At 69.3% G+C, this 57,467-nt stretch carries 50 protein-coding genes, 2 tRNA genes and 1 pseudogene (2 of these 53 cut by a window edge); 27 read left to right on the top strand and 26 right to left on the bottom strand.

Annotation, left to right across the window (positions count from 1 at the left end):
* Nucleotides 1-774, top strand: partial view of a glycosyltransferase family 4 protein gene (locus J2850_RS00525; protein WP_209977684.1) — the 3' portion only. The gene continues 480 nt to the left of window position 1, outside the view; the window shows 774 of its 1,254 coding nt (coding positions 481-1,254); its start codon lies beyond the left edge, outside the window; it ends in the stop codon at nucleotides 772-774.
* A 2-nt stretch (nucleotides 775-776) separates the two neighbouring features.
* Complete coding sequence (locus J2850_RS00520; RefSeq protein ID WP_209977682.1) at nucleotides 777-1,925, top strand: glycosyltransferase family 4 protein; 1,149 nt, start codon at nucleotides 777-779, stop codon at nucleotides 1,923-1,925.
* A gap of 5 nt (nucleotides 1,926-1,930) precedes the next feature.
* On the opposite strand, the gene J2850_RS00515 is transcribed toward J2850_RS00520, so the two are convergent.
* Entirely contained in the window at nucleotides 1,931-2,410 is a 480-nt protein-coding gene (locus tag J2850_RS00515) for an Lrp/AsnC family transcriptional regulator (protein WP_209977680.1), read from the bottom strand.
* A 140-nt stretch (nucleotides 2,411-2,550) separates the two neighbouring features.
* Between J2850_RS00515 and hppD the strand changes: the two genes are divergently transcribed.
* From hppD to J2850_RS00495, 4 genes are all read left to right on the top strand, one after another.
* Nucleotides 2,551-3,624, top strand: coding sequence for a 4-hydroxyphenylpyruvate dioxygenase (hppD, locus tag J2850_RS00510; protein WP_209977679.1), 1,074 nt, complete (start codon nucleotides 2,551-2,553; stop codon nucleotides 3,622-3,624).
* 337 nt (nucleotides 3,625-3,961) lie between these two features.
* On the top strand, nucleotides 3,962-4,273 hold the full coding sequence (locus J2850_RS00505; RefSeq protein ID WP_209977676.1) for a FeoA family protein: 312 nt from the start codon (nucleotides 3,962-3,964) through the stop codon (nucleotides 4,271-4,273).
* A gap of 42 nt (nucleotides 4,274-4,315) precedes the next feature.
* Nucleotides 4,316-6,223 carry a ferrous iron transporter B gene (feoB, locus tag J2850_RS00500; RefSeq protein ID WP_209977674.1) on the top strand — a complete coding sequence of 636 codons (1,908 nt, stop codon included), beginning with the start codon at nucleotides 4,316-4,318 and terminating at the stop codon, nucleotides 6,221-6,223.
* A gap of 3 nt (nucleotides 6,224-6,226) precedes the next feature.
* The gene (locus tag J2850_RS00495; protein WP_209977672.1) at nucleotides 6,227-6,478 is read left to right on the top strand and encodes a hypothetical protein; all 252 of its coding nucleotides are present in this window, start codon (nucleotides 6,227-6,229) and stop codon (nucleotides 6,476-6,478) included.
* Nucleotides 6,479-6,499: 21 nt separating this feature from the next.
* Here J2850_RS00495 and J2850_RS00490 read toward each other — a convergent pair whose 3' ends face one another.
* On the bottom strand, nucleotides 6,500-7,123 hold the full coding sequence (locus J2850_RS00490) for a pentapeptide repeat-containing protein (RefSeq protein WP_246512655.1): 624 nt from the start codon (nucleotides 7,121-7,123) through the stop codon (nucleotides 6,500-6,502).
* 74 nt (nucleotides 7,124-7,197) lie between these two features.
* Complete coding sequence (locus J2850_RS00485) at nucleotides 7,198-9,105, bottom strand: methanol/ethanol family PQQ-dependent dehydrogenase (RefSeq protein ID WP_209977671.1); 1,908 nt, start codon at nucleotides 9,103-9,105, stop codon at nucleotides 7,198-7,200.
* Between the two features lie 446 nt (nucleotides 9,106-9,551).
* Here J2850_RS00485 and J2850_RS00480 point away from each other — a divergent pair, with 446 nt between their 5' ends.
* The 3 genes from J2850_RS00480 (at nucleotide 9,552) to J2850_RS00470 (ending at nucleotide 12,406) form a co-directional block, all read left to right on the top strand.
* Nucleotides 9,552-10,988, top strand: coding sequence for an ATP-binding protein (locus J2850_RS00480; RefSeq protein WP_307353753.1), 1,437 nt, complete (start codon nucleotides 9,552-9,554; stop codon nucleotides 10,986-10,988).
* Nucleotides 10,985-11,617: a response regulator gene (locus J2850_RS00475; RefSeq protein WP_209977669.1), complete on the top strand. Its 633-nt coding sequence runs from the start codon at nucleotides 10,985-10,987 to the stop codon at nucleotides 11,615-11,617. Before J2850_RS00480 ends, J2850_RS00475 begins: the two co-directional genes overlap by 4 nt.
* An 87-nt stretch (nucleotides 11,618-11,704) precedes the next feature.
* The gene (locus J2850_RS00470; protein ID WP_209977667.1) at nucleotides 11,705-12,406 is read left to right on the top strand and encodes an MOSC domain-containing protein; all 702 of its coding nucleotides are present in this window, start codon (nucleotides 11,705-11,707) and stop codon (nucleotides 12,404-12,406) included.
* Nucleotides 12,407-12,427: 21 nt separating this feature from the next.
* Here the strand turns inward: J2850_RS00470 and mntR are convergent, their stop codons facing one another.
* On the bottom strand, nucleotides 12,428-12,925 hold the full coding sequence (mntR, locus tag J2850_RS00465) for a manganese-binding transcriptional regulator MntR (protein ID WP_425514116.1): 498 nt from the start codon (nucleotides 12,923-12,925) through the stop codon (nucleotides 12,428-12,430).
* A 157-nt stretch (nucleotides 12,926-13,082) separates the two neighbouring features.
* Between mntR and J2850_RS00460 the strand changes: the two genes are divergently transcribed.
* Entirely contained in the window at nucleotides 13,083-14,438 is a 1,356-nt protein-coding gene (locus J2850_RS00460; protein WP_209977664.1) for an Nramp family divalent metal transporter, read from the top strand.
* Between the two features lie 147 nt (nucleotides 14,439-14,585).
* Nucleotides 14,586-16,430: a DEAD/DEAH box helicase gene (locus J2850_RS00455; RefSeq protein ID WP_209977662.1), complete on the top strand. Its 1,845-nt coding sequence runs from the start codon at nucleotides 14,586-14,588 to the stop codon at nucleotides 16,428-16,430.
* Between the two features lie 42 nt (nucleotides 16,431-16,472).
* Here J2850_RS00455 and J2850_RS00450 read toward each other — a convergent pair whose 3' ends face one another.
* A complete protein-coding gene (locus J2850_RS00450) occupies nucleotides 16,473-17,627 on the bottom strand; it encodes an AI-2E family transporter (protein WP_209977660.1) in 1,155 nt (384 codons plus the stop codon).
* Between the two features lie 418 nt (nucleotides 17,628-18,045).
* Between J2850_RS00450 and J2850_RS00445 the strand changes: the two genes are divergently transcribed.
* Entirely contained in the window at nucleotides 18,046-21,204 is a 3,159-nt protein-coding gene (locus tag J2850_RS00445; RefSeq protein WP_209977658.1) for a carbohydrate-binding domain-containing protein, read from the top strand.
* 235 nt (nucleotides 21,205-21,439) lie between these two features.
* A complete protein-coding gene (locus J2850_RS00440; RefSeq protein ID WP_209977656.1) occupies nucleotides 21,440-22,189 on the top strand; it encodes a phytochelatin synthase family protein in 750 nt (249 codons plus the stop codon).
* A gap of 15 nt (nucleotides 22,190-22,204) precedes the next feature.
* Here J2850_RS00440 and J2850_RS00435 read toward each other — a convergent pair whose 3' ends face one another.
* A complete protein-coding gene (locus J2850_RS00435; RefSeq protein WP_211113721.1) occupies nucleotides 22,205-22,585 on the bottom strand; it encodes a hypothetical protein in 381 nt (126 codons plus the stop codon).
* A 157-nt stretch (nucleotides 22,586-22,742) separates the two neighbouring features.
* On the opposite strand from J2850_RS00435, the gene J2850_RS00430 reads away from it, so the two are divergent.
* The 3 genes and pseudogenes from J2850_RS00430 to J2850_RS00420 all read left to right on the top strand — a co-directional run.
* Nucleotides 22,743-23,294 carry a DUF3305 domain-containing protein gene (locus J2850_RS00430; protein WP_209977654.1) on the top strand — a complete coding sequence of 184 codons (552 nt, stop codon included), beginning with the start codon at nucleotides 22,743-22,745 and terminating at the stop codon, nucleotides 23,292-23,294.
* Nucleotides 23,287-23,928, top strand: a complete 642-nt coding sequence (locus tag J2850_RS00425; RefSeq protein WP_209977652.1) for a DUF3306 domain-containing protein — start codon at nucleotides 23,287-23,289, stop codon at nucleotides 23,926-23,928. Before J2850_RS00430 ends, J2850_RS00425 begins: the two co-directional genes overlap by 8 nt.
* 322 nt (nucleotides 23,929-24,250) lie before the next feature.
* Nucleotides 24,251-24,709, top strand: a pseudogene (locus tag J2850_RS00420) (IS6 family transposase); the annotation flags it as partial.
* Between the two features lie 79 nt (nucleotides 24,710-24,788).
* Here J2850_RS00420 and J2850_RS00415 read toward each other — a convergent pair.
* From J2850_RS00415 to J2850_RS00395, 5 genes are all read right to left on the bottom strand, one after another.
* Nucleotides 24,789-25,787 (bottom strand): NAD(P)-dependent oxidoreductase, encoded by a 999-nt coding sequence (locus tag J2850_RS00415; RefSeq protein WP_209977650.1) that lies wholly within the window; start codon nucleotides 25,785-25,787, stop codon nucleotides 24,789-24,791.
* 741 nt (nucleotides 25,788-26,528) lie between these two features.
* Nucleotides 26,529-27,869 carry an IS1380 family transposase gene (locus J2850_RS00410; RefSeq protein WP_209977648.1) on the bottom strand — a complete coding sequence of 447 codons (1,341 nt, stop codon included), beginning with the start codon at nucleotides 27,867-27,869 and terminating at the stop codon, nucleotides 26,529-26,531.
* Nucleotides 27,870-28,027: 158 nt separating this feature from the next.
* Nucleotides 28,028-28,774: a glucose 1-dehydrogenase gene (locus J2850_RS00405; protein WP_209977646.1), complete on the bottom strand. Its 747-nt coding sequence runs from the start codon at nucleotides 28,772-28,774 to the stop codon at nucleotides 28,028-28,030.
* Between the two features lie 169 nt (nucleotides 28,775-28,943).
* Nucleotides 28,944-29,020 (bottom strand) — tRNA-Asp (locus J2850_RS00400).
* 4 nt (nucleotides 29,021-29,024) lie between these two features.
* A tRNA-Asn gene (locus tag J2850_RS00395) sits at nucleotides 29,025-29,100 on the bottom strand.
* A 216-nt stretch (nucleotides 29,101-29,316) separates the two neighbouring features.
* On the opposite strand from J2850_RS00395, the gene J2850_RS00390 reads away from it, so the two are divergent.
* Nucleotides 29,317-29,895, top strand: coding sequence for a hypothetical protein (locus tag J2850_RS00390; protein ID WP_209977644.1), 579 nt, complete (start codon nucleotides 29,317-29,319; stop codon nucleotides 29,893-29,895).
* On the opposite strand, the gene J2850_RS00385 is transcribed toward J2850_RS00390, so the two are convergent.
* From J2850_RS00385 to J2850_RS00340, 10 genes are read right to left on the bottom strand one after another with little or no spacing between them, the layout of a single operon-like run.
* Nucleotides 29,885-30,145, bottom strand: a complete 261-nt coding sequence (locus J2850_RS00385; RefSeq protein ID WP_209977642.1) for a hypothetical protein — start codon at nucleotides 30,143-30,145, stop codon at nucleotides 29,885-29,887. The genes J2850_RS00390 and J2850_RS00385 overlap by 11 nt on opposite strands.
* On the bottom strand, nucleotides 30,145-32,385 hold the full coding sequence (locus tag J2850_RS00380) for a chemotaxis protein CheA (RefSeq protein WP_209977640.1): 2,241 nt from the start codon (nucleotides 32,383-32,385) through the stop codon (nucleotides 30,145-30,147). The genes J2850_RS00385 and J2850_RS00380 overlap by 1 nt, the downstream gene beginning before the upstream one ends.
* Nucleotides 32,382-32,786: a response regulator gene (locus J2850_RS00375; RefSeq protein ID WP_209977638.1), complete on the bottom strand. Its 405-nt coding sequence runs from the start codon at nucleotides 32,784-32,786 to the stop codon at nucleotides 32,382-32,384. The genes J2850_RS00380 and J2850_RS00375 overlap by 4 nt, the downstream gene beginning before the upstream one ends.
* A complete protein-coding gene (locus J2850_RS00370) occupies nucleotides 32,783-33,661 on the bottom strand; it encodes a CheR family methyltransferase (RefSeq protein WP_370878896.1) in 879 nt (292 codons plus the stop codon). Before J2850_RS00370 ends, J2850_RS00375 begins: the two co-directional genes overlap by 4 nt.
* 4 nt (nucleotides 33,662-33,665) lie before the next feature.
* Nucleotides 33,666-34,319 (bottom strand): HEAT repeat domain-containing protein, encoded by a 654-nt coding sequence (locus J2850_RS00365; protein ID WP_209977635.1) that lies wholly within the window; start codon nucleotides 34,317-34,319, stop codon nucleotides 33,666-33,668.
* Between the two features lie 11 nt (nucleotides 34,320-34,330).
* The gene (gene cheB, locus J2850_RS00360; RefSeq protein ID WP_209977633.1) at nucleotides 34,331-35,419 is read right to left on the bottom strand and encodes a chemotaxis-specific protein-glutamate methyltransferase CheB; all 1,089 of its coding nucleotides are present in this window, start codon (nucleotides 35,417-35,419) and stop codon (nucleotides 34,331-34,333) included.
* 20 nt (nucleotides 35,420-35,439) lie between these two features.
* Nucleotides 35,440-37,137: a chemotaxis protein CheW gene (locus tag J2850_RS00355; protein WP_307353758.1), complete on the bottom strand. Its 1,698-nt coding sequence runs from the start codon at nucleotides 37,135-37,137 to the stop codon at nucleotides 35,440-35,442.
* Nucleotides 37,134-39,131 carry a methyl-accepting chemotaxis protein gene (locus J2850_RS00350; protein WP_209977631.1) on the bottom strand — a complete coding sequence of 666 codons (1,998 nt, stop codon included), beginning with the start codon at nucleotides 39,129-39,131 and terminating at the stop codon, nucleotides 37,134-37,136. Before J2850_RS00350 ends, J2850_RS00355 begins: the two co-directional genes overlap by 4 nt.
* Before the next feature lie 49 nt (nucleotides 39,132-39,180).
* Nucleotides 39,181-39,861 carry a chemotaxis protein CheC gene (locus J2850_RS00345; protein WP_209977629.1) on the bottom strand — a complete coding sequence of 227 codons (681 nt, stop codon included), beginning with the start codon at nucleotides 39,859-39,861 and terminating at the stop codon, nucleotides 39,181-39,183.
* Nucleotides 39,858-40,259, bottom strand: coding sequence for a response regulator (locus J2850_RS00340; RefSeq protein ID WP_209977627.1), 402 nt, complete (start codon nucleotides 40,257-40,259; stop codon nucleotides 39,858-39,860). The genes J2850_RS00345 and J2850_RS00340 overlap by 4 nt, the downstream gene beginning before the upstream one ends.
* A 174-nt stretch (nucleotides 40,260-40,433) precedes the next feature.
* On the opposite strand from J2850_RS00340, the gene J2850_RS00335 reads away from it, so the two are divergent.
* Nucleotides 40,434-44,285: a tetratricopeptide repeat protein gene (locus J2850_RS00335; protein WP_246512653.1), complete on the top strand. Its 3,852-nt coding sequence runs from the start codon at nucleotides 40,434-40,436 to the stop codon at nucleotides 44,283-44,285.
* Here J2850_RS00335 and J2850_RS00330 read toward each other — a convergent pair.
* From J2850_RS00330 to J2850_RS00310, 5 genes are read right to left on the bottom strand one after another with little or no spacing between them, the layout of a single operon-like run.
* Nucleotides 44,269-45,060, bottom strand: coding sequence for a MetQ/NlpA family ABC transporter substrate-binding protein (locus J2850_RS00330; RefSeq protein ID WP_209977625.1), 792 nt, complete (start codon nucleotides 45,058-45,060; stop codon nucleotides 44,269-44,271). The genes J2850_RS00335 and J2850_RS00330 overlap by 17 nt on opposite strands.
* 12 nt (nucleotides 45,061-45,072) lie before the next feature.
* A complete protein-coding gene (locus J2850_RS00325; protein ID WP_209977623.1) occupies nucleotides 45,073-45,741 on the bottom strand; it encodes a methionine ABC transporter permease in 669 nt (222 codons plus the stop codon).
* Nucleotides 45,719-46,771: a methionine ABC transporter ATP-binding protein gene (locus tag J2850_RS00320; RefSeq protein ID WP_209977622.1), complete on the bottom strand. Its 1,053-nt coding sequence runs from the start codon at nucleotides 46,769-46,771 to the stop codon at nucleotides 45,719-45,721. Before J2850_RS00320 ends, J2850_RS00325 begins: the two co-directional genes overlap by 23 nt.
* A 43-nt stretch (nucleotides 46,772-46,814) precedes the next feature.
* Nucleotides 46,815-47,591: a MetQ/NlpA family ABC transporter substrate-binding protein gene (locus J2850_RS00315; RefSeq protein ID WP_209977620.1), complete on the bottom strand. Its 777-nt coding sequence runs from the start codon at nucleotides 47,589-47,591 to the stop codon at nucleotides 46,815-46,817.
* A gap of 30 nt (nucleotides 47,592-47,621) precedes the next feature.
* The gene (locus J2850_RS00310; RefSeq protein WP_209977618.1) at nucleotides 47,622-47,822 is read right to left on the bottom strand and encodes a hypothetical protein; all 201 of its coding nucleotides are present in this window, start codon (nucleotides 47,820-47,822) and stop codon (nucleotides 47,622-47,624) included.
* Nucleotides 47,823-48,391: 569 nt separating this feature from the next.
* On the opposite strand from J2850_RS00310, the gene hisG reads away from it, so the two are divergent.
* The 9 genes from hisG to J2850_RS00265 all read left to right on the top strand — a co-directional run.
* Nucleotides 48,392-49,069, top strand: a complete 678-nt coding sequence (hisG, locus tag J2850_RS00305; RefSeq protein WP_209978363.1) for an ATP phosphoribosyltransferase — start codon at nucleotides 48,392-48,394, stop codon at nucleotides 49,067-49,069.
* Complete coding sequence (gene hisD, locus J2850_RS00300; protein WP_209977615.1) at nucleotides 49,053-50,387, top strand: histidinol dehydrogenase; 1,335 nt, start codon at nucleotides 49,053-49,055, stop codon at nucleotides 50,385-50,387. Before hisG ends, hisD begins: the two co-directional genes overlap by 17 nt.
* 43 nt (nucleotides 50,388-50,430) lie before the next feature.
* Complete coding sequence (locus J2850_RS00295) at nucleotides 50,431-50,916, top strand: UPF0262 family protein (RefSeq protein ID WP_209977614.1); 486 nt, start codon at nucleotides 50,431-50,433, stop codon at nucleotides 50,914-50,916.
* A 15-nt stretch (nucleotides 50,917-50,931) separates the two neighbouring features.
* Entirely contained in the window at nucleotides 50,932-51,405 is a 474-nt protein-coding gene (locus tag J2850_RS00290) for an arsenate-mycothiol transferase ArsC (RefSeq protein WP_209977612.1), read from the top strand.
* 209 nt (nucleotides 51,406-51,614) lie between these two features.
* Complete coding sequence (locus J2850_RS00285; protein WP_209977609.1) at nucleotides 51,615-54,032, top strand: hybrid sensor histidine kinase/response regulator; 2,418 nt, start codon at nucleotides 51,615-51,617, stop codon at nucleotides 54,030-54,032.
* Between the two features lie 73 nt (nucleotides 54,033-54,105).
* Nucleotides 54,106-55,269: a lysozyme family protein gene (locus tag J2850_RS32000; RefSeq protein ID WP_209977607.1), complete on the top strand. Its 1,164-nt coding sequence runs from the start codon at nucleotides 54,106-54,108 to the stop codon at nucleotides 55,267-55,269.
* Nucleotides 55,270-55,434: 165 nt separating this feature from the next.
* Nucleotides 55,435-55,653, top strand: coding sequence for a translation initiation factor IF-1 (gene infA / locus J2850_RS00275; RefSeq protein ID WP_012977999.1), 219 nt, complete (start codon nucleotides 55,435-55,437; stop codon nucleotides 55,651-55,653).
* A gap of 25 nt (nucleotides 55,654-55,678) precedes the next feature.
* Entirely contained in the window at nucleotides 55,679-56,281 is a 603-nt protein-coding gene (locus J2850_RS00270; RefSeq protein ID WP_209977605.1) for a Maf family protein, read from the top strand.
* A gap of 66 nt (nucleotides 56,282-56,347) precedes the next feature.
* Nucleotides 56,348-57,467, top strand: partial view of a ribonuclease E/G gene (locus J2850_RS00265; RefSeq protein ID WP_211113719.1) — the 5' portion only. Its footprint extends 107 nt past the window's final position; only the first 1,120 of its 1,227 coding nucleotides appear in the window; its start codon is at nucleotides 56,348-56,350; its stop codon lies beyond the right edge, outside the window.

Genomic DNA, 57,467 nt, shown 5'->3' with positions numbered 1-57,467 from the left:
CTGGGGCTTCCGAAGGAAAGGCTATATATCGGGTACGACACGCTGTCACTGGACAGGATCCGCCGCCTGTCCGGGATGGAACCGGCCCCGGGCGGAGTACCTTTCGCCGACCGCCACTTCACCATCATCGCGCGCTTCGTCCCGAAGAAGAACTTGTTCCGGGCCATCGAAGCCTACGACATTTACCGGCGTCTTGCCGGCCCGTCGGCGCGTCCCCTGCATCTTTGCGGCTCCGGTCCGCTGGAGGCGGAACTGCGGGCGGATGTGGCGCGGCGCGGACTGGACGGGGCCGTGATCTTCCGCGGCTTCCTGCAGGAGAAGGGAATCGCCGAAACCCTGGGGTCCACGCTCTGCCTGCTGCTGCCGTCGCTGGAGGAGCAGTTCGGGCTCGTGGTGAACGAGGCGCTGGCAATGGGGGTCCCGACCATCCTGTCCGACCAGTGCGGTGCCCGCGACGTGCTGGTGCGTGCCGGCCTGAACGGCCACATCGTCGAGCCCGACAATCCCGAGGGGTTGGCGCGCTACATGCTGTCGGTGGCGGCCGACGAGGAGGAATGGCGCCGGCTGAGCCTGAACGGCCGTCCGTTCCAGGCACTGGCCGACGCATCCTTCTTCGCGGAGTCGGTGGAGAAGGCGGTGGTGGCGCTGGGCGGTCCCAAGGCGGAGCGGAGCGCCTACCCCGGCGCAGAGGGCGAGTTTGCGTCCGACTATTCCGCCGCACCGGAGGGTGGCCGCACCGGCCGGTCCGCCGGTGCGGCACTGAGCGGGAGTTGACGATGGAACGGAACACGCGGACCCATGTGGTGGTCTCGGGTCGCCTGCCGCCGCCGGTGGACGGCATGAGCCGGGTCACCGCCCTGGTGCTGGACCGGCTTCAGGACCGGATGCGGGGCCGCGGCAAGGTCGAGGTGGCGGACCTGTCGCCGGGATGGAACGGTGGCGGCGTGCGCTACCACCTGCGCAAGCTGGGGCGGGTGCTGGGCGCGATGGGCCGGCTTTTCGGCGGGCTGCGGGCACCCGACCGCCGGTTCTACATGCCCGTCGATTCCGGCTGGGGTGCGCTCTACACGGCCACGCTGGCGGGAACGGCGCGGATGCTCGGCTATGAACGGGTGCTCCACCACCATTCCTTCGCCACCATCACCAAGCCGACGTGGCGGATGCGGCTGCTGACCCGGCTCGCCGGCACGGATTGCACCCATGTGCTGCTGTGTCCGGCCATGCAGATGCGCTTCCAGTCGGTCTATCCGGCGGCCCGCACCTGCATGACCATGTCGAACGCCATCTTCTCGGCCCCGGATCCCGCACCGCGCCCGCGCCGCGCCGGCCCGCTCCGCATCGGCCATCTGTCGAACCTCTGCGCCGAGAAGGGGCTGGACACGCTCTTCGCACTGCTGCGCGCCCTTCAGCTCGACGGGGTGGACGCGAAGCTGGTGCTGGCCGGCCCCGGCCTCCGCCCCAAGGACGACGCCATGGTCGCGGCAGGGCTGATGGCCTTCGACGGCGCCGTCGAATATCACGGCCCGGTCCACGGCGAGGCGAAGGCGGCGTTCTACCGCGACATCGACGTCTTCGTCTTCCCCACCCGCTATCGCAACGAGGCCCAGCCGCTGGTCCTGTTCGAGGCGATGGCCGCCGGCGTGCCGGTGCTGGCCTACGACCGCGGCTGCATCGGATCCGACATTCCGTCGGACGGGCTGGTGCCGCAGAATACCGACTTCGTGAAGGCGGCCGTGCCGCTGCTGGCCGCCTGGGCCGACGACCGCGAGGCGCTGGCCGCGGCGTCCGCGGAAACCCTGGCCCGTGCCCGCATCGCCTACGAAACCGGACGGACCGGGCTGGACCTGCTGCTGGAGCGCATCGCCGGTCCGCATCCGGCCGCCGCCGCCGCCGCCCCCCAGGCGAAGCGCAGGGTGGCGGGGTAGGGGGGTCACCCCAGTCCCTGGGAGAGCGGCAGGGCGGTTTCGAACTTGATCTCCTTCAGCGCGAAATTCGAGCGGATGCGGACCTGGAAGGGCAGTTGGAAGACGAACTCCTCCAGGAAGCGGTTGTAGTCGGCGATCGCACGGACGGCGACCCGCAGCAGGTAATCGGCGTCGCCCGACACCGCGTAGCATTCCAACACCTCCGGCCGTTTCCGGACGGCCTCGATGAACACCCCCGCGGTTTCGGCCGAATGATGGTCGAGCGTCACATGGGCGAAGACGCATTCGCCCACCGACGCCGCCTTGGGGTCGACCAGCGCCGTGTAACGGCGGATCACTCCCGTTTCCTCCAGCGAGCGCAGACGGCGCCAGCAGGAAGATGAGGACGTGCCGACGCGATCGGCCAGCTCCTGTACGGTCAGACGTGAATCCTCCTGCAGGGCGGTCAGGATTTTGATGTCGATTTCCGATAGCGGCGCCGGCATCGGTAATTTTCTCCACAGGCATCGAGAGTCGCGATAAATCCTACCAAAATAGCCGATCTCACACCCGCAGTTTGGAAGCTATTTCCACGAACAATCCGGCATGCTGATCGCATAATGATTCCTTGATCCGGAGAACGGTGATGGCCGACATGTGGGAAAACCCGATGAAGACCGACGGGTTCGAGTTCATCGAATTCACGGCACCGGATACGGCGGCATTGGGAAGCCTGTTCGAACGGCTGGGCTTCACCGCCGTCGCCCGGCACCGTTCCAAGGACGTGACGCTCTATCGCCAGGGCGACGTCAACTTCATCGTCAATGCCGAGCCGGCGGGATTTCCGCGCAACTTCGCGGCGCTGCACGGCCCGTCGATCTGCGCCATCGCCTTCCGGGTCGCCGACGCCTCCTTCGCCTACCGCCGGGCGCTGGATCTGGGAGCGTGGGGCGTGGAAACCCGCATCGGCGCGATGGAATTGAACATCCCCGCCATCAAGGGGATCGGCGATTCGCTGATCTATCTGGTCGACCGCTACGGCGACCGCGGCAGCATCTATGACGTCGATTTCGTGCCGGTGCCGGGTGTCGACCAGCATCCCGAGGGGGCCGGCCTGACCTACATCGACCATCTCACCCACAACGTCCACACCGGCCGCATGGAGGAATGGGCGGACTTCTATACGCGCCTGTTCGGCTTCCGCGAGGTCCGCTATTTCGACATCGAAGGCAAGCTGACCGGCCTGCGGTCGAAGGCGATGACCAGCCCCTGCGGCAAGATCCGCATCCCTATCAACGAGTCCGCGGACGACAAGTCGCAGATCGTCGAGTATCTGCGCGACTACCACGGCGAAGGCATCCAGCATGTGGCGCTCGGCACGGGCGACATCGTCCATACGGTCGAGACGATGCGCAGCCTCGGCACGCCTTTCCAGGACACGCCCGATACCTATTACGAGCGCGTCGACACCCGGGTGCCTGGCCACGGCCAGGATCTGAAGCGCCTCCAGGCCAACCGCATCCTGATCGACGGCGCGCCGACCGAAGGGCAGGGCCTGCTGCTTCAGATCTTCACCCAGAACGTCATCGGCCCGATCTTCTTCGAGATCATCCAGCGCCGCGGCAACGAGGGTTTCGGCGAAGGCAACTTCAAGGCGCTGTTCGAATCGATCGAACTCGACCAGATCCGCCGCGGCGTGCTGAAGGAGGATGCCGCCTGAGCAGGACGCCGGCCCGCCAGAACGCATTGTGGACGTGACGACGCGCCGCCCCGGTCAAGGCATGGGGCGGCGGTCTTTCATCACAAAACCGGCATTTGGATCTTTTATAGCTTATAATTTCCATAATTATAGTTATGCATTCCTGCTGCAAGCCCGGTCGATATGTCGGGGTGACGCTTCGAGGCATTCGTTCGCCTGCGCCACATTTTGCGACGCTTCGCCACATCGCAAATGAGAATCGCTTGCAGCATGCTGACTCCAGCGACGCATCGCCGCCGCAGGAGCGCACGGTTCTTCGGCACACGGCCGCACCCGGGGCGCAGCCGTGAGGTGAAGCATGACCATTCCTGATATGAACTTTCCCGACGCAACCGCCGAAGACGGTGCGATCCCTGTCCATCTCGGCCTGTTGCGCAAGGGGCAGCGCGCCGAGGTGATCGGCCTCGACGAGACGGCCGCCACCACGCCGCTGCCGCCCGGCGAACTGGAACGGCGCATGATCGAGATGGGACTGATCGAGGGCGCCCGGCTGGAGGTCCTGCATGAGGGCTTTCCCGGCTCCGATCCCATCGCCGTGCGCATCGCCGACCACATCCTGGCCTTGCGGCGCGCGGAGGCGCACGCCGTCCTGGTGTCGCCGCTCGCCTGAGCGGCCCGCCTCCCCTTCCCCCTTGCGGACAGGATTTCCGCGATGTCTAGCACCGCCATTCTCGCCGGACCACCGCGCATCGCGCTGGTCGGCAACCCCAACTGCGGCAAGACCGCGCTGTTCAACGCCCTGACCGGAGCCCGCCAGAAGGTCGCGAACTATCCCGGCGTGACGGTCGAGCGCAAGGTCGGCGAATTCCTCAGCCCGGCCGGCGCCCGCGTGCAGATCATCGACCTCCCCGGAACCTATTCCCTGCGCGCCCGCTCGCCGGACGAGGAGGTGACGCGCGACGTCGTGCTTGGCCGCTTCGAGCATGAGACGCCGCCCGACGTGATGGTGTGCGTCGCCGACGCCACCAACCTGCGCCTGCATCTGCGGCTGGTGCTGGAACTGCGCAAGCTCGGCCGGCCCATCATCCTGGCGCTCAACATGATGGACGTCGCCGAGGCGCGGGGCTGCCGCGTCGATGCCGGCGCGCTGTCGGCGGCCCTCGGCGTGCCCGTCGTGCCGACCGTGGCGATCCGCCGGCACGGGGTGCGCGGGCTGCTCGATCAGATCGACCGCACCGTGGCATTGGCATCTGGATCTTCCGCCGCGCTTTCCGGCGTCGCCCCCTGCGGCTGGAGCGAGCCGACGGCGTCGGACCTGCGCGCATACCACCGCGAGGTCGAGGATGTCCTGGCCGCCGCCCTGCGCGATGCCGGCCGGCCGTCGCTCGCCACCCGCCGCATCGACGCGGCGCTGCTGCATCCGGCGATCGGCCTGCCCTTCCTGTTCCTCGTGCTGTTCCTGATGTTCCAGGCGGTGTTCGCCTGGGCGGCTTGGCCGATGGACATGATCGACGCCGGACTGACCTGGTTCCAGGGCACCGTCGGCGCCGCGCTGCCCGACGGGTTGCTCAAGAGCCTCGTCACCGACGGGATCATCGCCGGGGTCGGCAGCGTCTTGATCTTCCTGCCGCAGATCCTGGTGCTGTTCTTCTTCATCCTGATCCTCGAATCCACCGGCTACATGGCGCGGGCGGCCTTCCTGCTCGACCGGCTGATGGGCGGCGTCGGCCTGCACGGGCGGGCCTTCATCCCGCTGCTGTCGAGCTTCGCCTGCGCGGTGCCCGGCATCATGGCCGCCCGCACCATCGAGAACCGCACCGACCGCCTCGCCACCATCATGATCGCGCCGCTGATGACCTGCTCGGCGCGGCTGCCGGTCTACACCCTGATCATCGCCGCCTTCGTGCCCAACCGGACCATGCTGGGCGGGCTGGTCGGCCTCCAGGGGCTGGTGATGTTCACGCTCTACGCCGCCGGCATCCTGTCGGCCCTGGCGGTCGCCTTCGTCCTGAAGCGCACCGTCTTCAAGGGGGCGCGCGAGCCGCTGCTGATGGAGCTACCGTCCTACCGGCTGCCCAGCGCGCGCGACGTGCTGCTCGGGCTGTTCGAGCGCGCGCGCATCTTCCTCGCCCGGGCCGGCACGGTGATCTTCGCCATCATGATCCTGCTGTGGTTCCTCGGGACCTTCCCCGCGGCGCCGGACGGTGCCACCGGCCCGGCGATCGACTACAGCTTCGCCGGCATGCTCGGCCATGCGCTGGCCCCCCTGCTGGCCCCCATCGGCTTCACCTGGCAGATCGCCATCGCGCTGGTGCCTGGAATGGCGGCCCGGGAGGTCGCGGTGGCGGCGCTCGGCACCGTCTATGCGCTGAGCGAAACCGGCGACGCGCTGTCCGGGTCGCTGGCCAGCGTGCTGGCCGCCGACTGGAGCCTGCCGACGGCGCTGTCCCTGCTCGCCTGGTTCATCTTCGCCCCGCAATGCGTCTCGACGCTGTCGGTGGTCAAGCGGGAAACCAACTCCTGGTTCTGGATGCTGGCGATGGTCGCCTACATGACGCTGCTCGCCTATGGCGCCGCCTTCGTCACCTTCCGGGTGGCCAGCGCCCTGCTGGGAGGCTGACCGATGATCGGGCTTGAGAGCATCCTCGTCGGTTTCATCGTCGCCGCCGCCTTCCTCTGGGTGGCCTGGAGCATCCTTCTGCCGGCGTCGGTGCGCGTCCGGTTGCGGCGGCTCGCCGGGCATCCGCCGGAAGCGCAATCCAGGGCCTCGTCCGGATGCGCGGGCGGCTGCTGCGGCTGCGATGCCGCCGGCCGACGTCCGCTCCGCTCGCACGTGACGCCGGAAGGCGGATCGGACGGGCGCTGCGCCGGCTGACCGGCCTCAACCAGCCGGCCTTCACCAACCGGTGGGGCAGGCCCGGCAGTCGGTCATCAGCGCATCCTGGAAGATGGCGAAGCGGATCTTCGCGCCTTCGAAATTGGCCTTCGACAGGTTGGACAGCGCCATCTTGGCCTCCTGCAGGTTGGCCCCTTCCAGCGTGGCGCCGGACAGATCGATTTTGTCGGCGCGGATCGCCTCCAGGTTGGCCGCCGTCAGGTCGCTGCCGGTGAAGTCGGCGCCGGTGGCGCGGGCAAACTCCAGGTTGGCGCCGCGCAGCCGGGCGCCGGACAGGTGCGCGCCCTGGAGGAAGGCGGTGCGCAGGTCCGCCCCGTCGAGGATCGCGCCCGAGAGGTTGGCGCCGCGCAGGTCGGCATGGCGCAGGTCGGCCCGCATCATGTTCGCCCCGCGGAGATCGGCGCCGGCCAACGACAGGCCGCGGAGATTGCGATGGCGCAGGTCGAGGCCGCGGCAGACGGCCCTGGGCGCCAGCATGCAGCCGTCCACTTCGGTGACCTGCTCCTCCTCCCCGCCGCCGATCATCGCGGTTTCCGGATCGGCGGCGGACGCCGCCGGTCCGATGGACGGGACTGCGCCAACCAGGGCGAGCAGAAGGAACATGGAACGCGGGCGAAGCGTCATGGGACTATCTCCGGGATGGGGGATGCCGGGCGGGGCGGACGACGGATCGTGCCCTCCCCGTCCGGCCGCTGCGGTCACTTGCTGCTGGAGACCTTCACGTCGGCCAGCTTGAACACCCAGAAGGACCCGCCCTGGGTCACCCTGGTGGTGAGATCGGCAAGGTCGCCACCCCACAGCGGCACCGCGCCGCCATAGCCGGTGGTGATGCCGACATACTGCACCCCGTCCTGCTCCCACGTGATGGGGGAGGAGACGATGCCCGAGCCGGTCTGGAACTTCCACAGCTCCTCGCCGGTCTTGGCATTGAAGGCCTTGACATAGCCGTCGCCGGTGCCGGTGAAGACCAGGTTGCCGGCGGTCGCCAGCGTGCCGGCCCACAGCGGCAGTTCCTCCTTGTGTTCCCACACGATCTTGCCGGTCTGCGGGTCCAGCGCCCGCAGACTGCCGACATGGTCGTCGAACATCTTGTGGATGCGGAAGCCCATGCCGAGATAGGCCGAGCCGGGGTTGTAGCCGACATGCTCGGTCCAGTAATCCTCCTTCCAGTGGTTGGCGGCGATGTAGAACAGGCCGGTGTCCTCGCTGTAGGACATCGGGTTCCAGTTCTTGCCGCCGAGGAAGGGCGGCGACACCTCGACCGGCTTGCCCCGCTTCTCGCCTTCGGCCGGCAGCGGCGGACGCTGGCCCTCGTTCTCGATCGGGCGGCCGGTCTTCAGGTCGATGCCCTTGGCCCAGGTGATGCCGTCGACGAACGGGAAGGCCGCCAGCACGCTGTTCGGCTTGTTGGCCTCGCCGCCGGCGGTCGCCAGCTTGTTGCGGTCGGTGACGTAGAAGAAGCCGTTGCGATCGGCGTGCGCCGTCGCCTTCACCGTCTTGCCCGCGGCGTCCTTGTAGTCGAACAGCACCAGCTCGTTGTTGCCGGAGAAGTCCCAGGTGTCGTTAGGCGTGTGCTGGTAAAAGCCCTTCAGTTCGCCGGTGGTCGGATCGACATAAGCCTGGCCGGAGGTGTAGAGGCTGTCGCCCGGCCAGCGGGCCCAGCCGTTCCAGGGCGCCGGGTTGCCGGTGCCGATGACGATGGTGTTGGTCTCCACGTCGAAGGTGGCGCTCTGCCAGGGCGCGCCGCCGCCGTGGTTCCAGGCCTCGACGAGCTTCCCATCCTTGTCGCGCGGCCAGGAGGGGGCGTCGGCGCTGCCGGTCGGGGTGCTGTCCTTGCCGTTCAACCGGCCCATGTGCCCTTCGACCAGCGGGCGCATCCAGATCTCCGCGCCGGTGTCGGGATCGCGGGCGAACAGCCGCCCGACCACGCCGAACTCGTCGCCGGAGGAGCCGTGGATCAGGAGCACCTTGCCGGTCTTCTGGTCCTTCACGATGGTGGGGGCGCCGGTCATCGTATAGCCGACCTTGTGGTCGGCGAACTTCTGCTTCCAGACAACCTTGCCGGTGTCCTTGTTCAAGGCGACGATTGAGGCGTCGAGCGTGCCGAAATACAGCTTGTCGCCATAGATCGCGGCGCCGCGGTTGACCACGTCGCAGCAGGGCCGGATGTCGTCGGGCAGCCGGTGGGCGTAGCTCCACAGCCGCTTGCCGGTCCTGGCGTCCAGCGCGAACATCCGCGAGTAGGAGCCGGTGACGTAGATCACCCCGTCATGCACCAAGGCCTGGGTCTCCTGGCCACGCTGCTTCTCGTCGCCGAACGAGAAGGACCAGGCGGGAACCAGCCGCGACACGCTGGCGGTGTCGATCTGCTTCAACGGGCTGAAGCGCTTCCCCTCCACCCCCATGCCGTACATGAGCACGTCGCCGGTGACCTTCGCGTCGTTGGCGATGTCGTCCCAGGTGACGCCGGCATGGGTGTCGCCGGCGGCAGACGCCGGGGCAGCCGGAACGGCGAGGGCGAGAAGGCCGGCGACCGCAGCCGCGAGCGCGAGGCGGTGCCGGAGCCCCGACGCGGCGCCGGCGGTCGTGTAGGACGAAAGTGTCATGCGTTTCCCCCGTTGGTTGGCGTGCGCGCTGGCGAGGGCCGGTCATCGTCACGCCGGCCCTTCCCGCAACCGCCGACGGCGGGAGGCATTTGCCGTCCTGATCCGGGAAGAGCCTGCGTGACCATGCCGCGCCCAAAGGCGCTGCTTCATCGGCAAGATTCGTTCAAAGAATGGGGCCGCACATCCCGCATGATGTCTGCACCCCGTCTTGCCGCCCTCATGTTCCGCTTGCCCGGATATTTGATCCATTGGACAATACGGGGAAGACGTTCATGACGTTCCAGCAGGACATCTTCCCGGGAACGGCGGGAAAATGTCCCGTCTCGGAGCGGAACCACGGGACGGCGGCCCCGCAATTGTGCGAACGTCGCGTGGCGTCAAGATGGATCGTTGCACTAACATTTCGCCCATCGTCCCATGCGGGGATCGCGAGGAGGCGTGGACCGGTGACGTTGAAGCTGCGCATGCTCGCCCTCATCGGGCTGTTCCTGGTGATGATCGCGGGGGTCGGCGGAATGGTGATGATCGCCAACGCCCGCGACGCCGTGCGGGCGGAAATGGCGTCGGCGCTGGAGCTGGGAACGGTCCTTGGCCGAGCGGAACTGGTTCGCGCGACCGGTCCGGACGGCATCGCCGCGCTCAACCGGCTGGGCTTGCGCCATCTCCGCTTCACGGTGGCCGGCAGCCGGGAGGAGCCCGCGGCGCCGGCCGGCACCGCCTCCGCCCCGGACTGGTTCACCGCATTGATCGGCGCATCCCCGCAGGAACGCCGCCTGGACGGCGCCGGCGGCCTCGTCCTGCGCGTGGTCGCCGAGCCATGGGACGAGGTCGCCGAAGTGTGGGAGGACATGAGCGACCTCGCCCTGGCGGTGTTGGTGACCGGCGCGCTTCTGCTCGCCTCCGCGCCGCTGGCCGTAGGCCGCGCGCTCGCTCCCCTGTCACGTTTCGAAACCGGCCTGGAACGTCTGAGCGTCGGCCGCTACGACTTCACGTTCGACGGCGCCGGCGTGCCGGAGCTGAAGCGGCTGGGCAGGGGCATCGCCGCACTGGCCGCGAAGCTGTCCGCGGCCAAGCACGAGAACCGCCGCCTCGGCCAGCGGCTTGTGGAAGTGCAGGACGGCGAAAGGCGGGAGATCGCCCGCGAAATCCACGACGAACTCGGCGCCGCCCTCTTCGCCGTCAAGGTCGATGCCGGACGCATCCTTCGCCTGTCCGAAGGCCCGACCGGCGCGGTGGGCGCGGCCGGAACCGCCTCGGAAGTCGCCGAGCGTGCCCGCTCGATCCTCGCCACCGCCGCCGACGTCCATCGGATGAGCCGCCGGATCCTGGTCCGCCTGCGCCCTGCCCTGCTCGACCAGCTTCCCTTGAGCGAGGCGCTGGCCGAACTGGTCGGCGACTGGGCGCGGCGGCAGCCCGACATCGGCTGGACGCTCGACATCGGGCCGGACGTCGCGGCGGAACTCGACGGCTGTGACGAGGTGCTGCGCCTGACGGCCTACCGGCTGGTGCAGGAATCGCTGGTCAACGCCCTGCGTCACGCCACGCCGTCGCGGGTCGAGGTGCGGGTCGCCGTGCTGGCCGGCCGGATGGAGATCAGCATCGCCGACGACGGGCCGGGCCACGCCGCCGGGACGGGCGTCCGGGACAGCGGCGGCCCGGGCATGCCAAGCCCGGTCATGTCCAGCCCGGCCATCTCCACTCCAGCCGTTCCCGGCTTCGGCATCTCCGGCATGGCCGAACGGGTCCAGGCATTGGGCGGAGCCCTCATCATCGCCGGTGCGGACGGCGGAACCGCCGCGGGCATGGGGGCGGGCGGCACGCGGGTCACCGCCCGCCTCCCCCTTCCGCAGGCATCGGCGGCCCAGGCGGAGCAGGTGGCATGACCCGCAGCATCCTGCTCGTCGACGACCACCCGATCGTGCGGGCCGGCTGTCAGCGCCTGCTGGCGGAGGCGGCGCTCGGCCGGGTGGTGGAGGCCGCGGACGTCGAGAGCGCGCTGGCGCTCTGGCGCTCGGAATGCCCGGACGTGGTCGTCCTCGACCTCAACCTCCCTGGCGAGGGGGGTGGGATGGGACTGCTGCGGGCCATGCGGGCGGACCGGCCCGAGATCCCGGTGCTGATCTTCAGCATGCACGAGGACCCGGCGATCGCCGCCCGCGCGCTGAAGGCCGGGGCGAAGGGATACATCACCAAGAACGATGCGCCGGAAACCCTTGCCACGGCGTTGATCAACGTGCTGGCCGGGCGCATCCATCTCGATCATGCGCTCGCCCGCGACCTGGCCCTGATGTCGCTGGCCCCGCCGGACGATCCCCTCGCAGTGCTGACGCAGCGCGAACGCGAGATCCTGGCGCTGGTCGGCGGCGGGCTGACCGCCGCCGCGATCGCCGGGAAGCTGGGCATCAGTCAGAAGACGGTGGCGAACGCCTGCACCCAGATCAAGGACAAGCTTGGGGCCGACAGCACCCGCGCCCTGATCCGCATCGCCATCGACCATGGGCTGGCGGCATGACCGTCGTGTCCTCCGGCGTCGGAACCCCGGCTGGACCGGCATGACCATCCGGTGCAGTATGCCCCCTCCGGGACAGGAGGGGCTGGAATGGCGGATGGCGTGACACTGAAGGCGGTGCTGGCCGGCAAGGCCGTGCCGTTCGGACGGCCCGGCATGGCCAGCGCCATCGACAAGCATCCGCTCGACGGCGCGGTCGAGGTCGGGGAAACCGGTTTGGCCGGCGACCAGCAGGGCGATCTCCGGTTCCATGGCGGACCCGACAAGGCCGTGCACCACTACCCGTTCGACCATTATGCGGCATGGCGGCACGACCTCCCCGAGGCGGCGGCTCGCCTCTCCGAACCCGGCGGTTTCGGCGAGAACCTGTCGACCGTCGGCCTGACCGAGGAGACGGTCTGCGTCGGCGACCTCTACCGTGTCGGCACCGCTCTCCTCCAGGTCAGCCAGGCGCGGCAGCCCTGCTGGAAGCTGAACCACCGCTTCGGCGTCAAGGACATGGCCCGCCGGGTCCAGACCACCGGCCGCACCGGATGGTACTGCCGCGTCGTCGAACCGGGGGTGATCGCCGCCGGCGACCGCGTGGTGCTGGCCGACCGCCCCCTGCCGGACTGGCCGCTCGCCCGCATCCTCCATGCCCTCTACGTCGACACGCAGGACGCACGCACGCTGGAGGGCATCGCCGGGCTGGAGCCGCTGGCCCGGGGCTGGCGCGATCTGGCGCGCCGGCGCCTGGACAGCGGCCGGGTGGAAGACTGGACGGCACGCCTCGGCGAACAGGCGTCCCGGTAACCGTAGTCGCCTGCGGCGCGGTCAGCGCACCCGCGCGAGCGCGCGGCGGAACGCCTCCAGCGTCTCGGCGCTGACATGGTGCTCGATGCCCTCGGCATCGACACGGGCGGTGGCGGCGCTGACGCCGAGCGAGCGCAGGAACGCCTCCACCGTCTGGTGCCGCTCACGGCTTTCCTCGGCGATCTGGCGTCCGGCATCGGTCAGGAACACCGAACGGTAGGGCTTGCGGTGGACGAGCCCGTCAGCCGCCAGGCGGTCGAGCATGCGCGCCACCGTCGGCTGGGCAACTCCCAGCCGCGCCGCGATGTCGACCTGCCGGGCCTCCTGCCCGCTTTCGATCAGATCGGCGATCAGCTCGACGTAATCCTCGGCCAGTGCCGCCCGCTGGGCCAGACGCGTCTTGCGGAACCCCTCGGCATGGAGGTCGGCGTCCGGCAGCAGCGTTTCGCCGTTATCGTCGGCGTCCGACGTTTCCCGGGAGGCGATCATCGCGCTCTTCGGCTCCTTCTCGCTGTTCACCCAAGGAATCCCCCGACCGCCGGAGCCGGTCAAGCCCAGGCCGCACGGAAAATGCGACTGCCCTGAAGTATAGCACCTTGCATACTCGATGCAGCGACACATACTAGATTGATATCAATTCGCATCAGCGCCGGATTGCGCCCTGGGGGATTCGCCAATGTCGAAAGCCGATGTCGCCGTCTCGCCCGCCGCCTGGAGATGCGCCGGCCCCGAAGGCGCGGCGCGGCCCAGCCTGCCGGAGGTCCATGCCTCGGTCGCCGTTCCCCAGGGCGGGCTCTGGCTGCGGCGCCTGCTGGCCTTCACGGGGCCGGGATACATGGTTTCGGTCGGCTACATGGATCCCGGGAACTGGGCGACCGACCTCGCCGGCGGCTCGCAGTTCGGCTACACGCTGCTGGCGGTGATCATGCTGTCGAACCTGATGGCGATCCTGCTGCAGTCGCTGGCCGCCCGGCTCGGCATCGTCACCGGCCGCGACCTCGCCCAGGCCTGCCGCGACCACTACCCGCGGCCGGTCAGCCTGATGCTGTGGATCGCCTGCGAGGCGGCGATCATCGCCTGCGACCTCGCGGAGGTGATCGGCACCGCCATCGCGCTGAACCTGCTGTTCGGCATCCCGCTGATCGGCGGCGCCCTCATCACCGCCCTCGACGCCTTCCTGGTCCTGCTGCTGATGAAACGGGGCTTCCGCTATCTGGAGGCCTTCGTGGTCGCGCTGCTGACGATCATCGCCGGCTGCTTCGCCGTGCAGATCGCCGCCGCCGCGCCACCGGTCGCCGCGGTCCTCGGCGGCTTCGTGCCGTCGGCGGAGATCGTCACCAACCCGGCGATGCTCTATGTCGCCATCGGCATCCTGGGCGCCACGGTGATGCCGCACAACCTCTATCTCCACTCGTCCATCGTGCAGACCCGCGCCTATCCGCGCACCGATGACGGGCGGCGCGACGCGATCCGCTGGGCCACCCTGGACAGCACCATCGCCCTGATGCTGGCGCTGTTCGTCAACGCCGCCATCCTGATCGTCGCTGCGGCGGTCTTCCATGGCAGCGGCCACACCGAGGTGGCGGAGATCGGGCAGGCGTTCGAGCTGCTGTCGCCGCTGCTCGGCCTCGGCATCGCCTCGACGCTGTTCGCGGTGGCCCTCCTGGCATCGGGGCTGAACTCCACCGTCACGGCGACCCTGGCCGGCCAGATCGTGATGGAAGGCTTCCTGCGGCTGCGCCTGCCCCATTGGGCGCGCCGTCTGCTGACCCGCGGCCTCGCCATCATCCCGGTGGTGGTCGTCACCGCGCTCTACGGCGAGCGCGGCACGGCGCAGCTCCTGGTGTTCAGCCAGGTGGTGCTGTCGATGCAGCTCCCCTTTGCCGTCATCCCGCTGGTCCGCATGGTCACCGACCGCGGGAAGATGGGCCGCTTCGCCATTCCCGGCTGGGTGGCCGCCCTGTCCTGGGTGGTGGCGGCGGTGATCGTGGTCCTGAACCTGAAGCTGCTGGCCGACACGCTCGCCGGTTGAAAAAGGGTGAGGCCGCCGTTTCCAGGGGCGCCGGATGGCGTCCCCTACCCCCGATGGCCCCACGCCCGAGTCCTTTGACCCTGTGACCGGCGAAATCCCGGCAATCTAGGCTTGTCCCCCCGTTGTGCCGCAACACAGCAGGTTGGAATGCCGACGCTGAGAAGCCACCAGTCCCTGGTCAGCGCCATCGCCCAGTCGATCGGGCGGCAGCAGACGGAGGTCCGCGACGTCCTTGCCGCGGTCACCCCCGGCGGCGGCAAGTCGCTGCTGCCGGTGATCATGGCGGCGGCGCTGCAGCAGGCCGGGGTGATCGACCGGGTGTGCTGGATCGTCCCGCGCGACAGCCTGCGCCGCCAGGCGGAGGAGGCCTTCGCCGACCCGCGCTGGCGCGATGCGCTCGGCCACGGCCTGTCGCTGCGCGCGGCGGAGAACGGGCGAGATCTCTGCCGCGGCCAGCAGGGCTACGTCACCACCTATCAGGCGGTCGCCGCCGCTCCGGACCTGCACCTCCAGGAATTCCGCCGCCACCGCTACCTGCTGGCCGTCGACGAGCTTCATCACCTGCCCGCGGTCTTCGACACCGACCGCATGGCGGCGGTGGAGGAGGAGACGTCGTGGAGCCGGTCCATCCTGCCGCTGCTGGAAAGCGCCGCGGTCCGGCTGCTGATGAGCGGCACGCTGGAACGGGCCGACGGCCGCCCGATCCTGTGGTTGCCCTACCGCGCCCCGCACGGCACGCGCAAGGTGCGGGAGATCGACTTCAAGGCGCCGGGATGGGCCGTCGTCGGCTACTCGCGGCGCCAGGCGCTGGCCGAGAAGGCGATCCTGCCGGTGACCTTCGGCGCCATGGACGCCAGCGCCTCCTGGCTGGACGCCGAGCGCACCAACCGCTGGGTCGATGCGCTGTCCAAGGCGGGGGAGAACACCCGCGATGCCCTCTTCACCGCGCTGCGCACCGGTTTCGCCAAGGCTATGCTGCGTGAAGCCTACCGTTCCTGCCGCGAGCACCGGGCGCGGCGACGGGCGGAGCTGAAACTGCCCTCGTCCAGGGAGGGGCCGGGTCTGGGGAAGCTGCTGGTCATCGCGCCGGACCAGGAGACGGCGCGCGGCTATCTCGACACGCTGCGCGGCTGGATGCCCCAGGATCAGGCAGGGCGGATGGTACAGCTCGCCATCTCCGACCAACGCGACGCCCAGGAGGTGGTCGCCGCCTTCCGCCTGCGGCCGGAACCGGCGGTGCTGGTGTCGGTGGCGATGGCCTACGAAGGACTGGATGCCCCCGCCATCACCCATGTCGCCTGCCTGACCCACATCCGCTCGCGCCCGTGGCTGGAGCAGGCGATCGCCCGGGCTACGCGGGTCGACCCGCAGGCAGGCACCTACGACCAGCAGCGGGCGCTGGTCTACCATCCTTCGGATGAGCTGTTCGAGCGCTTCCGCACCATGGTGGAGACGCAGCAGGGCACCCGCGCCATGGTGAAGACCCGCCGCGGCCAGCAGGAGCTGCCCTTCGACCGCCCCGCCGCGGAGCGGGAACCTGAGATCATTCCGCTGGAATCCAACGCCACGGCGTTGAAGTTCGCCGTGGTGGCGCCCGGTCCCGACTTCGGTGCGCAGACCCGCGACCATGGCGAGCTGCCGCTGACCCCGAGTGCCGCCGAGCACCACCTGCGCCAGCGGATCGGCCAGTTGGTCGCCGCACAGGTGATCGAGGACGAGGACAACAACCTGGTGACCGACGGCCCGGTCGGCTACCACGTCTACAATGCCGTGCTGAAGCGCCTGATGAAGAAGGCGCGGTCGGAGATGACCCTGTCGGAGCTGGAGGCCACCATCGGCTGGCTGGAGCGCAACCGGTTGTCCGACCACCGCGATCTGCTCGGCGACGACCCGCAATACCGCTGGTCGAGCCGCCGCCGCACCGCCCGCGGTCCGGCGGCAATGGGACGACGGGCTGGGGCGCCGGGGGTTCGGCCATCATCGCGCCAGTGATCCGGTGGCTGCCGGCCCGCTTCGCCGTCGGCGAAGCGCCCTTCAGTCCGGACGGGTGTGGGCGTCGAACCGTTCCCGGTCGCTCTTGTCGCTGAACAGGATGGCGAAGCGGCTGGCCAAGTCGGCATGGTTGAGGATGATCGCGACCAGCACCGCCATCGGGGCCGACAGCAGGGCGCCCGCCCCGCCCCACAGCCAACTCCATATCAGCAGCGACACCATGACGATCAGAGGCGAGATGGCGAGCTGCCGCCCCTGCATGTGGGGCGCCACGAAGTTGCCCATCACCTGCTCGATCACCAGCAGCCCGGCACCGACGGTCAGCGCGGTGCCGGCATCCTTGGTCGCGAGCGTCAGCAGCACCGGCAACGCACCGGCAACCACCGATCCGATCACCGGTACATAGTTCAGCAGGAAGGCCAGGAAGCCCCACAGCAGCACCAGGTCGACGCCGAACAGGCTGAGCCAGCCGACATAGAGCACGCCGGTGAGCAGTCCCAGCACGCTGCTGACCACCAGATAGCGACGGAACTGCTGGGCGATGGCGGTGACCGCATCCACCGCCGTGCGGCAGCGTTCGGGTCCCAGCGTCATGACGATCTTCTCGCGCCAGACCGGCGCCTCGAGCTGCATCAGCAGGGCGAGGAAGACCGTCATCACCAGGGTCGACGCGGCCTGCCCGGTGGCGCCGAGCAGCGACTTGGCGAAGCCGGTGACCGGGTCCAGCGGAGCCGCGGCCTCGCCGCCCGACGCTGCGGCGCCTCCGGCTTGGCCGGCCGCACCGGTGACCTGCTCCCTGGTGCCCTGCAGCCAGTCGTTGGCCTGCGACCACAGCTTGCCGATCTGGTCGGCATATTTGGGAAAGTCCTCGGCCACGCGCTGGATCACCAGCGCCATGCTGCCGAAGAACGCGACCAGGATCACCAGGATCACCAGCATCGACGCGGCATGGCCGAGCCAGGAAACCCGCCGCGGCACCCGCTCCCGCACCCACCGGCCGACCGGCGCCACCGCGGTGGCGACGAAGAAGGCCGAGGTCAGCGGGATCAGGACCGAGGACGCGGCCTGCAGCACCCACAGAAGGGCGGTACCGGCCAGGATGCCGAGCAGCCACAGCCCGATCCTGCCGCGATCGATCCCGCCGCCGGACCGGTCCCACCAGTGGCGGCGCGCGCCGTCTGTTCCGCTTCCATCCACGCCGAACGCCTCCACCACCCGCCCGGCCCGTCACCGGCGATGCCTTCTAGACGCGCGGGCGTGGCTGATGGTTCCCGTCGGCGCATCCGACGGGCGCGCACACCGGAGGACACGCCAAAGATCTCATGGGTTGGCGGCCTGATGCGGGTCGGCCCCAATGTCCAATCTGGCAGATGGATAAAAGATAAATTTCCGTAAAACTTGAGCCTTGTGCTTTTCCTACTTCGACCGCGCGAGATCTGTTCGGGCCGTCTTCTCCGGACAAGTTAGCAAGAGGCGATCAAGTCTCATTCTTGCCCCATCTTTGCCACAGAAAAAGGGATGATTCATAATTTCCTAACCAAAAGGGTTAGTACCCCGTTAAGCCTAACAATCCAGCCTTCGGACCTAAGCGATACCCACAAAGCGGAGTTCCGAAATGGCTACCACCAACAGCGACGGCACCATCCAGGTCACGTTCGCGGTCAATGCCTGGGGCGTGGCCGCCGGCGGAAAATGGCCGCATTTCCAACTTCTTCTCGACGGCAAGAGCATCGGCGACGCCACCGTCGCCTCCGCCTCCCAGCAGCGCTACACCTTCACCGCCAACGTCCCGGCTGACAAGGCGCACGCCCTGCAGTTGGTCTACGACAACGACGACACGGTTAACGGCGTCGACCGCAACCTGTTCGTCAAGTCCTTCGAGGTGAACGGCAAGACCATCCTCGCCATCGACCCCTCGGTGAAGTACGACACCGGCAAGATCGACGGCCAGAACGTCATCGCCGGCCAGACCGAGATGTACTGGCCGGGCGCGCTGAACGTCGCGCTGCCGCCCACCCTGTTCTCCACCGCCCCGGTGGACAGCGGCAGCGGTGCCTCCGACATGACCACGACGATCAAGGTGAAGGCCTACGGCAACAGCGCCGCCGGGCAGGCCCCGCACTTCAAGCTGCTGGTCGACGACCAAGTGGTCGGCGATGCCTGGGTCAACGCCACCTCGGCCACCGACTACACCTTCACCGCGAAGGTCGATCCCAACGAAGCCCACAAGATCCAGATCTGGTACGACAACGACGCGACGATCAACGGGGTCGACCGCAACCTGTACGTCAAGTCGATCAACATCGACGGCCAGACCATCGCCGCCACCTCCGACATGGCCTCCTACGACAAGGGACCGGTGGACGGCAAGTTCGTCGTCGCCGGCCAGGAGGGGCTGTTCTGGGGCGGCGCACTGACCTTCGGCGTGCCCGAGGAGTATTTCGCCGGCCCGTACGTCCCGCCGCCGCCGCCCGCCCCCAGCTCGGCCGTCGACATCGTGGTCAACGCCTACGGCGTCTCGGCCGGCGGCGTCGCCCCGCACTTCAAGCTGGTGGTCGACGGCCAGGTGATCGGCGACGGCAAGGCGGCCAGCGGCAGCGTCACGCCCTTCAGCTTCAAGGCGGACATCGATCCGACCAAGGCCCATTCGGTCCAGGTGGTCTACGACAACGATGCCACGGTGAACGGCGTCGACCGCAACCTGTTCGTCAAGTCGGTGGTCATCAACGGCCATACCGTCGCCGCCACCGACAGCATCGTCAGCTACGACAAGGGCGCCGTCGACGGCAAGGACGTGGTGAAGGGCCAGGAGGGGCTGTACTGGGGTGGCGCGCTGAACATCAAGGCCGGCGCCGAGCTGTTCGGCAAGGCCGGGCTGCCCGGCACGACGCCGTCGATCCCGACCGCGCCGACCAAGCCGGCCTTCTATGTCGCGACCAACGGCAAGGATAGCTGGTCGGGCAAGCTGGCGGCGCCGAACGCCGACGGCACCGACGGTCCCTTCGCCAGCCTGGAGAAGGCCCAGGCGGCCATGCGGGCCGACGCGTCGATCGACACCACCTACATCCGCGGCGGCACCTACCACCTCACCAAGACGCTTGAGCTGACCTCGGCCGACAACGGCCACAGCTTCCAGAACTATCCCGGCGAGAAGCCCGAGCTGAGCGGCGGCGAGGTGGTCAAGAGCTTCGCCAGCGAAGGCAACGGCCTCTATGCGGCGAAGCTCGCCACCGCCAGCAACCTCGACCTGATCGTCGGCGGCGTCCGCCAGCACCTGGCGGAGAAATACGCCTACGACAGCGCCGACGTCACCACCGGCTGGCATTTCGCCGATGCGGCCGCCGGCAGCCCCAGCGGTTCGCAGATCCGCTTCCATGGGTCGGAGGTCACCGCGTCCGACATCCAGCCGGGCACGCTGATCCAGGTGATGGACGCCGAGCGGCTGGGCGACACGCTGACCAGCATCTCCGGCTTCAACGCCTCCACCCGCGCCATCACGCTGAAGAACGGCGCCTCCCTGCCCTTCGCGGAAGGCACCACCTACAAGCTTCTGAACAATGCCTCCTACGTCGACCAGGCCGGCGAGTTCGCCTGGCGGACCTCGGACGGCAAGCTGCTGTACAAGGCGGCCGCCTCCGACTTCGCCTCGAGCGGCGTCGAGGTGCCCCGGCTCGCCACGCTGATCAAGCTCAACGGCGCCACCAACGTCACCATCGACGGCCTGACCTTCAAGAACACCACCACCGGTGGCGACGCCCTGCTGCTGACCAACGCCAAGGGCAACCACATCAGCGACAACAGCTTCCTGAACGTCGGCACGGCGATCAAGCTGACCGCGGCCTCGTCCAACAACGACATCGCCCACAACGTGCTGAACCATCTGGCCGAGAACGGCATCGAGATGGACGGCCGCAGCAACGGCAACAGCATCTACGCCAACAGCATCAGCAACATCGGCGAGGTTCGGAAGGCGGTGGCCGGCATCATCGGCACCGGCGTGGACAACAACCTCATCTCCAACAACGACATCGACCACAGCGCCCGCTACGGCATCTCCTTCAAGGATTACGGCGGCACCACCAACACGGTGAACCACAAGAACATCATCCAGTTCAACAACATCTCCTACACCGGCCTGGAAACCGCCGACGGCGGCGCCATCGAGATCCTGGGCCGGTCCAGCGCCGATACCGGCATGATCATCCAGGGCAACCGGATCGAGCATGCCAGCGGCCTGGCCACCAGCGCCGCCGATAGCTGGATGTACGGCCAGAAGGGCTTCGGCATCTATCTGGACGACATGGCCGGCGGCATCACCGTCAAGGACAACTTCATCAAGGACGCCGACTGGGCCTCGGTGCAGATCCACGGCGGCGACAACAACGTGGTGACCAACAACTTCGCGGTGATCGCCAGCAACAAGGAGGATTTCATCCGCATCGAGTGGCAGCCGGTGCACGGCACCGCCGGCGACCCCCACAACAACACGATCACCCACAATGTGGTGCAGGGAACCCTGCCGCTCGACGACTACATCGAGCTGCTGAGCGCCAACGACTTCGTCATCGACAAGAACCTGGTCTTCAACGTCCCGAAATACGGTGACAACGATGTGATCGGCAAGGCGCTGTTCACCAACGCCTATTGGAACGACTACTCGCTGCAATCGGCATCCCCCGCCTTCGGCATGGGCATCCACGACCTCGCCTGGGCGAAGATGGGGGTGGCGGGCATCGCCGCGGCCGGTCTGGACCATTTCTGGGACGGCGTCTGACACACGCACGGCGTCTGCGCATCGGGGCTAAGCCCCCCGGTGCGCCGGTCCGCATGGGGGGCGGGGCGTGTTTCGTTCGACACGACGTCGGACGGGACGCGTTCCGCCCCCTTCGTCGTTCCCGGCTGCACCTCCGGCCATAGTCTTGGCCGTGCGGCGGGATCTCACCATATGGGGACGGCGGCCCGGCGGGCCGCGCAAGAGCACCGCAGCAGACGGACAGAGACCCAGAGCGATGAAGCACGTGACGATCGCGGCCCTCCTTGCCTTATGTGCCGGCTGGCTGGCCGTGCCGGCCGTGGCGCAGGAACAGACGAAGCCGAAGTTCGGTCCCGATGCGGTGCCGATCACCCGCGACGCGGCCTTCGTGCGCACCGACCCGGCACCAGACTACTGGGCGCTCACCCCCTTCTACGTGCCGCAGACCACCGGTTCCGCCTGCTCGCTGGCCAGCGTGACCATGATGCTGAACGCGTTGCGCGGGCTGCCGGCGGCGGCATCCGAACGGCTGGTCACCGCGCGCGATCTGCTCGACCGCCTCGACGACGACCATTGGCGCGCCGCCGTTGCGGAGGATGGCGAAGGGGTATCCTTCGGCGAGCTGGCGGATTATGTCCGCCGTTCGCTCGACGCGTACGGCATCGCGGCGGATGTGGAGGTGTGGCGCCCGCGCGACGCGTCGCCGGAGACGCTGGCAGAACTGCGCCGCATCCTGGCCGACAACGAGCGCAGCGCCGACGACATCATCCTGCTTGCCTTCGACCAGGGCACCCTGACCGGCGACGTCGGCCTCGGCCACATCGCGCCGCTCGGCGCCTACGACCCGGCGACCGGCCGGGCGCTGGTGATGGATCCCGACCGCGCCTGGTATGTCCCCTACTGGACCCCGGACGCCCGCCTGCTCGACGCCATGCTGAAGCCCGACCGCGCCGACCCGACGGGCAGCGGCCTGATCCGAGTCCGCAGCCGCCGGGTATCGGGCTAGGCACCCCCCCGCCCGCTACTTCACCTCCTGGCTGCTGAGGTCGGACGGGTTCTGCGACCGGGTCGGCTCGTTCGGCTGGTCGGGCTCGCTCGCCAGCGGGTTGGGGCGCGGCACCGGAGTGCCGTTCAGGTCGGGCGGCGCCCGGCGGACGTCGGCGAGCGCCTGCTGCAGGTCGCTGCCGCCGGTGTCGGCCGAGCTGGACGGGTTGGGCGGGCGCGTGCCCTGGGCCGAAGGATGCGGATCCTGGCTTTCCTGGACCTTGGGATCGCGGGCCAGGGCGTCACCCGCCGAGGCGGGCGCCGTGTCGGCGGATGGAGCCGGCTGCTGGGCGCCGGCCCCGAAGGCCGGCAGGCCGGCCAGCAGGCCGGACAGGATCAGGGCGGCGGTGATGCGCATGATGCGTCCTTATCGGTGGCCCGGGGCGCCGGGAGGGCCGGCGGCACATGAGGGGCACTTCGTCGGCGGGCCGGCACCAATCGGCCGCCCGCGCGTTGTTCCGGTGACGGAGTCCAGCCCCGCTCCACCAAGCCCCTGCCCAACAGGAACGCTCCTCATGCCCGCCGAGTTCCCCGCACAGCCGAAGGCCGAAACGCCCCCCGACCGCGCCGAGCGGCGCCGGGTCGGCGTGGTGGTCGAGCGCCGGCGCGTCGACAATCCGTGGATCGAGGCGCGCTGGCAGCCGGTCGTCCTCGTCCCGCCGGATCCGGCGCTCGCCGACTGGAGCGTGGTCGCGGAAGGAGCGGACTGGACGCGCCATTATGCCGGAAGCGCCGAGATCGCCCTGTTCCCGACCGAGACGGACAACTACAAGCACAACCTCGACAGCGGCGTCCCCTGTGCCTACGTCATCCTGCGGCTTGGCGGCCCCCCGCCGGGCGTGCGCCTGCTGGAGGTCACCGTCGACCCCGGCGAGATCGACACCCATGCCGAGGCCGGCGACGACGTGATCGAGCCGCTGCCGCTGCCGCTGCCGCTGGTCCTGTGGATCGACGGCTTCGTCGGCCGCCACCATGTTGCCCGCCCCTTCCACAAGCGCAAGCGCGACCGGGCGGACCCGGAAGGGCTGGCCCCGCGCCTGCCGCCGGAAGCCGGCCGCCATGACTGACCGCGAGGAGGATGGCCGGGGCGGCGAGGGCTTCGTCGGCCGCTGGTCGCGGCTGAAGCGCAGGGCACAGGTCGAGCCGCCGGCCGAATCCCCAGTCACAACAGCCACGCAGCGGGCGCCACGGGATCCCCCGCCCGCGGACCCGGTGGATGCGGCACCTCCGGCGGAGATTTCCGCGGTCTCGGCGACCGGCGATGAGCAGCAGGACCTGTCCGATCTGCCGTCCCTGGACAGCCTGGACGCCGCCAGCGACTACACGGGATTCCTGCGCAAGGAGGTGCCCGCCGAACTGCGCCGCCAAGCGCTGCGCAAGGCATGGGCCAGCGACCCGGCCATCGCCGGCTTCCGCGGCTTCGCCGAATATGACTGGGACTTCAACGCTCCCGGCTACGGCGCGCTTCTGCCGACCGACGATATCGCCCGACTGGTCGATCGGATCTTCCCGACGCCCGAGACGGAACCGGAGGAACCGGACACGGCGGCGGTCGCCGCCGCGGAGCGGGAGAGGCCGCCGCAGGACGACGTCGCCGAGGCGGCGGCCGAGCCCCCTCCCCAGCCCTCCCCGGCCGCCGACGGGAACGGGAGCGGACCCGCCGGCTGCGGCGGCCCGCTCTCGCAGGACAGGGAGGCGTAGGTCGGGATTGGCCCCAACCCTCTAGAGTGTGATCGTTTCAAGCGGTATCGAGGAGAGCGCGATAGGTGTTAGGTAAACAACGGGAAGGTAGAAAAAGCTGTGAACGCCGGGGTCTGCGTTCCTGCCTGTCATCCCGACCGGCATTCAATATGTCCGGAAACTCGTGGAAAGCGGGTGTTTACGGACAATTTCCGAGGTGGTCCCCAAAGGTCGATTTCCCGGACAGTTGGGCTGCGAGCCAGGGGGCAAGCCACCGTTCCGGTTCAGTTCACCCTTCCCGTTGTTTACCTAACGCCTATCGCGCTCTCCTCAGGTCGTCCTGACCATCGGCGGCAAGCACTATTACCTCTGGCGGGCGGTGGACCGGGATGGCTTCGTGCTGGATGCTCTCGTTCAGAGCCGGCGGGACAAGGCGGTAGCCAAACGCCTGCTGCGCAAGCTGTTGAAAGGCCAGGGCCGGGCGCCGCGGGTCATGGTGACGGACAAGCTGAAGAGCTACGCCGCCGCCAAGCGGGAGATCATGCCAGGGGTGGAGCACCGGCAGCACAAGGGCATCAACAACCGGGCCGAGAACTCGCACCAGCCAACAAGGCGACGAGAGCGCCAAATGAAGCGCTTCAAATCGGCCGGCCAAGCCCAGCGGTTTCTCTCGATCCACGATCCGATCGCCAACCTCTTCCACCTTCGCCGAGACCACCGCCCCGTTGCCGACTACCGAGTTGCCCGTGCCCAGGCCTTCGGGACCTGGGTCGAGGTCGCCGGTACCCGGCTCGCGGCGTGACCCGATCACTGCCATCGCTGCGGGCTTCCGCGCGCCTTCTGCCGGTCGATACTTAAACAAGTTGACGGTACCGTCGCAACTATAGCTGTGCGCTGTCCTGTTTTCTCAGCCACGTTTCGATCACAGACGGATTGACAACGTATTCAGGCACCCGCCACTCTGCCACCGCTAGAAGGTTCTCGCAGAATGCCTCCGGCAGGCGCTTCTGAGACTCTACTGTATGTCCTACCATGTGTGGGGTAAGGATGGCGTTTGGAAGGTCGCGCAGCGGACTATTCTCTTTCAACGGCTCTGGATCGAACACATCGAGGGCGATGCGCATAGCAGGTCGCTCTGCGGCGAGCGCGGCGAGTGCATCGTCGGGGACGATGCCGCCCCGCGTGATGTTGACAAACACCACGTCCGGTTTCATCCGGCGCAGCGCGTCAAGATCCAGCATTCCTCGTGATTCAGGATTGAGCGCAGCCGCCATAATAACGACATCGCTTGTCGCGAGCACCTCATCGAGGCTCTGCGCGGCGACATATGCGGGCATCGGTCGCGTCGTGCGCACCGAGGCGACGAGCCTCACACCCCATGCAGACAGCCGTTCCGCGATAGCCTGTCCAATTTTGCCAAAGCCTATCAGGCCAACTTTCTTTCCCATGAGCATCCGCGCACGGACCTGCGAGGGACGCGGCAGGTTTTCGCGAAGGTAGCGCTCAGTGCCATGAAGGTCATAGAGCGAAGCCAGCGTGAAGAGAACTGCGGCCTCGGCCATGCTGACGGAGTTTTCCGTAATTTGGCCATTCGCCACGAGTATGCCGTTTGCTGTCGCGGCCGAAACATCGAACCCTTCGACCCCTGTGAACGGGGAAACCAATGCGCGCAAACGCGGCATCTTGGCAAACAACTCCCGGTCGGCTGTAAAGCTTGAGGACGCGCCAAGGATTTCCAAAGACTGCAGCGCGTCAACGGCGGCAAGCAGGTCCTTTCGCGTTAAGAAACGCGCCACACTATGGCCGCGCCTTTGCAACTGGTCATGGGCTAGATTGAAGAATCGATCAAAGGATGACGTTCCCACTAAAGCAACATTCAAGACTTTAACCTCCACATAAGTTACCCGGACAATCCTAGTTGGCGGGTTCAACCATTCAAGACCGCGCGTACGTTAGAGTCGCAGACTGCGACTAAATCTGGCTAAATCGCACATCTTCGTTTAGTGCGTAAGAACACAGCAATCCAGTGGATCTCACGGCCGATCACCACGTCGTCCATGAAACCTATTTCGCCACCTCGCCGAGCCACTTATCAGCGGCAAAGTCAATGTGATCCACCACTGTTTCGAAAAAGAACTGTCAACGAGTTATATTTTGTCGACAACGCCTTAATTGTCCCGCGGGACAAGATCGATTTACCTGCCGCCGTTTCCGGCGACTGGCTTTTTTGCCCTGCTAACTCTTGCAATTGGCACGAGAAGATGGCAATCCCGAAAAATCCAGCTTCTAAGCCAATTCATTTAATCTAGTACCGGCGACTTCGCGCCTCACCTTCGGGCCATGATTGGCCGGAGAACTCAAAGCATCTGCGGACCTATAGAAACGGATAGCTCGGCTCCTGATCAAGAGACTTAATTTACCACAACTGCACCGGCTATCGATACCTATCCTGGTGGAGGGCATCGCGACATTTGTTCGGCGGACAACGCTAACCCGGATCATTCATCAACGCTTTGGAACGGCTGCCCGAAGACGCGTCGATGGGTGGCGCCAACGGCGCGGCATGACGGGGCTGGAGGGGTGCGGGGACAGGTTTGTTCAGGGGCACGTCGCCCCGGCGTTCACGGCGGCAGCTTGACGGTGCGGGCCGCCAGCATCGCCAAGCTTTCCTGATAGGGGAAGCTGGTCGGCAGAGACAGCTTGATGCGGGTCTTCATCTCGGTGACCCGCGCCGCCACCTTGATGAGGCCGATGCGCAGCGTGTCGAACTGCGCCTCGCGCCAGAACGACGCCTTCGGTGCCAATCCGCGCAAGCTGTGCAGCAGCCAGTAGGCGGCGGTGTGGATGAGCAGCCGAAACTGGTTGGCGGTCGCCTTGCTGCAGGACGTCCGGTCAGAGGCGAGATGCAGCTTGTGGGCCTTGATCAGGTTCTCCATCTGGCCACGGGCGCAGTAGATCGTCTCGTACAGCGCCTTGGGCGTGCCGGCCAGGTTGGTGACGATGAACCGGCTGTCGGTACCCTGGGCCGACGCCTCGATCCGGGCGATGACCCGACGCTCGACCTTCCAGGTGCGGGCGGCGTAGCGGAGGTCGCCGAAGCGCCGGACCTTGTCCGCCTCGCCGGCGATCCGGCCCATCGCGGCGTCCTCGGCCAGACCGGTGACCCGCCCGAGCAGGACCGTGTTGCCGCCCAGGCCGAAAACGTAGCCGACACGGTTGCGCTCGCACCAGCTCATCGCCTCATGGCGGCCGTAATGGCTGTCGCCGCGCACCAGGATATCGACACGCGGCCAGCGGGCGCGGATGGCGCGCACGACGTGGCGCAGCACCAACGCCACCTCGGCGCCGTCCGGCGCCTTGCCGGGGCGCAGGATGACGGCGACCGGTTTGCCGGTGGTCGCCTCGTAGATGTGCATCGGCAGGAAGCAACGCCCATCGTAATGAGCGTGGAAGAGCGAGAGCTGCTGGGCGCCGTGGACGCGATCCTCGGTGTCGTCGATGTCCAGCACGATGCGCCGCGGCACCGTGGCGAAGCTGTCGCAGAACAGGTCCACCATGGCCGCCATCATGCGCTTGAGCGCCACCGGACCGGGCAGGTTCTCCAGCCGGCTGATGGTCGGCTGCGAGCAGAGGTCACCCCCGCTCTCGGGAAGTCGGCCCACCGCCATCTTGAAGGCGGGATCGCTGCGCAGGGCGTCGCAGTCATTGGCATCCGGGTAGCCGGCGGCGATCAGCAGGGCGCGGAAGCGGATCATCTCCGTCAGCGTGTGCTGGAGGCGCTCCGGAGCGCGCGGATCCTCGATGCAGTGCGCCAGACGCTCGCAGATCCCAAGCCGCCGGTCGATCTCGGCCAGCAGCAGGATGCCGACGTCGGAGGTGAGACGACCGCCGTCGAAGGCGGCGTGAACCGGCTTGCCGGCAACCGGTGACAAGCCGGGCAGAACCCCGGTACTCTCGGCCATGGCGGGCGTGAACTCCGTTGATCCGTGGTGAGACTGCTTCAGCACCAGAATCATGCACGAATTCAGCGGCTTATCATCGCGCCCGCCGCCCCAGCTCCAGCCCCGGTGAATTTCCGGGCTAGAGTCTGTCTGGTGCTTCAATAAGCACCAGACAGACTCTAAACGCAGCGCCCGCCATCGACCTCCAGGCACACGCCGGTCAGGAATTCCGCCTCGTCCGAGCAGAGGTAAAGCGCGGCGTTGGCGATGTCGTCCGGCGTCGACAGGCGGCCGAGCGGGATGGTCGAGCGGAACTGCTCGCGGCGTTCGGGCGTGTCCTCGCCCATGAAGCGGTGCAGCATGCCGGTTTCGCCGGCGACGGGGGCGATGGCGCAGACGCGGATATGGTCGGGCGCCAGTTCCGCCGCCATCGACTTGGTCAGGGTGACGACCGCACCCTTGGAACCGTTGTACCAGGTCAGGTTGGGCCGCGGCCGCAGCCCGGCGGTGGAGGCGATGTTCAGGATCACCCCCCGGCCCTGCGTGCGGAAGACCGGCACCGCGTGGATGGCGCCGTGATAGATCGATTTGACGTTCACCGCGTAGATGCGGTCGAAGGTCGCTTCGTCGACGTCCAGCATCGAGCCGTAGCGGTGGGTGTATCCGGCATTGTTGACCAGGATATCGAGCCGGCCGAACTCCCCAAGCGCCGCCGAGACGATGGCCTCGTAGTCCTCGCCGACCGAGACGTCGGCCCGCACGGCGAGCGCGGTCTCGCCCAGGCTGTCCGCCACCCGTCCGGCCGCCGCCTCGTCCAGGTCGGCGACGATGACGCGCGCTCCTTCCGCGGCGAAGCGGCGGGCGATCCCCTCGCCGAAACCCGATCCGCCACCAGTGACGACGGCGACCTTTTCTGAAAGACGCATGAACGTTTACTCCCCGGCTGTGCGCGGCCGTTCGGCTACCGCGCCATACGAACAACAGGGAGCGGGCGCCATCGGCCGCATCGTGAACGCGGCGAAGCACGCATGATAGCGCGATGCCGCCCGTCGGGCAGCCGCGATCATCCGTCACGAGGTCAGGGGGGAGGGAGAATGGCGCGAGTGACGGGACTTGAACCCGCGGCCTCCGGCGTGACAGGCCGGCGCTCTAACCAACTGAGCTACACCCGCGCTTTGGCTCCCGGTGCTGGACTCGAACCAGCGACAAGCGGATTAACAGTCCGCTGCTCTACCAACTGAGCTAACCGGGAACGGAGGCCGCCTTATAGAATCGCTGGCGGATCCTGGCAAGCGGAAAAACGCAAAGCGGCGCATTTTTCCCGGGCAGGCCTCCAACGGCCCGCCTGCCCCGTGACAATGCACGCGCGCCGCAGCCTGGGGTTGCCAGGCAACAGGCGCGGCCTTGACAAGTCGGGCCTTCTCAGGCTCTTTCTCGCCCTCTCCTCCCACCATCGCCGCAGGCCCCGATGTCCGAGGTCGTTCCCTTCGCCGCCGCTCGCGAGGCGCTGCTCGCGCGCCTGACCGAACAGCTTCCTCCTTCGTCCGAATGGGCCGGCCGGTTGATGCTGATGCCGGAGGGCCGGCGGGTGGAGCCGATGCCGGCGGCGGACGCCGTGGAATCGTTGCGGGCCTTCCGCGCCGGATTGGGCGACGCGATCGGCGCCGCCCCCTGCTCGGTCGGCGGCGTGTGGGTCGGGCGCGAGGACTGCCTGGACTGGGACGGGCTTCTGGCGCCGCTGGCGGTCGCCGCCGCCTATGTGGTCGGGCGCACGCAATCGGCGGGGGGCTTTGCCGCCGAATTGTTCCGCTGCAAGGACGCGCTGGCTGGCTGGGGCGTGCGCGGCCTGCGCGGCGAACCGGCGGTGGCACGTGCCGGCGGCTACGCCGTGATCTCGGTCAGCCGCCGTCCCGACGACCACGAGATCGTCCTCGACCGGGTGATGGACACCTTCGCCTTCGTGATGCGCAGCCTGGGCGAGCCGACGGTGCCGAGCGCCGACATGGACCGCCGGCTGGTCCGCCGCGCCGTTCCCCTCAGGCGCTGACCGGCGGCGCCGGCGGCGCCTCCAGCAGCGGAGCGACCCACCGTGCCAGGAACGGGTCCGCCGCCGTCGCCGCGACTGCCGGCCGCGCCACCAGCAGAAGCTGGAGCAGCGCCGTGTGAAGCTCGGTGCAGGCGGAGAGGTCGACCCGCGCCGGCACCGTCGCCTCCAGCCATTCCGCGAACGGCAGGGCCTCGTCGACCGTGCAGGCGGCATCGAAACGGGCGAGATCGCCCTCGTAGCGGATCGGCATCACAGCAGCTCCCGCAGGTCCAGCACCAGGATCAGGCGTCCGTCCCCGAGCACCGCGGTGCCGGTATAGCCGCGCAGCCCCCGCAGCACCCCGTTCAGTGGGCGCAGCACCACGTCGGCGCGATCGCCGACATCGTCGACAGCCACGGCGACCGGCGCGTCGCCCAGTTCGGCCAGCACGACGCAATCCGCATCGCCTCTCGCCTCCTCCGGCAGGCCGAGCAACCGGCGCAGGCGGACCAGCGGCACGACGCGGTCGCGCAGCACCAGGCTTTCCGCGCGTTTGACCGCCCGGACGGCGCTGCGGGGGACGCGCTGGACGCTGTCGACGACGGCGACGGGCACACCATAGAGCGACCCCGCCGCCTCGACGACCAGAACCCGCGTAATGCTGAGCGTCAGCGGCAGCAGGAGCCTCACGGTCGTGCCGGTGCCGGGGGTCGAGGCGATTTCCACCCGACCGCCGGCACGTTCCACCGCTGCGCGCACGGCGTCCATGCCGACGCCGCGCCCCGACAGGTCGGACACGCCGGCCGCGGTGCTGAAGCCGGGGGCGAAAACCAGCCTCACCGCATCGGCATCATTCAGCTCTGCCGCTGCCTCCGGCGTGAGAACCCCCTTGGCCGCAGCGGCACGGCGCATTGCCGCCGGATCGATTCCCGCGCCGTCGTCCGTCACTTCCAAGACCACGCCGCCCTTGTCCTGAAGGGCGCGGACCCGCAGTGTGCCGGTGGACGGCTTTCCGGCGGCAGTGCGGCGGTCGGGCGATTCGATGCCGTGGTCGAGCGCGTTGCGCACCAGATGCAGCAGCGGCTCCCCCAGCACGTCGAGGATGTCCTTGTCGGCCTCCGTTTCCCCTCCGTCGAGCGCCAGTTCCACCGTCTTGCCCAGCTTGCGCGCGGTATCGCGCACCAGCCGCGGCAGCGGATCGAAGACGCGGGCCAGCGGCAGCAGGCGCAGCCTCAGGGCGGCGTGGCGCAGGTCGCCCACCAGCCCGTCGAGGCGGTCGGAAACGGCCTTGAGATCGCGGGCGAAGTCGCCGCCGCCGGCACGGCGCTGCAGCGGCGCCAGCTCCGCCTTGGCCACCGACAGCTCGGCGATCAGCGTCATCAACGCGTCCACCCGCTCCGGCTCGACCCTGAGGGCGCGCCGGACCATCGCCGCGGGGGGCGGCGCCCGCTCCGCCGGCGCGGCGGACGGCCCGCCGGCAGGGGGCGGGGTGAGGAAACGGCGCAGGGCCGCACCATCGGTGGTCGCCGCCTCCAGCGTCGGCCGCTCCGCCGGACGCCCGAGCGCCGCCAGGATGGCCTCGACCGCCCGCGCCACCACCGCCCGCCGCGCCTCGCGCTCCGCGGCGTCGCCCGGCAGGTCCAGGATGCGGGCCTGCTCCGCCAGCATCGCCTCGGCCAACGAGGCGGGTGCCAGCGACGCCGGTGCCGGCGGCGTTTCCGCCGATGCGGAACCCCCTGCTCCGCGCTCCGGCGGCAGGGGTGCCAGCGTCACGGCGCTGATGCGCACCTGATCCGGAACGCTGCGGAAGACGGGTACCACCTCCTCCGGCAAGGCCCCGCTCAGGGCGCGCAGGCGCAGCACGCAGCGGTAGGGGTCGAACTGCGCCGGGGATGCCGGCAAGGGCTCCACCGGTTCGATCCGCAGCAGCCGCAGGTCCGGAACCCGGCGGAACAGCGCCAGCGGATCGTCACCGGTGAAGAAGCACTCCGGATCGGGCGCATAGTCGATCGCCGTCACCGCGGCCTCCTCCGCCAGGCCGGCCGCGTGGCGCTCGGCGGCATCGAGCGCCGCGACCCAGTCGAAGCCCGGCGGGGCCGGCAGGGACGCCGCCTGACGGCCCTCTCCCCTGCCCTCGCCGTCCCGCAGGTCGCGCAGCAGCCGGTCGGCGGCGTCCGGTGCGTCCGGCGGCAGCGTTCCGCCGGCTTCCAATGCCGTGACCCAGCGGCCGCACTGGTCGAGCGCCCGGAACAGCCGGTCGGCCAGTTCCGGCGTCATCGATCGCCGGCCGTCGCGCAGCAGCGACAGCGTATCCTCGCCGGCATGCACCAGCCGGGTGAAGGGAACCAGGTCGAAGAGGGCGCTCGCTCCCTTCAAGGTGTGGAAGGCGCGGAACAGGCCATCCACCGACGGACGGTCGCCCGGATCGCGCTCCAGCGCCAGCAGGGCCGCCCCCGCCTCCTCCAGCAGCTCCTGCGATTCCGTGATGAACTGGTCGAACAGGTCGCTCATGGCACGCCCTCCCCACGTCCGGGCTGCAGCGGGCGGCCGGTCAGCAGCCGGGCCGCCTCGACGAGCACCTCCGGCCTGGGCGGCTTGACGATGTACCAGTTGGCCCCGGCGAGCAGCGCCTGCTCGCGGTCGCTCTCCTTCGATTCCGTGCTGATCATGATGGCGGGAATGGCGCGCAGCACCGGATCGCGGCGCAGCACCCGCAGCATGGTGTAGCCGTCCATCTTGCGCATGTTCACGTCGACGATCACCAGATCCGGCGGGTTCGCCATCGCCCGCTCCAATCCCTCGATGCCGTTGACCGCCTCATCCACCACGAAGCCGTCGGCCTCCAGCACGCTGCGGCTGAAGGCACGGACGGTCACGGCATCGTCGACCACCAGGATCCGGAAAGGCGTCATGACGCGCCCCCCTCTGCCGGCTTCTGGTAGAGGATGGCGTCGGGGAAACGGCGCGGGACGAACAGCGAGGACATGCGGCTCATGCTTTCAGAATGGCCGAGGCAGATGAAGCCGTTGGGGGCCAGGGCATCATAGAACATGCCCGCCGCCTCCCGCCGGCCGAGGTCGTCGAAATAGATCAGCAGGTTGCGGCAGAAGATCACGTCGATGCCGCGGAACGCCTGCACTTGCCGCGGGTCGGCGATGTTGACCAGGGAAAAGTCCACCGACTCCCGCAACTCCTCGATGATCCGCCACCGCGCCCCGTCGGCCGCCAGTGCTCCGCGGACCGGCTGGAAATATTTGGAGCGCAGGTGGGCGGGCAGGCCCTGCAGCGCGCGTTCATCGTAGATGCCCTCGCGCGCCCTTTCCAGCACGGCGCTGTCGATGTCGGAGGCGAGGATCTCGATCTCGTACTCGTCAACCCGGCTCCACTGCTCCAGCAGCATGATGGCGATCGAATAGGGCTCCTCGCCGGTGGCGCAGCCGGCCGACCAGATGCGCAGCCGCGACCCCGGCCGGCGGTTGCGCGCCAACTCGTCGAGGACAGACCGGACCAGGCAGTCGAGCTGGTATTTTTCGCGGAAGAAGTAGGTCTCGTTGACCGTCATCAGGTTGACGAGACGCTGCAGCTCCTCGCCCGACGCCTGGAAGCGCAGCACATTGAGGTAGTCGCGCAGGGTCGCCACCCCGACCGCCGCCATGCGGGCGGCGATGCGGCGATCAACGAAATAGCGCTTGGCCTCGGTGAAGGACAGGCCGGTGCGTGCACGCAGGAAATCGCAGAGCGCGGCATAGTCCGCGGGGGGCAGGCCCTCGGCAGGGATGTCGGCCACGCGCTCACCCGCCACGGAAACTGGAGCGCGCCGTGTCGACGGCGAAGGCCACGAAGGGATCGCCGGGGAAACGGCGGGCGAGCCGTTCCAGGCTCGACAGCGCCTCCGGACTGCCGGCCTCGGCCAGGGCCTCCACGGCTGCCAACCCGACATTGACGTCGGCGTCATGCTCCATCACCGCAGCCAGCCACGCCGCCCGGTCGGGATGGACGAGCCCGCCCAGCCCCTGCACCGCGAAGATGCGCAGGTCCGGGTCGGAATGGTCGAGCAGCGGCAGCAGCGCCGGTGCCGCCACGCCGGCCGGCATCTGCTGCAGGCTTTCCAGGACGGCATTCCGAAGGGCCGCGTCCTCGCGATCGAGGAAGGGGACCAGTGCCGCCGCCGCCGCCGGGCTGGCGATGCGGGCAAGCGCCGTCAGCACCGCCTCCCGGACGCCGGGATCGCCGTCGCCCTCGATCCGGCCTGCCAGGGCGGCGATAGCTGCCGGGCCGGGGTCCCCGGCCTGGCCGAGCGCATGCGCCGCCTGGCGCCGCACCGCCGGGTCGGCATCCCCGAGGCCAGCGAGCGCATCGGCCGTTCCCACGGACGCGCCCATGCCGTGATCATCCACATGCGGAACGGCGATGCCGGTTCCCGGCTTCTTCCTCACCAGCCCCATCGGGGATCCTCCTATCCTGCGCGCCGGCCGGCCGGAGCCAGCCATCGGATCAACTGTCCGGCGATCCGGTCGGACGGCAGGACGATTCCGGCACCGCCGCGCTTTATCAGTTCCTGCGGCATGCCGAAGACCACGGCGCTCTCTTCCGCCTCGGCGATGGTGCGGCCGCCGCGGGCATGCAGGTCGGCCATCGACGCGGCACCGTCGTTGCCCATCCCGGTCAGCAGCACGCCGACCAGCCGGTCCGGCGGCAGCAGGCGCATGGCGCTCATGACCAGGCGGTCGGCACTGGGGTGCCAGGGCCGGTCGGGGGAAGCCGGCACGCAGACGGCCTGCAGCCTGCCACCCCGACGGGCCAGTTCCAGATCCGCACCGCCGCGGGCAATGCAGACCATCCCCGGTTCCAGCACCGTCGCGCGGGACGCCTCGACCACGCTGAGCGCGCACATCTCGTCGAGCCGCCGCGCCAACGTCGCGGTGAAGGCGGGCGGCATGTGCTGGGCAACCACCACCGGCCAGGGGAAGCTGGCCGGCAGCAGCGGCAGAATGTCCTCGAGCGTGCTCGGGCCGCCGGTCGAAACCCCGACCAGCACCACCCCGGTCTCCACGCTCTCCGGAACGGCCGCCGCAGCGGCCGGCCTGGACATGGCGAAATCCTCGCCGGCGATACGGGCGCGGGCCAGCCGCAGCCGCTCGCGCAGCCCCCTCACCCGCCGCGGGCGGGAGGATGCCGCGGCGCGCACCGTTTCCACCAGCTCGCCGCCGATGCGCCCGATCGATCCGGCGGCCGGCTTCTGCACCGCCTCGACGGCTCCGAGGCGCAGGGCCTCCAACGTCTCCACGGCACCTTCGCCGGTCAGCGAGGACACCATGACCACCGGCTTGGGATGCTCCACCATGATGCGGGCGAGGCAGGAAAGCCCGTCCATTCCCGGCATCGTGACGTCCAGGGTCACCACGTCGGGGTCGAACAGCGGCATCCGGGAAAGCGCCTCCTCCCCGGATGCGGCGGTGTCGACCGTGAAGCCGGCCTCCCTCAGCACATCAGAGATCCGGCGCCGCATCAAAGCGGAGTCGTCAACAACCAGAACCTTCAGCACGCCATCCCCCATCCGCCCGTTCACCCGGACGGAACAAGCAGGCCGGCCAACCGGTCCATGTCGAGCAGGCTTTCCGGCTCCATCAGCAGGATCAGGCGCGAGCCGGCCACGCCGGCATCCTCCAGCGTCGCGACCTGCCGGATCAGGCGGCGCTGGGCCGCCGATACCGCGGGTGCCGGACCGATCCGTTCCGGCGGAATCGTGAACAGGCCGGACAGGCTGTCGACCATCAGGCCGACCCGCGCGGCCTCCGCGCCGCCATGCCCGACCACCACCACCCGGCATTGCGCAGCCCCGGCGCCAACGGCATCCGCTGCCGGCAGGTTCAGGAGGCGCCGCTGGTCGATCAGGGGCAGCACCTCGCCACGCAGGGTCAGCACACCGGTGACGAAGTCGGGGGCGTTGGGCAGCGGCGTGACGGCGTCCGGCCGGCGCAGAACCTCGCGGACCACCGAAACCGGCAGCCCGTACTCGACCCCGGCCAAGCGGAAGACGACGAAGCGCTCGCCCGCATGCCCAGCGCCCTCCTCGGCGATCGGTGCCGGTTTCATGCCCTTGCCATCCTCTTCGGCCGCTTGCCTGGCCGCTTGTCCCGCCGCTTGTCCCTCTGCGCCTCTGTCGGCGACCGCACCGTCGCCGAACGCCGCCCCATGGCGGAACAGCCGGTCCGCCGACAGGACCGACACCAGCCGGCGGCCCGCATCGGCCCGCGCGATGCCGTCAAGATCCTCGAATTCCGGTTCCCGGGCAAGCAGTGGAGGCACCGGATCGATCAACCCCGGGGCGATCCGCAGGATTTCAAGCACCTCGTCCACCAGCACCCCCACCGGCGCATGGCCAGTGCCGGCTTGCACCACCACGACGCGGCGGCCTGCGGACAGGGCGTCCGCCGCGTCTCCGGCACGGTCCAGCCCGAACAGGGCGCGCAACCCGACCAGCGGCAGCAACTGGTCGCGCACCGACATGACGCCCAGCAGATGCGCCCTGGCCCTGGCCATCCGTGCGACCTCGCGCGGGGCCGGCAGCACCTCCCGCACCCGGTCGACCGGAATGGCGAACTCCTGCCCGGCCACCCCGAAGACCAGCAGGGCGGCGTCGGTCCCGCCGGCGCCGGCGGGGCCGAGTGGCGCCAAGCCGGATCGGGGCGTCCCGATCGCGCCACCCGCCGCCTTGACCGGCCTTGCTGCCGCGGCATCGACATCGCCGAACTGGCGGTCGATCAGGAGACCGGTCTTCAGGATCGTGGCGGGACCCTCGCGAAGGACGCCGTCCAGCATCACGGGATCCACCATCGCCGACCGGGACCCATCGTCCTCCGTGGCGACCGGATCGATGTGGTCCGCGGAACTGTGCAGGATGCCGACCATCGCATCGACGGCAAGGCCGACCTGCTGCCCACGATGCAGGACAAGCACGACGCGTCTGCCCCTCGCTCCGGCGGGAGTGCCGCCGGCATGGCCCAGCGCGCGCGACAGGTCGAGCACCGGAACCGCCTCCCCCTGCCATTGCGCGAGTCCGTCGAGGCTGGAAGGACCCAGCGGGATGCGCAACAGGGCCGGCGGCCGGATCACCGCGCTCACGGCTGGCAGCGGCAAGGCAAGCCGCAGGTCCCCGACAGCCACCACCAGGAAGGCAAGGCCAGCCTCGCCAGCCTCATGGCCGGGCTCGTCCAGCAGCACGCCCACGTCCGAGGGGCCGGCCTCCGGCGGGATGGTCACGCGGCCCCCAGCAGGCTGTCGGCCATCGCCGCGATCTCCTCGATGGCCGAAGCCAGCTCTTCCGTGCCCTTGGCCTGTTCACGGGCCGCCTTGGCTGCCTCCGATGCGGCAAGATTGGCCGACGCCGCGGCTGCCGCCACCTGTTCGACACCGGTGCGGGTTTCGCGCAGGGCACCGCCGGTCTCGTCGGCGGCGTCCAGGATCTCGCGGCAGCCGACGGTGACCTGGCGCAGCTCCTGCGCACCCGCGGTGAGGGTGACGCCGAAGGCGCGATGGCGTGCGGTCTCGGTGACGGCGATGGTGGCCACGTCGTCGACGTCGCGGCGGACGCGCTGCATCTGGTCCTGGATGTCGCGGACGATGTCCTTCACCCGCTCGGCGCTGTCGGCGCTGTCGGCGGCCAGTTTGCGGATGTCGCCACTGACCACGGTGAAGCCCCGGCCGTAATCGCCGGCGCGCGCCGCCTCGATCGAACCGCTGACCGCCAACATGCCGGTCTGGATGGCGACGGTGGCGATCGCGTCCACCACCTTGTCGATGCGCCGGCCGATCCGCTCCAGGGCGTCGAGCCGTTCGGTTGCCCGGCGGGACGAATCGACCGCCTCCATCATGCCGTCGGCGAGCCGGCCGATGGTATCGCGCGTCTCGTCCAGCAGGCGCTCGAGAGAGGTGCAGCGGCCGACCGAATCCTTGGCCCGGCCGGACGCCAGCGTCGCGGCGGCATCGATCTCGGCGATGGCGGAGGCGAGCTGGTGGGTCGCCGCACTCTGGCTTTGGGCGCCGCCGGAAATCTGGCCGATCGCCGTCATGATCTGGGCGGCCGCACGATTGATCTCCTCGATCGCCGCGGACAGCTCCTCGGCCGCCGACGCTAGTTCCTCGGCCGCGATGGCAATGTCCGACGTCCCTTCCAACTCTTCGGCGAGGTCGGAGAGCTGCCCGGCTGCCCGCTGGCTCTGGTTCAGGGCGATGGCCTGCTCGCCCGCGGTCTTGAGCGCCTCCTCGGCCGCCGCCGACTGCTCCTCGGCACTGGCTGCGATGGTTTCCGCCCCCCGCAGCGCCTCGCGGGCCGCCTGGTCGGCTTCCACGGCGGCGCGGATGGTCTCCTGCGCGCCCTGGACGATCGCCGACATGTCGGTCCGCATGCCTTCAAGCTGGCGCGCGATGGTGCGGCCACGATCCACCTCGACCTTGGCGGCGTCGGAGGAGGCGACGATCCCGGCGGCGATGGCGGCAACCGCCTGCTGGACCTCGCCGACCATCGCCTGGATGTCGTTGGCGCTTCGTTCGGACCGCTCGGCAAGGGCCTGGACCTCGTCGGCGACGACGGCGAAGCCCTTGCCGGCCTCACCCGCCCGTGCCGCCTCGATGGCGGCGTTCAGCGCCAGCAGGGCCGTCTGGTCGGCAATGGCGGCGACGCTCTGCACGATGGTGCCGATCTCCGTCGCCCGCGATTCCAGGTCGCGCACGAGCCGGACCGAGGCCTCCTGCCGTTCCGCGGCACGAACGATGCCTTCGACGGACGAGAGGATCTGGGTGCTGACGTCCTTCAGGGTGGTCTGCAGCGTCTCCACCCGCAGCACGGCCTGTTCGGCGGTGTCGCGCGACCGCGTCAGCAATTCCGACGCGCGCCCGATCATGCGCTGCGACTGCTGGGTGGCGCCGGCCGACTCCTCGGCTCCGGCGGCGATCATCTCCATCGCGCGGCGAAGCTCCTCGGCGGCGGAGGCCGCCTGCGTGACGCCGCTCGCCAGTTCGGTCGAAGCGGCTGCAATGCCGCTGGCGGCCTTGCGCCGGCGCGAATCGGTACGGGCCCTGCGGCGGCTCGGATTGGCCGCGCCGATGCCGGGAGAGGCGGCTGCGGGCTGCATGGCCGCACCGCCGATCTCGAGGCCGTTCGCCCCAGCCTGGTCCGGACCGGCTTCGGTGTCGCCGGCGGCCCTGGCCCCGCCGGTGCGCGCCGTGTCGATCTTCGTCTTCTTGATAAGTGCCATTGTCCTCTTCCGCCTTCTTCGGCCGGTCCAAGCCCGGCCCATCCGGGAGTTACGCCACCATGCGCGTGATGAAGCGGCCGAGCGTCGCCTGAAACGCCTGGACAGAGCCAGCATCGAGCAGCAGGACGACGCGTCCTCCCACCATGGTCCCTTCGCCACCGGGAAGGGCGGCCCTCAGAGCGACATGGAACAGCACCGCCGCAGCCGCGTCCTCCGGCTTGCCGACCGACGCGGTCCCGTCGGCCGGCAGTTGGGCAGCGGCGCAGGTCCGGAGGATCGCCGCAGCCGGCCCGCGGAACACCAGGGGCAGGCCGGTGTCGACCGGCTCGCCCAGCAGGTTGGCGACCATGGCGAGCGTGCTGTTCAGGACGACGTTGCCAAGCTCCGCCAGCACCTCGTCCTCCAGTGCCGGGGCATCCTCGGCCGGGATGTCGGGTGGCAAGGCGGCCCGCACCAGGGGAAGGCTGCCGTCCTGCGGGACGACCAGCAGGGCGCAGCCGGCGAAAAGGCCGCCCAGCCTTTCCGAGATGCCGACCAGGGGCGGCGGCAGCGCCTGGTCGAGCAGGTCGGCCACGTCGGCGGGCGACACGATCTCGACCGACGGCACGGAGAGCGTCACCAGTCCGCCCAGCATGCGGCCGAGCGCCGTCGACGCCTTCCCGATGCCGATGTTGCCCAGTTCGGCGAGCGCGTCGCGCTCCAGATCACTCAGTGTCGCAGCCGCGCTCATTCCTGCGTGGCGCCGGCCTGCGGGGGACGGCGGGGCGGCAGCATGGCCGACCCCAGGAAGCGGACCATCTGCTCCTCCTCCAGCGGCTTCGGCATGAAGGCGGCACCGACCGCACGTATTCCGGCAACCACGGCATCCTGCGCATTGGCGGTGATGACCGCGATATGGACGCCCGGACGCGAACTGCGCAGCTTGGCGGCGGTCTCCACGCCGTTGTCGCCGGGCATGTTGTAGTCGATGATCGCGATATCCACCGGCGTGCTCTCCAGCGTCCGGAAGAGTTCGTCACCGTTGGCAGCCTCAACCACCGTCCAGTCGGGCTTGTTGCGCAAGACCATCGCCCGCACATGCATGCGCGAAAGCTTGCTATCGTCCACAATGATTACGGTCTTACCCAAGATATACGCCCTTTGTATGAATTCGCCGCAAGGCGCCGAATTTCGCGCAAGTATACAGGATGATCGGCAACGCGCCAGCACATCGAACGCCCCGCCGGCGATGTTTGCCGCGCGACGGCATTTGCACGAGAAGCCGCCTGCCCGGGCATGGTATCGGTGGTGCGGGAGACGGCCTTGCAGGCGGTCGCCCATCCGTCCATCGCATCGCCCGCCGCCCCCATGCCGCCTCCCGGCCCCGCCGATCGATCTCCTCACACCCCCCGCGACTTGGCCGCCCGTCTCGGCGAGGCGCTTTCCCGGCACCGCGCCGGGGAGCTCGACGCGGCGGAGCGCGGCTACCTTGCGGTCCTGGCCGCCGGCGGGGGCGGCGATCGCGTCCAGGGCGACGCATACCACCTTCTGGGCGTCCTCATGCACCAGCGCGGCCGGAACGACGAGGCGGTTCGGCTGATCGGCACCGCCATCTCCCGGCAGGGCGGCGTTGCGGAATACCATGCCAATTTCGGGCTCGCGCTGCACGCGCTGGGACGGCTGGACGAGGCGGAGGCCGCCTACCGTCGGGCGCTCGACCTGAGGGAGGCGTATCCGGAGGCCCACAACAGCCTGGGCAGCGCCCTGCAGGAGCGGGGACGGCTGGAGGAGGCGGCATGGCACTACCGCCGGGCGCTGGATCTGCGCGGCGGCTATGCGGAAGCCTGGGCCAATCTCGGTACGCTGCTTCGCGCGCAGGACGCCTGCGCGGAGGCCGAGACGGCGCTGCGCCGGGCTTTGCGTCTCGATCCCGACCATGTCGCGGCGCTGACCAACCTCGGGGTGGTGCTGAAGGAGACCGGACGCCTGGCCGAAGCGGAGGCGGCCCATGGCGATGCGTTGCGGCTGGCTCCCGGCGACGCCGAGACGCTGGTGAATCTCGCGCTGCTGCGCGAGGCACAGGGACGCGGCGGCGAGGCCGAAGCGCTCTATCGCCAAGCACTGGCGCAGGCGCCTGGATTCGCCCTGGCGCGCTGGAACCTGGCGCTGCGGCTGCTCGGCGGCGGCCGGCTGGCCGAAGGGCTGGAGGAGTATGAGGCGCGCTTCGCCTCCCGCCGCGTTTCGGCCGGGCGCAGCCTCGCCCTGCCGGAATGGGACGGCCGGACGGAGGTCCGGCGCCTACTGGTCTGGCGTGAGCAGGGGCTGGGCGACGAACTGATGTTCGGCACCGCCCTGCCCGACTTGGCGGCGCGGCTGGGGCCGGACCGGCTGGTGGTCGAGGTCGACCGACGGCTGGCCGGGCTGGTCGGCCGTGCCCTGCCCGGTGTTGCGGTGCGGCCGGAAACCCCGGCGCCCGCCGATGCCGACGCGCATCTGCCGATGGGGTCGCTGCCGCGCTTGCTGCGGCGCAGCCTGGCCGGCTTCCCGCCGCGGACAGCCTGGCTGGCGCCCGATCCGCGGCGGGCGGCGGCATGGCGGGAACGGCTGGCGACCCTCGGCCCCGGCCTGCGTGTCGGCATCTGCTGGGGCAGCCAGAACATGCTGGGCGAGCGCAAGGCGTCCTACACCGCGCTCGCCGGCTGGGCGCCACTGCTGACCTTGCCGGGTCTGCAGGCCGTGACGCTCCAATATGACGGGCGCGAGGCGGAGATCGCCGAGGTGGAGGCCGGCTTGGGCATCCGCATCCACCGCTGGCCGGACATCGACCTGAAGAACGACCTGGAGGGGGTGGCCGGGCTGATCTCGTCGCTCGACCTCGTGGTCACGGTGGCAAGTTCGGTCGGCGAGATGGCCGGGGCGCTGGGGGTGCCGGTGTGGCGCTTCGGCCCGGGCGGCGACTGGACGGCGCTCGGCACCGGGGTCCGCCCTTGGTTCCCGTCGATGCGGCTGTGGAGCGCCCAGCCGGGGGAGGACTTGGCCGGCGTGCTGACCCGCATGGCGGCGGAACTCCGCCGGATGGCACCCTCACCCGCCGCCCCGGTCGAGGCCAGGGCGGTGGCGGCGTGGCTGGCCGAGGCGCAGGCCATGCATGGGGAGGGGCGCTGGCCGGAGGCGGAGAAAGCCTACCAGCGGATCCTCGACCTGGGGGGCGAGCTTCCGGCGGCGCTGGAGGGCTATGGCTGGCTCGGCTTCGAGGCGGGCCGGCCCGACATCGCGGTCACCCTGCTGACCCGCGCGCTGGCCGCGGAGCCGAGCGCAATCCGCCACAAGCGCCGCGCCCTGGCGCATCAGGCCCTGGGCGCCGCGATGGAGGCGGAGGCGGACTGGCAGGCAGCCGCCGCGCTGGCCCCCGCCGATGTGGAGGCCTGGGGCAATCTCGGCGCCCTGCGCCTGACCCGCGGAGCAGCCGCCGAGGCCGCCGAGGCCACCGGCCTGGCGCTGCGCCATGCCCCCTTCCATGCCGGCCTGTGGACCAACGCCGGCCTTGCCCGGCAGGCGATGGACGGCGACGGCGAACCGGCCTTCCGCCGGGCGCTCGCCCTCGACCCGGCGCAGGCTGATGCCTGGATCGCCCTGTCCGCCGCAGCCCTGCGCGACTCCGGCGGCGCCCTGGCGACGGAGCGTGCCGCCGGGCGGGCGCTGGCGCTTCGCCCGGGCGACCCGGCGGCGGCCGGCAATCTCGGGCTGGCAGCCCTGGCGCTCGACCGGCCGTCACAGGCGGTCGCCCATCTGCGCCTTGCCCTTCGGGGCCGGCCGGGCGACCCCGCCCTGCTCGGCAACCTCGCACTGGCGCTGGAGCGGGCGGACGACGCCGATGCCGCCGGGCTCGCCTGGTGGCGGGTGATCCTGCTCGCCCCTGGAAGCGGGCCGGGCTGGGCCGGGCTTGCCGACCTCCGGCAGCGGCAGGGCCGGCCCGACGCGGCGCTCAAGGGCTGGGGCCGGGCACTGGCGCTGGAACCCCGGCGGGCGGAGTGGCGCTACAATCTCGGCAACGCGCTGCATGCCGCCGGCCGATCCGCCGAGGCCGTCGACGCCTACCGGCGCGCGGCGGAGGACGATCCCGACCTGACGCTCGCCACGTTCAACCGCGGCTATGCGGCCCTGGCGCGCGGCGACCTCGCCGCCGGCTGGACGGGACTCGAAGCGCGGTTCGCCGCCGGACGCGCCCAGCCCGACCGCCGCTTCCGCATCCCGCCCTGGGACGGCGGCGACCCGGCGGGCAGGACGGTTCTGGTCTGGCGCGAACAGGGGGTGGGCGACGAGCTGATGTTCAGCGGCTGCTACCCCGACCTGATCGCCCGTGCCGGCCGGGTGATCGTGGAATGCGAACCGCGGCTGGTGGCGCTGTTCGCCCGGTCCTTCCCGCGGGCCCTGGTTCGCGCGGCCACCGCAGTTGCGGCTGTCGGCGATCCAGCCAGGGGCGATCTGGCCACGGGCGATCCGCTCGACGCCGACTGCCATGTCGCGGCAGGATCGCTGCCGCTGCACCTGCGGCGGCACCTGTCGGACTTCCCTGCGGCGGGCGGCTGGCTGCGGGCGGAAGAGAGGGAAGTGGAGCGCTGGCGGGGGTGGCTGGCTGGGGACACCGGCCGCCGCCCGTCGGGGGAGGATGGGTGGGGGGATCCGCCCATGCTGTCCATCGGCATCTGCTGGCGCAGCGGGCTGCGCGGTGCGATGCGCGACGCCAACTACACGACGCTCGACCGCTGGGCGCCGATCCTCACCCTGCCGGGGCTGCGGCTCGTCAACCTGCAATATGATGATTGCGACGCCGAACTGGCCGAGGCCGAAGCCCGCTTCGGGGTCACCATCCGCCGCCCGCCGCTCGACCTGAGGAACGACCTGGACGGGGCGGCGGCGCTGACCACGGCGCTGGATCTGGTGGTTTCCGCCGGAACGTCGGTGGCGGAGATGGCCGGCGCGCTCGGCGTGCCGGTGTGGCGGATCGGGCCGGGCGGGGACTGGACGGCGCTGGGCGCCGGCTGCCGGCCCTGGTACCCGTCGATGCGCCTGTTCGCGCCGCGACCGGGGGCAACGCTCGGCGACGCGCTGTGCGACGCCGGGCGCGCCCTTGACGCACTCAGGCTGCCCGGAGCCCTCAGAACGCGGGGATGACCGCGTTCTTGAACTTGGTGAGGATGAAGTCCTTCACCGCCGGGTCATGATAGGCCTTCACCAGGGTGGCGACCCAGGGCTTGTCCTTGTCGGCCTTGCGCACCGCGATGATGTTGGCGTAGGGGCTCTCCGCCGCCTCGCGGGCGATGGCGTCCTTGACCGGATCGATGCCGGCCTCCAGCGCGAAGTTGGTGTTGATGGCGGCGGCGGTCACGTCGTCCAGGGAACGCGGGAGCTGCGCGGCGTCGAGTTCGACGATCTCCAGCTTCTTGGGATTCTCGACGATGTCGATCGGCGAGGCCTTCAGCGTGCCGCCGTCCTTCAGCTTGATCAGCCCCTTGGCCTGGAGCATCAGCAGCACGCGGCCGCCGTTGGTCGGGTCGTTGGGGATGGCGAACTTGGCCCCGGCCGGCAGCTCCTCCAGGCTCTTGACCTTCTTGGAATAGATGCCGATCGGGTAGACCACCGTCTTGCCGACGCTGACCAGGTCGAAGCCGCGGTCCTTCACCTGGTTGTCCAGGTAGGGCTGGTGCTGGAAGCTGTTGGCGTCCAGGTCACCGTCGGCCAGCGCCTGGTTCGGGATGACGTAGTCGGTGAATTCCAGGATCTGGATGTCCAGGCCGTCCTTGGCGGCGATGGGCTTGACCGCCTCCAGGATCTGGGCATGCGGGCCGGCGGTGACGCCGACCTTGATCGCCTCGGCGGACGCGCCCCATGCGATGGCGAAAGTGGCGGCGCCGGCCAGCAGGGAAGCCAGCGAACGGAAGCGCAGCATCTCGAACACTCCTCAGGATTTCAAATTGCGTTTGTTGACGCGGCGGGCGATCAGGTCGCCCGTCGATTGCACGATCTGCACCAGCACGATCAGCACCACGACCACCGCCAGCATCACCTCCGGCAGGAAGCGCTGGTAGCCGTAGCGGATGCCGAGATCGCCCAGGCCGCCGCCGCCGACGGCGCCGACCATGGCCGAATAGCCGATCAGGCTGACCGCCGACAGGGTCAGGCCGGAGACGATGCCCGGCAGGGCTTCCGGCAGCAACACCTTCCTGATGATCTGGAACGGGGTGGCGCCCATCGCCTGCGCCGCCTCCACCAGTCCGCGGTCGACCTCGCGCACGGCGTTCTCGACCACCCGGGCGATGAAGGGGGCGGCGGCCACCGTCAGCGGCACGATGGCCGCGGTGGTGCCGATCGAGGTGCCGGCGACCAGCCGGGTGAAGGGGATGATCGCCACCACCAGGATGATGAAGGGGGTCGAGCGGGTCATGTTCACCACCGCGCCCATCACCTTGTTGAAGGCGAAGCTCTGCAGCAGCTCGCCGCGGCCGGTGACGGCCAGCAGCACCCCGATGGGCAACCCGATCAGCGTCCCGATGACGCCCGACACCGCCACCATGTGCAGCGTGTCGACCAGCCCCTTGATCAGCAGGTCAATGATTTGCGGGGAGAGCATGGCCCAACACCTCGACACCCAGATTGTTTTCTCTCACCAGCGCCATGGCGGCCTCGACCTTGGCACCGTCGCCCAGCGCCTCCACCACCAGCGTGCCGAAGGGTGCGCCCTGGATCTCGTCGATCTGGCCATGCCAGATGTTCAGGTCCAGGTCCAGCCGGCGGCTGATGGCGCTGATGACCGGCGTCGTCGCCTTCTCGCCAGTGAAGGTGATGCGCAGCACCGGGGTGCTGCCGGGCGCGGGCTGGTGCGACAGCCGGTCGCGCAGGCTGTCCGGGATGCCGCGGTTGATGACCGGATCGATGAAGCTGCGGGTGGTGGGGTGCTGCGGATGGGCGAAGATGTCGAACACCGGTCCCTGCTCGATCACCCGCCCGCCTTCCATCACCGCCACCTTGTGGCAGATCTCCTTGATGACGGCGATCTCGTGGGTGATCAGCACGATGGTCAGGCCGAGCCGCCGGTTGATGTCGGCCAGCAGGTGGAGGATCTGGGTCGTCGTCTCGGGGTCGAGCGCGGAGGTCGCCTCGTCCGACAGCAGCACCTTGGGCTTGCTGGCGAGCGCGCGGGCGATGCCGACGCGCTGCTTCTGGCCGCCCGACAGCTCCGCCGGATATCGGTTGCGCTTGTCGGCCAGCCCGACGAGGTCGAGCAGCGGTTCCACCGTCCGGCGGATGTCCGCCTTGGGCGTGCCCGCCAGTTCCAGCGGCAGCGCCACGTTGTCGAAGACGGTCCGCGAGGACAGCAGGTTGAAGTGCTGGAAGATCATGCCGATCGAATGGCGCGCCCGGCGCAGCTCCCCGGCCGACAGGGCTGTCATCTCCACGCCGTCCACCATGACGCTGCCCGAGGTCGGCGTCTCCAGCAGGTTGACGGTGCGCAGCAGCGTGGATTTGCCTGCACCCGAACGGCCGATGATCCCGAACACCTCGCCGCGGGCGATGGAAAGGTCGATGTCGGCGAGCGCCTGGACCGGCGCGCCGCCGCCGCGGGCGGCGTAGGTCTTATGAAGGTTTGTTAGCGTTATCATCTTTTATTCGACAAAGGGGGACGTCCAGCGTCCCCCAGCCCCTTCACCAGGTCGGAATGATGGAACCGTTGAACCGCGTTTCGATAAATTGCCGTACTTCGGGCGAACGATACAGCGCAATGAAGCGATTGATCGTCGGGTCTTCCATGCGATCCCTGCGGACCGCCCACACCAGGTTCCATCTCGACTGGTCGTCCTCCAGAAGCAGGGCTTTCTTCGGGTCCAGCCCGGCCAGCACGGCATAGTTGAGGGTGATGACCGAGGCGTCCACGTCGTCGAGCGAACGCGGCAACTGCGCTGCGTCCAACTCGACCAGTCTGATCCCCTTGGGATTCACGACGTCGGCGACGGTGGTGTTCAGACCCGCCCCCTCCTTCAGCCCGATCACCCCGGCCTTGGCCAGCAGGAACAGGGCGCGGGCTCCGTTCGTGGGGTCGTTGGGGATCGATACGCTGGCGCCGGGCTTGAGGTCGGCGAGCGACGTGGCCTTGCTGCTGTAAACCCCCATCGGCACCACCACGCTCCTGGCGACCGGGACGATGTCATAGCCGCGCTGCTTCACCTGGTTGTCCAGGAAGGGCTGGTGCTGGAAGTTGTTGGCGTCGATCTCGCCGGCCTGGAGCGCGGCGTTGGGCATGTTCCAATCGGTGAATTCGATCACCTCCGCCTCGATGCCCTCCTTGGCGGCGAGCTTGGCGGTGTATTCCAGGATCTCACCGTAGGGACCGGCGGAGACGCCGAGCTTCAGCGGAGCGGCAACGGCCGAGGCGGCGGAGAACAGCCCGGCGGCCAGGGCCGCCGAGATCAGGATGCGCTTCATGGGAACGTTCCTTCGGGATTTCGGCGGCGGTCAGCGCTGCCGGGTTTCGGGCAGCCGGCTGTAATGCCGATGGGCGGCGCGCTGGGCCTGTCCGACATCGCGGAAGACGCGGCGGTCGAGATCGCGGAAAGCCCAGTCGGACACGAAGAAGGTGAAACCGCCGCGTTCGGCGACGACGATGCCGGCGGACCGGCCCTGGACCTCGATGGCATAGGCGCTGGCGTGGGTCATGGCGAAGGACTCCCCTCGGCGCGGCCAGCCCCGGATTTACGGGCGCGGAGCGGGCGGCGCGGCAACTGTTCGGATCGGGCGGATGAGCGGAACGGGCGCTGTGTCTTGGGCCGCAGGGTCAGCGGCAACACAGGCCCGGGCGCATCATGCAGGCCCGGAAGGCGATCCGAAGGGCGCGTGGGGGAGCGGAAACTCTCAGGGTCATTCCGGCCTTTCCTTCTTGACGAGGTCCACGACCGGCATCGTGGCGCTTTAGCGTTTGGTGACGCGGCGCAAGCTGCAGAAGTCAAATTGCCGCGGGATGCCCGAGCCGGGCGTCCATGGAGATTTATCTACCCTTAAGATGGAGTTCAGTCAAAGCGTATTTTCATGTTTGTGTGAAATAAGCAGATCAGCATATAGAAAATGTGAAAATTGCCGCGGGCCAAGGCGGCAGGTGACGGGCGCGTGGAATGTGCTATCTATCGCGTCTGCGGTTCACCCGGGGGCGCTGCCGTACCCCCGGCGATCCATCCGAGGAGAGTGTTTTGTCCGCCGATACCAGCGTCCAAGGGGTGACGGCCACCATAGTGCCCGCCGCACCGGTCGATGACCACCTGGTGCTCGCCCTGCCCAAGGGCCGCATCCTGAAGGAGCTGCGCCCGCTGCTGTCCCATGCCGGCATCCATCCGGAGCCGGCCTTCGACGACGAGAAGAGCAGGCTTCTGCGCTTCGCCACCAACGTTCCGAACCTCAGCATCATCCGCGTCCGCTCCTTCGACGTGGCGACCTTCGTCGCCTTCGGCGCCGCCCATCTGGGCGTGGCGGGCAACGACGTGCTGATGGAGTTCGACTATCCGGAAATCTACGCGCCCCTCGACCTCGGCATCGGCGCCTGCCGCCTGTCGGTCGCCGAGCCGGCGGAGATGGTGGAGAGCGACGATCCGTCGCGCTGGAGCCATGTGCGCGTCGCCACCAAGTACCCCGAGGTGACCAAGCGCCACTTCGCCGCCCGCGGCGTACAGGCCGAGTGCGTCAAGCTGAACGGGGCCATGGAACTGGCCCCCACGCTGGGCCTGTGCCGCCGCATCGTCGATCTGGTCTCCACCGGCTCGACTCTGAAGGCCAACGGGCTGGTGGAGGTCGAGCACATCGCCGACGTCACCTCGCGCCTGATCGTCAACCGCGCCGCCTTCAAGACGCGGACGGCCGAGATTTCGCAGTGGATCGATAGGATTCGGGAGGCGGTGAATGCCCGTCAGGCTTGATGTTCGCGATACGGGCTTCGCTGCCGGCTTCGAGGCGCTGCTGCACGCCAAGCGCGAGGCGAGCGAGGATGTCCAGACGCTGGTCGCCGGGGTGATCGAGCAGGTGCGCGCCCGCGGCGACGCGGCGCTCATCGACTACACCGCGCGCTGGGACCGCCTGACGCTGACCGCCGGCACCCTGCGCATCGGCCGCGACGAGATCGATGCCGCGACGGCCAAATGCTCGGCCGAGACGCTGGAGGCGCTCGACCTCGCCGCAGCGCGGATCGAGGAGTTCCACCGCCGCCAGATCCCCGAGGTCACCGACTACCGTGACGCCGTCGGGGTGCGGCTGGGCGCGCGCTGGACGCCGGTCGGCGCCGTCGGCCTCTATGTGCCGGGCGGCACCGCCTCCTATCCCTCCTCGGTCCTGATGAACGCGTTGCCGGCGAAGGTCGCCGGCGTGGAGCGCGTGGTCATGGTGGTGCCGACGCCGGACGGGGCGATCAACCCGCTGGTGCTGGCCGCGGCCAAGCGCTGCGGCATCGACGAGATCTACCGCATCGGCGGCGCCCAGGCGGTGGCGGCGCTGGCCCACGGAACGGCGACGATCCGGCCGGTCGACAAGATCGTCGGCCCCGGCAACGCCTTCGTCGCCGCCGCCAAGCGGCAGGTCTACGGCCTGGTCGGCATCGACAGCATCGCCGGTCCGTCGGAGATCCTGGTGGTGGCCGACGGCCGCAACGACCCGGCCTGGATCGCCATGGACCTGCTGTCTCAGGCCGAGCACGACACCTCGGCCCAGTCGATCCTGATCACCGATGACGGGGATTTCGCCGATGCGGTCGCCGCGGCGGTCGACCGGCACCTGGAGACGCTGCCCCGCAGCGCGATCGCCGGCGAGAGCTGGCGCGAGCATGGCGCCATCCTGCTGGTCGGCGACCTGGCGGCCGACGCCCCCGCCCTGGTCGACCGGCTGGCACCGGAGCACCTGGAGCTGGCGGTGGAGGATCCGGACGCGCTGGCGGCGCGGATCCGCAATGCCGGCGCCATCTTCCTCGGCCGCTATACGCCGGAGGCCATCGGCGACTATGTCGCCGGTCCCAACCACGTGCTGCCGACGGCACGCAGCGCCCGCTTCTCCTCCGGCCTGAACGTGCTGGACTTCATGAAGCGGACGACCTTCGTCGCCTGCGACGCCGACAGCCTGAAGGCGATCGGTCCGGCGGCGGTGACGCTGGCGATGGCCGAGGGGCTGGAGGCGCACGCGCGGTCGGTGGCCCAGCGGCTTCCCGGCCAGCCGGGCGGTGACGGCGGGCGGCTGGGGACGGGCGGCTGAAGACGGTTATGAACGGCAACTGGACCGGCGGCGGAGGCGGAGCGTGACGACGGCGAAGCACAAGCGGCGCATCACCCATGTGACGCTCGACGAGCGGACGGTCGTCCGCCGCAAGCCCGAGGTGGAGCACGAGCGCGCCGTCGCCATCTTCGACCTGCTGGAGGACAACGAGTTCTGTCCCTGCGACTTCGCGGAGGATGGTCCCTACCACCTGCACCTGTCGATCGAAGACAACCGCTTGGCCTTCGACATCCGGCGCGAGGACGGCAGCGAACTCGACAAGGTGACCCTTCCCGTGACCAGCTTCCGGTCGATCGTGAAGGACTATTTCCTGATCTGCGAGAGCTACTACGCCGCCATCAAGAAGTCGACGCCGTCCCAGATCGAAGCCATCGACATGGGACGCCGCGGCCTGCACAACGAGGGGTCCGAAATGCTGCGCGAACGGCTTTCCGGCAAGGTGGAGATGGATTTGCAGACGGCGCGCAGGCTGTTCACGCTGATCTGCGTCCTGCATATCCGCGGCTGACGGCACGGGCGGCGCATGGCCATGGCGGCGACCCCGGTCCTCACCCCCCTGCCGGTGACGAGCGTCCTGTTCGCCTGCACCTACAACATGATCCGGTCGCCGATGGCGGCGGCGATGATGCGCCATTTCCACGGCAGCCGCGTCTATGTCGATTCGGTCGGCGTGCGCGAGGGCGACGAGGTCGATCCCTTCGCCGTCGCGGTGATGGAGGAGATGGGCATCGACCTGTCCAAGCACCGCTGCCGGACCTTCGAGGATCTGGAAGACACCAACTTCGACCTTATCGTCTCGCTGTCCCCCGAGGCCCAGCACCGCGCCATCGAGATGACGCGCACCATGGCGTGCGACGTGGAGTTCTGGAACACCTTCGATCCCACGCTGGTCGACGGCACCCGCGATGCCATGCTGGAAGCCTACAGGACGGTGCGCGACGGGCTGCTGGCGAAGCTGAAGCAGCGCTTCCCGTTGACCCGCGGCCCGACCGTGTGAAAGGCTGACCGGAGGACGGCGGCGCAGCCTCGCGGGTTCCCGCCGCACCCGCCTCGCGGGTGATCAGGGAGGCGCTTGCGCAACTTTCCGAGCCGCAGATGTTTCCCAACCGCCCTTTGCCGTCTTATTGAGCTGTATCATCGCCGCCCGCCACACGTTGTTCTAGGGTCCGACCACCGCCGAACACTCCCGCGGAGAACTCGCCGCCCATGTCCTCCGGTCTGCTGCCACGCCTCGTCCGCGCCTTCAGCCCGCACAGCCTGCGCGGGCGCCTCATGGGTGTGGTGCTGGCCTCGCTGGCACTGCCGCTGGTTGGTGCGCTCTATCTCGCCGACCAGCAGCTCGACGACCGGATCGTCGCGGCCCGCGAGTTGACCCTCCACTTGGCGGCGGACGGGGTCGAGCGGCAACGCGACCTGATCGGTGAGGCGCGCAACCTGCTGGGCGTGCTGTCGCTCGTTCCGGCGATCCGCAATGCCACCCCGTCCGACACCGACGGCTGCGTCGCCACGCTGGCGCCGATGCCGCGCCAGCACCGTTGGACCACCGGCGTCTGGCTGGCCGATGCGGACGGCAACATCATCTGCGACACCACCGGACCCGGCGCCGGCATCTCCCTGCACGAGCGCGAGTATTTCCAGCGCGTGATCGAAACGCGTAGCTGGGTCGTCAGCGACTTCATCATGGGCAAGCGCTCGCTGAAGCCGCTGATCATCGTCGCCAGCCCGATCATCGAGGATGGGCGGATCGTCCGCGTCATGGGCGTGGCGGTCGACCTGACCTGGCTGACCGAACTGGTCAAGGTGTTGAAGCAAGCCGACGCGCGGGTGATGGTGCTGGACCGCCATGGCGTGATCGTCGCCCGCCAACCAGATCCGGAGGGCTGGCTGAACCGCAACATCGGCCAGATGCCGCACATCCAGCGCATGCTGAGGGAGCGCAACGGCACCCTTGACGCCGAGAGCGCGGACGGCCGTGGACGCCTGTGGGCCTTCCGCCACTCCGACGAGACCGACACCGTCTTCGCCGTCGGCATGCCGACCGCCCCGATCATCGCCGAGGCCAGGCGCGACCTGTGGCAGAGCCTGGGACTGCTCGCCGTTGCCGCGCTGCTCAGCGTCACGGCGCTGTGGACGCTGCTGCGCGCCTCCGTCCTGCGCTGGGTGTGGGAACTGGGCAGCGCCGCGACCCGGATCGGCGACGGCGGCGGCGGAACGGTGATCGAGGCCGACCGGGCCCCCAACGAGTTCCGCGTCGTTTCCCACGCCTTCAACAACATGTCGCGCCGCCTCAAGCAACGCGAACAGGAACTACGCGCCGCCATGGAGGAGGCGCGTGCCGGCAGCCGCGCGAAGGAGGATTTCCTCGCCACCATGAGCCACGAGATCCGGACGCCGATGAACGGCGTGATCGGGTTCGCGGAGATGTTGCTGGAAACCCCGCTGACCGCCGAACAGCGGCGCTACGCTTCGCAGGTGCGCGATGCCGGCCGGTCGCTGTTGACCGTCATCAACGACGTGCTCGACCTGTCGAAGCTGGAGGCAGGGCGGCTCGACCTTGTCAGCGTGCCCTTCCGCCTGGACGATCTGGCCGACCGCTGCGTGGCCATCGTCCGGCTCGACGCCGAGCAGAAGGGGCTGGAGATGCAGATCTCCATCTCCGCCGCCGCGCGGGGCTTCGTCATGGGCGATCCCGACCGACTGCGCCAGATCCTGCTGAACCTGCTGGGCAACGCGGTGAAGTTCACCGACCGGGGATCGGTGCGGCTGACGGTCAAGTCGATCGACGATCCGGCCCGGCCCGGCGGCCGGCTGTGCACGATCACCGTCACCGACACCGGCGTCGGCGTCCCGGCGGATCGGCAGCGCGACCTGTTCCAGCGCTTCACCCAGATCGAACGTGGCCGTGGCGGCACCGGCCTCGGGCTGGCCATCTGCCGCCGGCTGGTCGAGTTGATGGGCGGTGAGATCGGGATGGAAAGCACCCCCGGCTCCGGCAGCACCTTCTGGTTCTCGCTTCCGCTGCAATCAGCCGGCAGCGCGGCGGTCCAGCCGGAGATCGGCGCCCTCCTGCGCGCCGAACCGGAAGGCCGCGGAGTTCGTATCCTCCTGGCCGAGGATCTGCCGATGAACCGCGACCTGGCGGTGACCATGCTGACCAAGGCCGGCCACCGGGTCGATGCCGTCGCCGACGGGGCGGCCGCCGTGGCCGCCGTGCAGGACAGCCCCTATGACATCGTGCTGATGGACGTCCAGATGCCGGTGATGGACGGCCTGGAAGCCACCCGCCGCATCCGCGCCCTGCCGGGGCCGGCCGGCCACATTCCCATCCTGGCCCTGTCCGCCGGCGTCCTCCAGGTGGAGGTCGAACGTTGCCTGCAGTCCGGCATGAACGCGCACTTGGCCAAACCGCTGGAAAAGGCCAAGTTGCTGGCCGCCATCGAGCGCTGGGCCGGAAGGGCCGATGCGGCGGCGGAGGAGGAGGCGGAAGAGGGGGCAGGGCCGGCGAAGAGGGAAGCGGACGACAGGGTCGAGTTCGCGTCCCATGATGCCGCGCAGCCCGGCCAGGCCGCCGCGGCGGGAGACGGCGCCGGTGACCGCGAATCGCAGTTGATCGCGCACGGTTGAGCGGTTGGTGCTATACTGGGGCGAGCAGCCTGCCTCCGGCAGGGTGCCGCCAGTATCCAGCGAGTTCTGTCCCATGAAGGTTGCGCAGCCTCCCCTTGCGCCAATCCCGGAACGGAAGCCCGATCCGACCACCTCCCCGGCGATGCCGGCCGGGGAGCCGTCCTTTCGCGAGACGCTGAGACGGACCGCCGTCTCCGGCACGCAGGGTGCACCGGCAGGCCAGCCCGCCGACGGCCCGAAGACGCCGCCACTGCCGCGGACCAAGCCCGCAATGCCGGTCCGGCTGGCCGATGGCACGGACGTCCCGCTTCCCACGGCCAAGCCGATGGTTCCCATCCGTCTGGCCGATGGCAGCACCGCGCCCTTTCCGACTGCCAAGCCCGACAGCCCGCTTCGCCTGGCCACGGCCTCGCCGACCGCTCCCAACCCGGCGGCCTTCCCCTCGCCCCTCCCCGGCCGGAAGCCGGCAGCGCCCGCCGCCCCGGCCACATTCCCGGCGGTAAGGACTGCGTCAGACGCTGCCGTTGCGGCAGCGGTCGAGGGATCGACCGCTGCCCGGGTGGTTGTCGCCGCCCAGCAGGTCGCTGGGCCGTCAGGACACAGCTTCACCGCCATCCTCGCCCAGGCGACCCAGGAGAGCGGGCTGGACAGTACGGCGAAGAACAGCCGCAGTTCGGCCGCCGGCCCCTTCCAGTTCCTCGAATCGACATGGCTCGACCTGTTCCGTCGCCACGGCGCCGCCTATGGTCAGGGCGATCTGGCCTCGCAAATTCAGGTGAGCAACGGCGTGTCGACCGTCAGGGATCCGGCTGTGCGCCGCCGGATCCTCGACCTGCGCCATGACGTGGACCTGTCGGCAGGCATGGCAGCCCGCTATCTGTCCGAAGGACGGGAGGCGTTGGAAAAGAGGCTTGGACGTCCGGCAAGCGAAAGCGAGAGCCGGATCGCCTATGTGCTGGGGGTGGGTGGGGCCGCCAAACTGATCCGCACCGCCGAATCGAACCCGCGCGCCATCGCGGCAGACCTGCTTCCGGCCGCCGCCGCCGCCAACCATCCGCTTTTTCACGACCGCGCGAGCGGCCGTGCGCTGACCGCCTCGGAGACGGTCGCCCGGCTCAACCGCCGCATGGAAACCGACCAGCGCGAGATGTTCGCCGCCATCGGCCGGGCCGTTGAGCAGCCTCGCCGTTTGGACGAAGGCGGCGCCTCTCCACTCAACCCGTATCAGTCGGTCTGACGGTTCGGAACAAGCCCCGGTGCAACGCCGCAGCCCAGCAACGCGGGGCTGATCCGCGTCTCTGGGCTGCGGCCGAACGTGCCTGCGGTGGGAATCCCCCTTGACCCGGCGGCCCGGGAAGGTCAGTTATTGCCGCGAAACTTTTTGGGACGGACTTAAGGGCCAATGGCAAAAGAAGATCTGATCGAGTTTTCCGGGACCGTCGTCGAATTGCTTCCGAACGCGATGTTCCGGGTGAAGCTCGACAACGATCACGAGGTTTTGGCGCATACCTCCGGCAAGATGCGCAAGAACCGGATTCGCGTCCTGGCGGGTGACCGCGTCAACGTGGAAATGACGCCGTACGACCTGACCAAGGGCCGAATCACCTTCCGGTTCAAGTAGCATCCTTGCCGCATCGCTGTATCCCGTGACGATCCCGTCCAAGGTGCCCCGGCTGGTGCTGGCTTCGGCCTCGCCCCGCCGGCTCGACCTGTTGCGCCAGATCGGCATCGTGCCCGACACGGTCGACCCCGCCGATCTCGACGAAACACCGATAGCGGATGAGCTTCCGCCCCAGCACGCCTTGCGGCTTGCGGGGGAAAAGGCGTCCTGCGTCGCCGCGCGCCATCCCGATTCGTGGATCCTCGCCGCCGACACCGTCGTCGCCTGCGGCCGCCGCATCCTGCCGAAAGCCGAGCGGGAGCAGGAGGCACGGCGCTGTCTCGCGCTGCTGTCCGGGCGGCGGCACCGGGTGCTCGGCGGCATCGTGCTGCTGGTTCCCGACGGCAGCGGCCATCGCCGGATCGAGCGCCTTGTGCGCACAGACGTGACCTTCAAGGTGTTGGACACGGCGGAGACCGAGGCCTACATCGCCTCCGGCGAATGGCAGGGAAAGGCCGGCGGCTATGCGATCCAGGGCCGGGCTGCTGCCCTGGTGCGCTGGATCGGCGGCTCCTACAGCAACGTCGTCGGCCTGGGCCTGCACGAAGCGGCCGGCATGCTGCACGGCGCCGGGTACCCTGCCCGATGATTGCCCGATGACCGGCCCAGGCCCTTCCCCGAATCGAGGCCCGGCATCTCCGGGCAGCCGGGCGCGATGACCGGATCGATCACCCGGCGGGAACTGCTGGTCGATCGCGACGGCCCGCTGACCCGGGCGGCCCTTCTCGCCGGCGGACGGCTGACCGACCTTCATATCGACCACGCCGGACGCCCGTCGCTGCTGGGCTCCATCATCCTCGGCCGTGTGGAGCGGATCGCGACCGGTTTGAACGGCGCCTTCATCGACCTCGGCAACGGCGTGTCCGGCCTGCTGCCCGCTGCCGACGTCCGGCAGCAGGCGCTCGACCTCGCCGGCACCGCTGCCGCTCCCCCGCGATCGCCGGGGCGGCCGGGCGGCAAGCCGCTGCAGATCGGTACGCTTCTGCGCACCGGCCAGCCGGTGATCGTGCAGGTCAAGGCCGATGCCGCCGGAGCCAAGGGGCCGTCGCTGACCATGGACGTCACCCTGCCCGGCCGCTTCCTTGTGCATGCACCGCTCGGTCGCGACATCGCCGTGTCGAAGCGGCTGGGATCGGGACCCGAGCGCGCGGCCCTGGCAGGCCGACTCGAAGGACTGGTCACCGGTGCCGGCTGGATCGTCCGCGCCGGTGCCGGCACCGCGGACGATGGGCTGCTGGCAGCGGAATCGGAGGCCCTGCACCTGCAGTGGCGGGCGGTCCGGGACGGTGCAGGGAGCGGTTCCGCGCCCCGCCTGCTGCGATCCGGCCCGGATGCCGCAACCCGCGCCCTGATCGAACTGGGCGGAGCCACCCCGGACGCCATCCTCGTTGACGACGGACCGTTGCTGTCCACCCTGCGCTCCTGGTGCAACGGCCACGCGCCGGACCTGCTGGGGCGCATCGAGGCGCACAAGGCGCCGCCCCGTCTGTTCGACCTGCGCGACTTGGACAGCGCGATCGCCGCGCTTCTCGACCCACGGATTCCGCTGCCGCTTGGCGGCTCGCTGGTGATCGAGCGGACGGAGGCGCTGACCGTGGTGGACGTCAACGCCGGCGAGCGCGGAAATCCGCTTGACGTCAATCTCGATGCGGCGGCCGAGATCGCCCGTCAACTCCGGCTGCGCAATGTCGGTGGCATCGTGGTGGTGGATTTCGTCAACATGCGCGGCCGGGGCGACGCCGAGCGCATCCTTGCCGCCTTGGCGCGGGCGGTGG

The organism is Azospirillum picis, assembly GCF_017876115.1.
In the GTDB taxonomy this organism is placed as follows: Bacteria; Pseudomonadota; Alphaproteobacteria; order Azospirillales; family Azospirillaceae; genus Azospirillum; species Azospirillum picis.
Note: the sequence above shows the minus strand (reverse complement) of the source record. Positions and strands in the feature narration are given on the sequence as shown.

Coding starts and splice junctions, on each gene's coding strand:
- J2850_RS00520 (WP_209977682.1), top strand. CDS start 777: ATGGAACGGAACACGCGGACCCATGTGGTGGTCTCGGGTCGCCTGCCG.
- J2850_RS00515 (WP_209977680.1), bottom strand. CDS start 2,410: ATGCCGGCGCCGCTATCGGAAATCGACATCAAAATCCTGACCGCCCTG.
- hppD (WP_209977679.1), top strand. CDS start 2,551: ATGGCCGACATGTGGGAAAACCCGATGAAGACCGACGGGTTCGAGTTC.
- J2850_RS00505 (WP_209977676.1), top strand. CDS start 3,962: ATGACCATTCCTGATATGAACTTTCCCGACGCAACCGCCGAAGACGGT.
- feoB (WP_209977674.1), top strand. CDS start 4,316: ATGTCTAGCACCGCCATTCTCGCCGGACCACCGCGCATCGCGCTGGTC.
- J2850_RS00495 (WP_209977672.1), top strand. CDS start 6,227: ATGATCGGGCTTGAGAGCATCCTCGTCGGTTTCATCGTCGCCGCCGCC.
- J2850_RS00490 (WP_246512655.1), bottom strand. CDS start 7,123: ATGACGCTTCGCCCGCGTTCCATGTTCCTTCTGCTCGCCCTGGTTGGC.
- J2850_RS00485 (WP_209977671.1), bottom strand. CDS start 9,105: ATGACACTTTCGTCCTACACGACCGCCGGCGCCGCGTCGGGGCTCCGG.
- J2850_RS00475 (WP_209977669.1), top strand. CDS start 10,985: ATGACCCGCAGCATCCTGCTCGTCGACGACCACCCGATCGTGCGGGCC.
- J2850_RS00470 (WP_209977667.1), top strand. CDS start 11,705: ATGGCGGATGGCGTGACACTGAAGGCGGTGCTGGCCGGCAAGGCCGTG.
- J2850_RS00460 (WP_209977664.1), top strand. CDS start 13,083: ATGTCGAAAGCCGATGTCGCCGTCTCGCCCGCCGCCTGGAGATGCGCC.
- J2850_RS00455 (WP_209977662.1), top strand. CDS start 14,586: ATGCCGACGCTGAGAAGCCACCAGTCCCTGGTCAGCGCCATCGCCCAG.
- J2850_RS00445 (WP_209977658.1), top strand. CDS start 18,046: ATGGCTACCACCAACAGCGACGGCACCATCCAGGTCACGTTCGCGGTC.
- J2850_RS00440 (WP_209977656.1), top strand. CDS start 21,440: ATGAAGCACGTGACGATCGCGGCCCTCCTTGCCTTATGTGCCGGCTGG.
- J2850_RS00435 (WP_211113721.1), bottom strand. CDS start 22,585: ATGCGCATCACCGCCGCCCTGATCCTGTCCGGCCTGCTGGCCGGCCTG.
- J2850_RS00430 (WP_209977654.1), top strand. CDS start 22,743: ATGCCCGCCGAGTTCCCCGCACAGCCGAAGGCCGAAACGCCCCCCGAC.
- J2850_RS00425 (WP_209977652.1), top strand. CDS start 23,287: ATGACTGACCGCGAGGAGGATGGCCGGGGCGGCGAGGGCTTCGTCGGC.
- J2850_RS00410 (WP_209977648.1), bottom strand. CDS start 27,869: ATGGCCGAGAGTACCGGGGTTCTGCCCGGCTTGTCACCGGTTGCCGGC.
- J2850_RS00405 (WP_209977646.1), bottom strand. CDS start 28,774: ATGCGTCTTTCAGAAAAGGTCGCCGTCGTCACTGGTGGCGGATCGGGT.
- J2850_RS00390 (WP_209977644.1), top strand. CDS start 29,317: ATGTCCGAGGTCGTTCCCTTCGCCGCCGCTCGCGAGGCGCTGCTCGCG.
- J2850_RS00385 (WP_209977642.1), bottom strand. CDS start 30,145: ATGCCGATCCGCTACGAGGGCGATCTCGCCCGTTTCGATGCCGCCTGC.
- J2850_RS00380 (WP_209977640.1), bottom strand. CDS start 32,385: ATGAGCGACCTGTTCGACCAGTTCATCACGGAATCGCAGGAGCTGCTG.
- J2850_RS00375 (WP_209977638.1), bottom strand. CDS start 32,786: ATGACGCCTTTCCGGATCCTGGTGGTCGACGATGCCGTGACCGTCCGT.
- J2850_RS00365 (WP_209977635.1), bottom strand. CDS start 34,319: ATGGGGCTGGTGAGGAAGAAGCCGGGAACCGGCATCGCCGTTCCGCAT.
- J2850_RS00350 (WP_209977631.1), bottom strand. CDS start 39,131: ATGGCACTTATCAAGAAGACGAAGATCGACACGGCGCGCACCGGCGGG.
- J2850_RS00345 (WP_209977629.1), bottom strand. CDS start 39,861: ATGAGCGCGGCTGCGACACTGAGTGATCTGGAGCGCGACGCGCTCGCC.
- J2850_RS00330 (WP_209977625.1), bottom strand. CDS start 45,060: ATGCTGCGCTTCCGTTCGCTGGCTTCCCTGCTGGCCGGCGCCGCCACT.
- J2850_RS00325 (WP_209977623.1), bottom strand. CDS start 45,741: ATGCTCTCCCCGCAAATCATTGACCTGCTGATCAAGGGGCTGGTCGAC.
- J2850_RS00320 (WP_209977622.1), bottom strand. CDS start 46,771: ATGATAACGCTAACAAACCTTCATAAGACCTACGCCGCCCGCGGCGGC.
- J2850_RS00315 (WP_209977620.1), bottom strand. CDS start 47,591: ATGAAGCGCATCCTGATCTCGGCGGCCCTGGCCGCCGGGCTGTTCTCC.
- J2850_RS00310 (WP_209977618.1), bottom strand. CDS start 47,822: ATGACCCACGCCAGCGCCTATGCCATCGAGGTCCAGGGCCGGTCCGCC.
- hisD (WP_209977615.1), top strand. CDS start 49,053: ATGCCCGTCAGGCTTGATGTTCGCGATACGGGCTTCGCTGCCGGCTTC.
- J2850_RS00290 (WP_209977612.1), top strand. CDS start 50,932: ATGGCCATGGCGGCGACCCCGGTCCTCACCCCCCTGCCGGTGACGAGC.
- J2850_RS00285 (WP_209977609.1), top strand. CDS start 51,615: ATGTCCTCCGGTCTGCTGCCACGCCTCGTCCGCGCCTTCAGCCCGCAC.
- J2850_RS32000 (WP_209977607.1), top strand. CDS start 54,106: ATGAAGGTTGCGCAGCCTCCCCTTGCGCCAATCCCGGAACGGAAGCCC.
- infA (WP_012977999.1), top strand. CDS start 55,435: ATGGCAAAAGAAGATCTGATCGAGTTTTCCGGGACCGTCGTCGAATTG.